Origin of the sequence: Micromonospora sp. WMMD734 (genome assembly GCF_049178975.1) — a bacterium.
Taxonomy (GTDB): domain Bacteria; phylum Actinomycetota; class Actinomycetes; order Mycobacteriales; family Micromonosporaceae; genus Micromonospora; species Micromonospora wenchangensis.
In genome coordinates, this window is sequence record NZ_JBMHMK010000001.1 from 514,028 (window position 1) to 571,698 (window position 57,671).

At 72.2% G+C, this 57,671-nt stretch carries 47 protein-coding genes, 1 tRNA gene and 1 pseudogene (2 of these 49 running past the window's edge); 33 read left to right on the plus strand and 16 right to left on the minus strand.

What is annotated here, in order from left to right; all coding sequences use genetic code 11:
* The 5 genes from ACN267_RS02350 to ACN267_RS02370 all read left to right on the plus strand — a co-directional run.
* Nucleotides 1-2,781 carry the 3' portion of a DEAD/DEAH box helicase family protein gene (locus tag ACN267_RS02350; protein ID WP_421487807.1) on the plus strand. Its footprint begins 657 nt before the window's first position, so only the last 2,781 of its 3,438 coding nucleotides appear in the window; its start codon lies off the left edge, out of view; its stop codon occupies nt 2,779-2,781.
* Nucleotides 2,778-4,127 (plus strand): restriction endonuclease subunit S, encoded by a 1,350-nt coding sequence (locus tag ACN267_RS02355; protein ID WP_421487808.1) that lies wholly within the window; start codon nt 2,778-2,780, stop codon nt 4,125-4,127. Before ACN267_RS02350 ends, ACN267_RS02355 begins: the two co-directional genes overlap by 4 nt.
* Before the next feature lie 5 nt (nt 4,128-4,132).
* On the plus strand, nt 4,133-5,623 hold the full coding sequence (locus tag ACN267_RS02360) for a type I restriction-modification system subunit M (RefSeq protein WP_421487809.1): 1,491 nt from the start codon (nt 4,133-4,135) through the stop codon (nt 5,621-5,623).
* A gap of 121 nt (nt 5,624-5,744) precedes the next feature.
* Nucleotides 5,745-6,065, plus strand: coding sequence for a helix-turn-helix domain-containing protein (locus ACN267_RS02365; RefSeq protein WP_421487810.1), 321 nt, complete (start codon nt 5,745-5,747; stop codon nt 6,063-6,065).
* Nucleotides 6,066-6,340: 275 nt separating this feature from the next.
* Nucleotides 6,341-6,676, plus strand: a complete 336-nt coding sequence (locus ACN267_RS02370; RefSeq protein WP_421487811.1) for a DUF6204 family protein — start codon at nt 6,341-6,343, stop codon at nt 6,674-6,676.
* Between the two features lie 203 nt (nt 6,677-6,879).
* Here the strand turns inward: ACN267_RS02370 and ACN267_RS02375 are convergent, their stop codons facing one another.
* The gene (locus ACN267_RS02375) at nt 6,880-7,095 is read right to left on the minus strand and encodes a helix-turn-helix transcriptional regulator (protein WP_231932565.1); all 216 of its coding nucleotides are present in this window, start codon (nt 7,093-7,095) and stop codon (nt 6,880-6,882) included.
* A 79-nt stretch (nt 7,096-7,174) separates the two neighbouring features.
* Here ACN267_RS02375 and ACN267_RS02380 point away from each other — a divergent pair, with 79 nt between their 5' ends.
* Nucleotides 7,175-7,366 (plus strand): hypothetical protein, encoded by a 192-nt coding sequence (locus tag ACN267_RS02380; protein ID WP_084261485.1) that lies wholly within the window; start codon nt 7,175-7,177, stop codon nt 7,364-7,366.
* Complete coding sequence (locus ACN267_RS02385; protein WP_421487812.1) at nt 7,363-7,698, plus strand: hypothetical protein; 336 nt, start codon at nt 7,363-7,365, stop codon at nt 7,696-7,698. The genes ACN267_RS02380 and ACN267_RS02385 overlap by 4 nt, the downstream gene beginning before the upstream one ends.
* Here the strand turns inward: ACN267_RS02385 and ACN267_RS02390 are convergent, their stop codons facing one another.
* A complete protein-coding gene (locus ACN267_RS02390; RefSeq protein WP_421487813.1) occupies nt 7,699-10,347 on the minus strand; it encodes a hypothetical protein in 2,649 nt (882 codons plus the stop codon).
* A 186-nt stretch (nt 10,348-10,533) separates the two neighbouring features.
* Between ACN267_RS02390 and ACN267_RS02395 the strand changes: the two genes are divergently transcribed.
* Nucleotides 10,534-12,060, plus strand: a complete 1,527-nt coding sequence (locus tag ACN267_RS02395; protein WP_421487814.1) for a DUF3237 family protein — start codon at nt 10,534-10,536, stop codon at nt 12,058-12,060.
* Nucleotides 12,061-12,151: 91 nt separating this feature from the next.
* Here ACN267_RS02395 and ACN267_RS02400 read toward each other — a convergent pair whose 3' ends face one another.
* Nucleotides 12,152-13,102 (minus strand): FAD-dependent oxidoreductase, encoded by a 951-nt coding sequence (locus ACN267_RS02400; RefSeq protein WP_421487815.1) that lies wholly within the window; start codon nt 13,100-13,102, stop codon nt 12,152-12,154.
* Nucleotides 13,103-13,226: 124 nt separating this feature from the next.
* Between ACN267_RS02400 and ACN267_RS02405 the strand changes: the two genes are divergently transcribed.
* From ACN267_RS02405 to ACN267_RS02415, 3 genes are all read left to right on the plus strand, one after another.
* A complete protein-coding gene (locus ACN267_RS02405) occupies nt 13,227-14,123 on the plus strand; it encodes a LysR family transcriptional regulator (protein WP_239485514.1) in 897 nt (298 codons plus the stop codon).
* Nucleotides 14,124-14,438: 315 nt separating this feature from the next.
* Nucleotides 14,439-16,661 carry a M48 family metalloprotease gene (locus ACN267_RS02410; protein ID WP_421490375.1) on the plus strand — a complete coding sequence of 741 codons (2,223 nt, stop codon included), beginning with the start codon at nt 14,439-14,441 and terminating at the stop codon, nt 16,659-16,661.
* A 53-nt stretch (nt 16,662-16,714) separates the two neighbouring features.
* The gene (locus ACN267_RS02415; protein WP_204959206.1) at nt 16,715-17,146 is read left to right on the plus strand and encodes an effector-associated constant component EACC1; all 432 of its coding nucleotides are present in this window, start codon (nt 16,715-16,717) and stop codon (nt 17,144-17,146) included.
* A 230-nt stretch (nt 17,147-17,376) separates the two neighbouring features.
* Here ACN267_RS02415 and ACN267_RS02420 read toward each other — a convergent pair whose 3' ends face one another.
* Entirely contained in the window at nt 17,377-18,243 is an 867-nt protein-coding gene (locus ACN267_RS02420; protein WP_204959205.1) for an aldo/keto reductase, read from the minus strand.
* A 116-nt stretch (nt 18,244-18,359) separates the two neighbouring features.
* Entirely contained in the window at nt 18,360-20,468 is a 2,109-nt protein-coding gene (locus tag ACN267_RS02425) for a SpoIIE family protein phosphatase (protein WP_421487816.1), read from the minus strand.
* Nucleotides 20,469-20,737: 269 nt separating this feature from the next.
* Here ACN267_RS02425 and ACN267_RS02430 point away from each other — a divergent pair, with 269 nt between their 5' ends.
* The 3 genes from ACN267_RS02430 to ACN267_RS02440 all read left to right on the plus strand — a co-directional run bounded on the left by ACN267_RS02430 (nt 20,738) and on the right by ACN267_RS02440 (nt 23,713).
* The gene (locus ACN267_RS02430) at nt 20,738-21,103 is read left to right on the plus strand and encodes a YciI family protein (RefSeq protein WP_204959203.1); all 366 of its coding nucleotides are present in this window, start codon (nt 20,738-20,740) and stop codon (nt 21,101-21,103) included.
* A gap of 260 nt (nt 21,104-21,363) precedes the next feature.
* On the plus strand, nt 21,364-22,812 hold the full coding sequence (pyk, locus tag ACN267_RS02435) for a pyruvate kinase (RefSeq protein ID WP_204959202.1): 1,449 nt from the start codon (nt 21,364-21,366) through the stop codon (nt 22,810-22,812).
* Between the two features lie 16 nt (nt 22,813-22,828).
* A complete protein-coding gene (locus ACN267_RS02440) occupies nt 22,829-23,713 on the plus strand; it encodes an acyl-CoA thioesterase (RefSeq protein ID WP_372445988.1) in 885 nt (294 codons plus the stop codon).
* A 41-nt stretch (nt 23,714-23,754) separates the two neighbouring features.
* Here the strand turns inward: ACN267_RS02440 and ACN267_RS02445 are convergent, their stop codons facing one another.
* Nucleotides 23,755-25,521, minus strand: coding sequence for an extracellular solute-binding protein (locus tag ACN267_RS02445; RefSeq protein ID WP_421487817.1), 1,767 nt, complete (start codon nt 25,519-25,521; stop codon nt 23,755-23,757).
* A 29-nt stretch (nt 25,522-25,550) separates the two neighbouring features.
* Nucleotides 25,551-26,993 carry a serine/threonine protein kinase gene (locus ACN267_RS02450; protein WP_281895694.1) on the minus strand — a complete coding sequence of 481 codons (1,443 nt, stop codon included), beginning with the start codon at nt 26,991-26,993 and terminating at the stop codon, nt 25,551-25,553.
* A gap of 172 nt (nt 26,994-27,165) precedes the next feature.
* Between ACN267_RS02450 and ACN267_RS02455 the strand changes: the two genes are divergently transcribed.
* Together ACN267_RS02455 and ACN267_RS02460 are read left to right on the plus strand one after the other, a co-directional pair.
* Nucleotides 27,166-27,636, plus strand: coding sequence for an RrF2 family transcriptional regulator (locus ACN267_RS02455; protein WP_204959200.1), 471 nt, complete (start codon nt 27,166-27,168; stop codon nt 27,634-27,636).
* 179 nt (nt 27,637-27,815) lie between these two features.
* Nucleotides 27,816-28,859, plus strand: coding sequence for a sulfite exporter TauE/SafE family protein (locus tag ACN267_RS02460; protein WP_204959199.1), 1,044 nt, complete (start codon nt 27,816-27,818; stop codon nt 28,857-28,859).
* 76 nt (nt 28,860-28,935) lie between these two features.
* On the opposite strand, the gene ACN267_RS02465 is transcribed toward ACN267_RS02460, so the two are convergent.
* A complete protein-coding gene (locus ACN267_RS02465; RefSeq protein WP_281895697.1) occupies nt 28,936-30,459 on the minus strand; it encodes a pyridoxal-dependent decarboxylase in 1,524 nt (507 codons plus the stop codon).
* Nucleotides 30,460-30,668: 209 nt separating this feature from the next.
* Between ACN267_RS02465 and ACN267_RS02470 the strand changes: the two genes are divergently transcribed.
* On the plus strand, nt 30,669-32,969 hold the full coding sequence (locus tag ACN267_RS02470) for a cellulose binding domain-containing protein (RefSeq protein WP_421487818.1): 2,301 nt from the start codon (nt 30,669-30,671) through the stop codon (nt 32,967-32,969).
* Between the two features lie 199 nt (nt 32,970-33,168).
* Here ACN267_RS02470 and ACN267_RS02475 read toward each other — a convergent pair whose 3' ends face one another.
* A complete protein-coding gene (locus tag ACN267_RS02475) occupies nt 33,169-34,179 on the minus strand; it encodes an LLM class flavin-dependent oxidoreductase (protein ID WP_307821251.1) in 1,011 nt (336 codons plus the stop codon).
* 57 nt (nt 34,180-34,236) lie between these two features.
* A complete protein-coding gene (locus ACN267_RS02480) occupies nt 34,237-34,716 on the minus strand; it encodes an Lrp/AsnC family transcriptional regulator (RefSeq protein WP_088643109.1) in 480 nt (159 codons plus the stop codon).
* A 101-nt stretch (nt 34,717-34,817) separates the two neighbouring features.
* On the opposite strand from ACN267_RS02480, the gene ACN267_RS02485 reads away from it, so the two are divergent.
* A complete protein-coding gene (locus ACN267_RS02485; protein ID WP_421490376.1) occupies nt 34,818-36,026 on the plus strand; it encodes a trans-sulfuration enzyme family protein in 1,209 nt (402 codons plus the stop codon).
* Between the two features lie 33 nt (nt 36,027-36,059).
* On the opposite strand, the gene ACN267_RS02490 is transcribed toward ACN267_RS02485, so the two are convergent.
* Both ACN267_RS02490 and ACN267_RS02495 read right to left on the minus strand, forming a co-directional pair.
* Nucleotides 36,060-36,701, minus strand: coding sequence for a transcriptional regulator (locus ACN267_RS02490; protein ID WP_421487819.1), 642 nt, complete (start codon nt 36,699-36,701; stop codon nt 36,060-36,062).
* Between the two features lie 31 nt (nt 36,702-36,732).
* Nucleotides 36,733-36,816: transfer RNA gene (locus tag ACN267_RS02495), tRNA-Leu, on the minus strand.
* 95 nt (nt 36,817-36,911) lie between these two features.
* Here ACN267_RS02495 and ACN267_RS02500 point away from each other — a divergent pair.
* The 12 genes from ACN267_RS02500 to ACN267_RS02555 all read left to right on the plus strand — a co-directional run bounded on the left by ACN267_RS02500 (nt 36,912) and on the right by ACN267_RS02555 (nt 50,343).
* On the plus strand, nt 36,912-37,535 hold the full coding sequence (locus ACN267_RS02500; protein ID WP_088643111.1) for an ANTAR domain-containing response regulator: 624 nt from the start codon (nt 36,912-36,914) through the stop codon (nt 37,533-37,535).
* Nucleotides 37,536-37,859: 324 nt separating this feature from the next.
* A complete protein-coding gene (locus ACN267_RS02505; protein ID WP_421487820.1) occupies nt 37,860-39,032 on the plus strand; it encodes a hypothetical protein in 1,173 nt (390 codons plus the stop codon).
* 273 nt (nt 39,033-39,305) lie between these two features.
* Nucleotides 39,306-40,466, plus strand: coding sequence for a branched-chain amino acid ABC transporter substrate-binding protein (locus ACN267_RS02510; RefSeq protein ID WP_421487821.1), 1,161 nt, complete (start codon nt 39,306-39,308; stop codon nt 40,464-40,466).
* A 102-nt stretch (nt 40,467-40,568) separates the two neighbouring features.
* Nucleotides 40,569-41,519: a branched-chain amino acid ABC transporter permease gene (locus ACN267_RS02515; protein WP_204959192.1), complete on the plus strand. Its 951-nt coding sequence runs from the start codon at nt 40,569-40,571 to the stop codon at nt 41,517-41,519.
* Entirely contained in the window at nt 41,516-42,661 is a 1,146-nt protein-coding gene (locus ACN267_RS02520) for a branched-chain amino acid ABC transporter permease (protein WP_204959191.1), read from the plus strand. The genes ACN267_RS02515 and ACN267_RS02520 overlap by 4 nt, the downstream gene beginning before the upstream one ends.
* Entirely contained in the window at nt 42,654-43,499 is an 846-nt protein-coding gene (locus ACN267_RS02525; RefSeq protein WP_372445987.1) for an ABC transporter ATP-binding protein, read from the plus strand. Before ACN267_RS02520 ends, ACN267_RS02525 begins: the two co-directional genes overlap by 8 nt.
* Entirely contained in the window at nt 43,489-44,199 is a 711-nt protein-coding gene (locus ACN267_RS02530) for an ABC transporter ATP-binding protein (RefSeq protein WP_204959190.1), read from the plus strand. The genes ACN267_RS02525 and ACN267_RS02530 overlap by 11 nt, the downstream gene beginning before the upstream one ends.
* A gap of 29 nt (nt 44,200-44,228) precedes the next feature.
* The gene (locus tag ACN267_RS02535) at nt 44,229-45,134 is read left to right on the plus strand and encodes an ABC transporter substrate-binding protein (protein ID WP_204959189.1); all 906 of its coding nucleotides are present in this window, start codon (nt 44,229-44,231) and stop codon (nt 45,132-45,134) included.
* Nucleotides 45,135-45,140: 6 nt separating this feature from the next.
* Entirely contained in the window at nt 45,141-46,130 is a 990-nt protein-coding gene (locus tag ACN267_RS02540) for an amino acid ABC transporter permease (RefSeq protein WP_204959188.1), read from the plus strand.
* 80 nt (nt 46,131-46,210) lie between these two features.
* Nucleotides 46,211-46,963 (plus strand): amino acid ABC transporter ATP-binding protein, encoded by a 753-nt coding sequence (locus ACN267_RS02545; RefSeq protein ID WP_204959625.1) that lies wholly within the window; start codon nt 46,211-46,213, stop codon nt 46,961-46,963.
* Between the two features lie 72 nt (nt 46,964-47,035).
* Nucleotides 47,036-49,744: a DNA polymerase I gene (polA, locus tag ACN267_RS02550; protein WP_421487822.1), complete on the plus strand. Its 2,709-nt coding sequence runs from the start codon at nt 47,036-47,038 to the stop codon at nt 49,742-49,744.
* A 38-nt stretch (nt 49,745-49,782) separates the two neighbouring features.
* The gene (locus ACN267_RS02555) at nt 49,783-50,343 is read left to right on the plus strand and encodes a cysteine hydrolase family protein (protein ID WP_204959186.1); all 561 of its coding nucleotides are present in this window, start codon (nt 49,783-49,785) and stop codon (nt 50,341-50,343) included.
* A gap of 17 nt (nt 50,344-50,360) precedes the next feature.
* On the opposite strand, the pseudogene ACN267_RS02560 reads toward ACN267_RS02555, so the two are convergent.
* The 3 genes and pseudogenes from ACN267_RS02560 to ACN267_RS02570 all read right to left on the minus strand — a co-directional run.
* A pseudogene (locus ACN267_RS02560) lies at nt 50,361-50,705 on the minus strand (DUF3140 domain-containing protein); the annotation flags it as partial.
* Entirely contained in the window at nt 50,692-50,910 is a 219-nt protein-coding gene (locus tag ACN267_RS02565) for a DUF2945 domain-containing protein (protein ID WP_421487823.1), read from the minus strand. The gene ACN267_RS02565 and the pseudogene ACN267_RS02560, both read right to left, overlap by 14 nt.
* Before the next feature lie 137 nt (nt 50,911-51,047).
* Nucleotides 51,048-51,857, minus strand: coding sequence for a class I SAM-dependent methyltransferase (locus tag ACN267_RS02570; protein ID WP_421487824.1), 810 nt, complete (start codon nt 51,855-51,857; stop codon nt 51,048-51,050).
* A 386-nt stretch (nt 51,858-52,243) separates the two neighbouring features.
* Here ACN267_RS02570 and rpsA point away from each other — a divergent pair, with 386 nt between their 5' ends.
* Together rpsA and coaE are read left to right on the plus strand one after the other, a co-directional pair.
* Nucleotides 52,244-53,743, plus strand: a complete 1,500-nt coding sequence (gene rpsA / locus ACN267_RS02575; protein WP_204959184.1) for a 30S ribosomal protein S1 — start codon at nt 52,244-52,246, stop codon at nt 53,741-53,743.
* A 209-nt stretch (nt 53,744-53,952) separates the two neighbouring features.
* The gene (gene coaE / locus ACN267_RS02580) at nt 53,953-55,161 is read left to right on the plus strand and encodes a dephospho-CoA kinase (RefSeq protein WP_421487825.1); all 1,209 of its coding nucleotides are present in this window, start codon (nt 53,953-53,955) and stop codon (nt 55,159-55,161) included.
* A gap of 45 nt (nt 55,162-55,206) precedes the next feature.
* On the opposite strand, the gene ACN267_RS02585 is transcribed toward coaE, so the two are convergent.
* On the minus strand, nt 55,207-56,628 hold the full coding sequence (locus tag ACN267_RS02585; RefSeq protein WP_421487826.1) for a hypothetical protein: 1,422 nt from the start codon (nt 56,626-56,628) through the stop codon (nt 55,207-55,209).
* Nucleotides 56,629-57,176: 548 nt separating this feature from the next.
* On the opposite strand from ACN267_RS02585, the gene uvrB reads away from it, so the two are divergent.
* Nucleotides 57,177-57,671, plus strand: the 5' portion of a protein-coding gene (gene uvrB / locus ACN267_RS02590; RefSeq protein WP_204959181.1) for an excinuclease ABC subunit UvrB. It continues 1,614 nt past the right edge of the window; only the first 495 of its 2,109 coding nucleotides appear in the window; it begins with the start codon at nt 57,177-57,179; its stop codon lies beyond the right edge, outside the window.

A 57,671-nucleotide genomic window follows, 5' to 3' on the forward strand; every position in this document is an offset into this window, starting at 1 on the left:
CGGGAGGAGTTCATCGCCCGCGCCCGACGGGCCTCGCACGAGCCGTTGAACGAGGTGCAGACCCGGGTCGAGATCGACCGCCAGCTCACCGCCGCCGGTTGGCAGGTCCAGGACCAGGACCAACTCAACCTGTACGCGGGAGTCGGCGTCGCGGTGCGCGAGGTGACCCTGGCGACGGGCCGCGCCGACTACCTGCTCTACGTCAACCAGCGCCTCGTCGGGGTGATCGAGGCCAAGCGGGAGGGCACCGCCCCGCGCGGGGTGGAGGCGCAGCTCGACCGCTATCTCAACGGGTTGACCGCCGAGCAGCGGCTCAGCGCCTGGCGGCGGGAGGCGGCGCTGCCGTTCGGGTACGTCGCCACCGGCACCGAAACCGCGTTCGTCAACCAGCTCGACCCCTTTCCGCGTACCCGGGAGGTGTTCGCGTTCCATCGGCCGGAGACGCTCGCCCGGTGGATGCGGGAGGCCGACGACGAGCCGGCCGCGCCGACGCTGCGCGCCCGGCTGCGCCGGATGCCGGCGCTGGACCGGCTGGGCCTGCGCCCGGCGCAGATCGACGCGGTCGAGGGCCTGGAACGCTCGCTGGCCGACGCCCGGCCCCGGGCGTTGATCCAGATGGCCACCGGGGCGGGCAAGACGTTCACGGCGGTCACCGCCAGCTACCGGCTGCTCAAGCACGCCCGCGCCCGCCGCATCCTGTTCCTGGTCGACCGGAACAACCTCGGCAAGCAGACCCTGCGGGAGTACGCCGGCTACCAGACCCCCGACGACGGGCGGAAGTTCACCGAGTTGTACACGGTGGACCGGCTCTCCGGCGGCGGCCTGCTCGACTCGTCGACCGTGGTGATCTCCACGATCCAGCGCCTGTACGGGGCGTTGCGCGGCGACGAGCTGCCCGACGTCGACCTGGACGACCAGGCGTACGACAGCTACGACCTGGACTCCCCGGTCGAGGTGGCGTACCAGCCGCAGCTGCCGCCGGAGACGTTCGACCTGATCGTGGTGGACGAGTGCCACCGTTCGATCTACGGCAAGTGGCGGGCGGTGATCGAGTACTTCGACGCCTTCGTGGTGGGGCTGACCGCGACCCCGGTGAAGCAGACCCTCGGCTTCTTCCGGCAGAACCTGGTGTCGGAGTACACCTACGAGCAGGCGGTCGCCGACGGGGTGAACGTCAACTTCGACGTCTACCGGATCAGGACCGAGATCACCGAGGGCGGGCAGAAGATCGAGGCCGGCACCGTCGTGCCGCTGCGCGACCGGCGGACCCGGGCCGAGCGTTACCAGGAGTTGGAGGACGACTTCACGTACGCGGGCCGCCAGGTCGGCCGGTCGGTGATCTCGAAGGGGCAGTTGCGGCTGGTGCTGGAGACCTTCCGCGACCGGCTGTTCACCGAGATCTTCCCCGGCCGTTCCACGGTGCCCAAGACGCTGATCTTCGCGCGTGACGACAACCACGCCGAGGAGATCGTCACCATGGTCCGGGAGGTGTTCGGGCGCGGCAACCAGTTCGCCAGGAAGATCACCTATTCCTCACGGCGGGACGGCGACAACCCCGACACCCTCATCCAGGCGTTCCGCAACAGCCCGGAGATGCGGGTCGCGGTCACCGTCGACATGATCGCCACCGGCACCGACGTACGGCCGCTGGAGTGTGTGTTCTTCCTCAGGCCGGTGCGCAGCGCCACCTACTTCGAGCAGATGAAGGGGCGTGGGGCGCGCACCATCGACCCGGCCGACTTCCAGTCCGTCACGCCTGACGCGAGGGTGAAGGACCGGTTCGTCATCGTCGACGCGGTGGGGGTGACCGAGGCCGATCTGGACGAGGCGGTGCCGCTGCAACGGCACAGCGAGCAGCAGATCTCGCTGCGTGACCTGCTGCGCAAGGCCGGCACGCTGACCGCCGACGCCAACGAGGTGGCCACCCTCGCGTCCCGGCTGTCCCGCCTCGACCGGCAGCTCACCGACGACGAGCGCGCCGAGCTGGCCGACCTGGCCGGGCAGCCGCTCACCGGCATCGTCCGGGGCCTGGTCGACGCGGTCGCCCCCGAACAGCTCAACCCGGCGACCCTGGCCGGGCCGGACGCCGTCCGTGACCTGCTGGCCGGTGCGCTGCGCCCGCTGGCCGCGAACCCGCAGCTGCGCGCCCGCATCCTGGAGATCCGCCACACCCACGACGTCACCATCGACGAGGTCAACGCCGACACACTGCTGTCGGCGGCCGGGGTGCCCGCCGCCGAACGCGCCCAGGTGACCGTGCGGAGCTGGCACGACTACCTGGAACAGCATCGCGACGAGATCACCGCGTTGCAGGTGTTCTACGAGGGCAAGGGTCGGGTCAGCTACGACCAGCTCAAGGAGCTGGCGGCCCGGATCGCCAGGCCCCCGCAGGCGTGGACCCCGGATTCGCTGTGGCAGGCGTACGTGCAGCTCGGCCGGACCGTCGAGCAGGCCGGGCCGCGCGGGGTGACCGACCTGGTCGCCCTCATCCGCTACGAACTGGGCCACGACCAGGAACTCCGTCCATTTCGTACGACCACAGAGGAACGCTTCCGTGGGTGGCTGCTGCGGCAACGGCAGGCGGGCGCTACCTTCACTGCCGATCAGGTGTGGTGGCTGGAGAGGATCAAGGACGTGATAGCGGTCAGCGTGGAGATCACCCCCGACGACCTGGAAGGGGCACCCTTCACCGAACGCGGCGGCATCGACGGGTACGCGGGCGCCTTCGGCAACCGCGCCGAACCCCTCCTCACCGAACTCAACCAGGAGCTAACCGCGTGACCGACCTGCCAGACGGCTGGGCCAAGACGACGCTCGGAGAAGTTGGTAGGTACCTGAACGGGCGTGGCTTTAAGCAATCCGAGTGGGCTGAGTCCGGTCGACCCATCATTCGGATTCAGAATCTGACGAGATCCGGTGCATCTCACAACTATTTTTCTGGGCCGATCGAAGAAAGGTATGTGGTTCGTCGAGGAGATTTGCTTATTTCCTGGGCGGCAACGCTGGGGGCTTTTTTGTGGCAGGGGCCCGAAGCTGTCCTCAATCAGCACATATTCAAGGTTCAGTCATTTATTGATAGAAGGTTCCACTATTATCTGGTGATGTATCTGCTGAGCGATCTGGTTGGAGAAACTCACGGGTCAGGAATAGTTCATGTTACCAGGGCGCGATTTGATTCACTCCCCGTTGATTTGCCCCCTGTTGCTGAACAGCGGCGCATCGTGGCTGTTCTCGACGTTTACTTCTCTCGACTGGACGCAGGGGTCAAGCTGCTCACCAAGCAGTTGTTGCGCCTGCGCGCATTGAAGAAGCGGCTGCTGGTCGAGTCGGTTCCGGTCGGTGATGAGACCGGCTGGAGGACCGTGACCGTTGCGGAGGCAGGTCGGGTCGACCTCGGTCGGCAACGGCATCCGGACTGGCACACCGGGGACCACATGCGGCCCTATCTACGCGTCGCAAATGTGTTCGAGGACCGCATCGACACCACCGACGTGATGGAGATGGACTTCCCGCCGGCTGTTTTTGAGAAGTTCAAGCTCGTGCCGGGTGACATCCTCCTCAACGAAGGTCAGAGCCCCGAGCTGCTCGGTCGTCCAGCGCTGTATCGCGGCGTTCCTGAGGACGTCGCCTTCACCAACAGCCTGTTGCGGTTCCGGGTTGGCCCCGACGTTGATCCGGAGTGGGCGCTGTTGGTCTTCCGACGCCATATGCACGCCGGGCGCTTCTCGCGCGAAGTGAGGATCACCACCAACATCGCCCATCTCTCGGCTACGAGATTCAAGGCGGTGGAGTTCCCCATACCCCCGCTCACCGAGCAGCGGGAGATTGTGGCGCGCACCGCCGACCGCTTGGCGGGGGTGGAACGCCTGATCGCGGAGGTTGAGCACGCTGCCAGGAAGTCAGACGCGCTACGGGCCTCGCTGTTGGCGGAGGCATTTGCGGGGCGACTTGTGCCGCAGGACCCGGACGACGAGCCGGCCGCCGAGCTGCTCGCCCGGATCAGGGCAGAGCGCTCGGCCACCATCCCGAAGCAGCGGACGCGCTCCCGGCGTACCCCGAAGGAGTTGGCGGCACCGCCGACCAGGGTGACCGGCGACGACTACCAGCAGGAGACCTTGCCACTGTGAGCACTGTGGATTCGCGCCGTCTGGTGCAGAAGCTGTGGAACTACTGCGATGTGCTGCGTGACGACGGCGTGTCGACCATCGACTATGTGGAGCAGTTGACCTACCTGCTGTTCCTCAAGATGGCCGACGAGCGGGCCAGGCGGACGTTCCGGCCGGAGCAGATCGTGCCCGACGAGCTGAGCTGGCAGACCCTGCTGGACGCTGAGGGTGACGACCTGGAGGTGCAGTACCGGCACATCCTCACCGGGCTCGCCCGGGAGGGCGGCACCCTCGGCACCATCTTCCGCAAGGCGCAGAACAAGATCCAGGACCCGGCGAAGCTCAAGCGGCTGATCGTCGACCTGATCGACAAGCAGGAGTGGTCGGGCACCGGGGTCGACGTCAAGGGCGACGCCTACGAGGAGCTGCTGGCCAAGGGCGCGGAGGACGCGAAATCCGGCGCGGGGCAGTACTTCACCCCGCGTGCGTTGACCGTCGCGATGGTCGACTGCATGCTGCCCACCCCCGACGACACGATCACCGACCCGGCCTGCGGCACCGGCGGTTTCCTGCTCGCCGCCTACGACCACATCCAGCGTCACCACGGCAGCACCCTAACCCCCGACCAGCGGCGACGGCTCGCCGGCGGCGCGATCACCGGCACCGAGCTGGTCGACGGCACCGCCCGGCTGGCGGCGATGAACATGCTGCTGCACGGCATCGGCACCCCCAACGGCCCGTCGCTGATCGCGGTAAAGGACGCCCTGGGCAAGGAGCCTGCGAGCCGGGTCAGCCTGGTGCTCGCCAACCCGCCGTTCGGGCGCAGCTCGTCGATCCGGATGGTGGGGGAGGACGGCCGTTCCTCCCGCGAGGAACGCGAGATCGAACGCAACGACTTCTGGGCCACCACCGCCAACAAGCAGCTCAACTTCGTCCAGCACATCGCCGCGCTGCTGGAGATCGACGGCCGGGCGGCCGTCGTCCTGCCCGACAACGTGCTGTTCGAGGGCGGCGCGGGGGAGACCATCCGCCGCCGGTTGCTCAAGCAGTACGACCTGCACACCATGCTGCGCCTGCCCACCGGCATCTTCTACGCCGGTGGCGTCAAGGCCAACGTGCTGTTCTTCGAGCGCAAGCGCGCCCGCGAGGAACCCTGGACCCAGAACCTCTGGGTGTACGACTTCCGCACCAACCAGCACTTCACGCTCAAGCAGAACCCGCTGCGCCGCGAACACCTCCAGGACTTCGTCGACTGCTACCTGCCCGGCAAGGACCGCGCCGAGCGGGTGGAGACCGAACGTTTCCGCCCCTTCCCGTACGACGAGTTGATCGCCCGCGACAAGGTGAACCTGGACATCACCTGGCTCAAGGACGCCTCCCTGGAGGACGCCGACGCGCTGCTGCCACCCGAGGTGATCGCCCAGGAGATCGTCGAGGACCTCCAGGCGGCCCTACGCGAGTTCGCCGCCATCGCCGAAGCCCTCGGCGCGACCGGCTCCCGGGTCGACACCGACTGAGCGAGGCTGACCTGCTTGTGTATACCACCCGCTATACTGCGCTGGTGGTGGCAGAGTGGGACATCTACCTCGTCGATGAGGTGCGCGACTGGATCGACAGCCTTGAGAGCGGTAACCGGCCGTGAGCAGCAACTACGTGCGATGGAACGACATCCGTGCCGGGCATGTGGAACGGGCCGGGGGTGAAGGAGCCGTCGAGGCCGGCAAGCGGGAATTGCTCGCCGAGGTGGTCGGGCACCGCCTCGCCGAGGTACGTCGTGCCCGCAGCCTGACGCAACAGCAGGTCGCCGACCGCATGGGTGTCACCAAGGGGCGGGTGTCCCAGATCGAGCAGGGCAAGATCTCCGGACAGGAGGTCCTCGCCCGCTATGCCGCTGCACTCGGCGGACGCCTCCATCAGGCGATCTACTTCGACGACGGGAACATTGCCGCCATCGCGTAGCCCTCACCACTCGGTAGGCCCGACCGGCTTCCGCCACATCGCTCGTATCGGCCACGATCGCGCGTGCGCTGTGGTGCGCCGGTTACTGCCGGGTGTCATTCCCGCCGGGGCGTACTGCTGGAAAAGCCGGGGTGTTCCGGTGGCCCTTCGGGTAGGGTCGCCGTCGCGCCTTGTGGTCGGCCTGTGGTAGCCGTGACCTGCCCGGCTTCCTTCCGGTTGCCGCCAGCCCGCCGTTTCGATGTCGTCGTGCTCAGCCGGAGCCGGAGGTCCCCACCATGGCCGAAAAGACCTACCAGGTCATCGTACGCGGCAGGTTCGCGCCGCTCGGTGACGTGCAGCGTGCCGCGCTGCTCGCCAGGGCGGACGAGCACGATGTGTTCCAGGCGAAGTTCACCGAAGAGGGCACCGTGACCTATGAGCGTTCCCTGCTCGGGTTCACCTTCCGCTGCCTGGTCCCGGCCACCCGGGAGGAGGCGGAAGCGGTGGTGATCGGTAGGGCGGAAGCGCTGGCCGCCACCGCCGTCGCGGAACTCGGTGCCGGCCACCGGGACCTCACGTCGGTCTCCACCGACCTCGACGACATCAAGATCCGCCACCGCGCACGGTCGTAACGGCCGGCCAGCCCTCAACGGCGTCGCCACGCGGCGAGCTGCTGTCTCCTTCGTGGAGAGTTGTTGTCGCCCTGGGCGCAACAAGTCTCCACAAACCTGGGCTGGTTGTCGGCGTGGGCTCCGGCGACCCCACCAAGGAGCAGATTGCCGACCGCCGGGGGTGGCAGAGGTGCGCGTCTCGTACGCTCCAGCAGGGCGGGCGGTTACTCCGGGGTGTCGTCCTCGGTGGGGCGCGGCGGCCGGTGCTTCGTGATCCACTCTTCGACGTCCACGGCCAGCCACACCTTCATGCCGCGTAGCTCCTGGTAGGGGCGCGGGAAGGTGGGATGCCGGGTGAGCTGCTGGAACCGCTGCCGCGAGACACCCATCCGCTGGGCGATCTCGTAGGGACCCATCAGCAGCACCGGGTCACGACTCATGTTGCCAAGCGTAGTGATTCGCTGACTTTCCGATCGGCTATTGCCAGCTGACTAAACCTCCACCGAGGACCGTGTCGGTATGTCACGACGGGTGTCCTACCACGAGTATCTGCTCGCCACGGCGATGACGTTGGCGCGGCGGCACCGGCCGGCGTGGTCGTGGCGGCGGTGGCGGTTCGTCTGCCGGTGCGGCAACGAGCTGCCCTGCCGCTACCGGCACCGCATCCCGATCAACCAGCGGCACTGGCCGAGCCAGGACGGGCCGCGATGATCGAGCTACGGTCCGGGGTGCTGGTCCAGGTGACGCGGAAGGCGAGCCCGCAATTCGTCAGGCCGATCCTGTTCCGCCTGATCCGGGTCCGCACCGAGTGGATCACGTACGACGGGTGGGCCTGGCTCGACGGTTACCAGATCGACGCCAAGGGCGACGCGGTGGCCCGCCGCTCGATCTACGTCCAACCCGCCGGACTCCTGCCACCCGAACCAGCGCCGACCCGCCAGCCCGTCCCCGCCTCCCGCGCCGCTACCTCCCGGCGCGCTCCTCCGACCCGACCGCACGCCCGCGCCATCCTGGGTGACAAGGCTGTCGACGAGCTTCCGTGATCATCTCTCCGTATCGGGGAGAGGTTGGTTCACATCGGTTCCGGCAGCCGCACGGTACAACTCGTCAAGGGTGCGTCTGGCTGCCTGACGGCGTTCCTCGAACGCCGCCGGTTCCGCAGCCGCAAGCTCGTCGAAGTAGCGGACACCTTCGGTGGTCAAGGCAATGACCTCGTCGGTCACGGTGCCAGCCATGAGTCCGACGTATCCGACGTTCAGCAGCGATGTTGCGAGGTCGGGGAGGTGGGTGTCGCGGTTGGTGGTGGTGAGTTCTTGGTACAGGTTGACGGCTTCGTGGCTGGTGGTGAGTGCGTCGGTGTGTCGTCCGGCCTGGGCGAGTCGGACCGCGTGGTTGTTGAGTGACGCGGCGAGGTTGGGGAGGTGGGTGTCGCGGTTGGTGGTGGTGAGTTCTTGGTAGAGGTTGACGGCTTCGTGGCTGGTGGTGAGTGCGTCGGTGTGTCGTCCGGCCTGGGCGAGTTGGAGCGCGTGGTTGTTGAGTGACGCGGCGAGGTCGGGGAGGTGGGTGTCGCGGTTGGTGGTGGTGAGTTCTTGGTAGAGGTTGACGGCTTCGTGGCTGGTGGTGAGTGCGTCGGTGTGTCGTCCGGCCTGGGCGAGTTGGAGCGCGTGGTTGTTGAGTGACATGGCGAGGTCGGGGAGGTGGGTGTCGCGGTTGGTGGTGGTGAGTTCTTGGTAGAGGTTGACGGCTTCGTGGCTGGTGGTGAGTGCGTCGGTGTGTCGTCCGGCTTCGGCGAGTCGGAGCGCGTGGTTGTTAAGCGATGAGGCGAGGTTGGGGAGGTGGGTGTCGCGGTTGGTGGTGGTGAGTTCTTGGTAGAGGTTGACGGCTTCGTGGCTGGTGGTGAGTGCGTCGGTGTGTCGTCCGGCCTGGGCGAGTCGGACCGCGTGGTTGATGAGTGACATGGCGAGGTGGGGAAGGTGGGCGTCGCGGTCGGTGGTGGTGAGTTCGCGTCGGAGGTTGACGACTTCGTGGCTGGTGGTGAGAGCTTCGATTCGTCGCCCGATTTCGGCCAGGCGGATGGAGTGCGCGCTCATCCAGCGGGCCTGAACGTCGGGCGGGGTGTCCGGGGTAAGACCAGCGACGATGCGGCTCGTCAGCGCCAGTGCCAGCCGCCCCAACTCCATCGACGGATACGGCACGAGGCGCGCGACCCGCCGTGCCCACCCGAGATCGATCTCCGCGTCCGCCAGCAGCCGCACCGCCCCCGGCGTGAACACCCCCGGGAACTGCACCCCGACCTGGATCACCGCCTCGACCATCCGGGGCACGTCCGCCGCCAACGCCACCTCGATCAGCGCCGCCGCGTCGGCCTGGTGCGTCCTCGCCCGGCCGAGCATCGTCAACGCGCGTATCGCCTGCGCCACCGTCAGGCCAGTGAACACCCGCCTCCGGTCGGCCGCCGGGTAGTCCCGCAGCACCCGCACCGCAAGCGCCTCCGCCAGCAGGTCGGGCTGCACCACGCCGAGCCCGGTGCCGTCGGCGGCCGGATACAGGTCGGCCAGCCACGCCGCGTACCGGTCCACCCGCTCCGGCTCGGCGGCCACCAGCGCGGGGACCCGCCGGACCAGGCCGGCCACCTCGTCCGGGCCGTCCGCGCCGAGCAGCGCCGCCACCCCGACCACCTGCCGCAGCAGCGCGTCCGACGCCGGGTCGTCGGCGGTCAGCAGGCCCGCCCGCCGGGCCGCGAACCGCCAGTAGCGGGCCTCGTGCCCCAACACCTCGGTCAGCACGTCGTACCGGCCGTGCCGGGGTTTCCCGTCCAGGACGGTCAGCAGCGCCTCGGCGTGCAACCGCAGCACCGGCGTGTCCGCCGGGCGGTTCCGCGCCTCGACCGCCGGCACCGGCCGGGTCAGGTGGGCGGCGAAGTCCCGCGCCGCGAGGGCGACGATCTCGCCGGGTTCGCTCTCCTCGATCCGGGCCGGCAGCTCCACCACCTGCGACCGGCCGGTCACCGCATCGAGCAACTGCGCCTGCTGCGGGTACGCCGCCGACAGCGTCTCCCACCACAGCCCGGCACCCCGGGCGATGAGCAGCACCCGTACCCGTACCCCGGTGGCCCGCTGCGCCGCGCAGACCAGCGCCGCCACCCCGGCCCGGTCCCGCGTCTCGGCGTAGTCGACCACCACGAGCAACCGCGACGGTACGCCGCCCGAGGTAATCAGGGCGGCCGTCTGCTCCTCGGCCCCGGCGTGGATCCACTCGCACCGCCAACCGGACAGCCGGCCGGCGAACTCCCGGGCCAACCGGGTCTTGCCCACCCCGCCCGCGCCGGTCAGCAGCCGTACCGCCACCGCGTCGGGGTCGGCCGCCCAGGACTCCAACTGGCGCAGCACCCAGCCGCGACCGAGGAAGTCGACCACCTCCCGGCTCGGGTGCAGCAGCCAGGCCACCGACTCCGGCAACTCGGCCGACGTCACGCCGCGCAGCGCGTCCTCGCCGCGCCGCCGGGCCTCCCGCTTCGCCGCCAGCCGGTCGGCCACCGTCGGCCCGAAGCCCCCGACCACCCCGGCGGCGGCAGCGGAAACGACGGTCCATCCGGTCTTGTCATCGGCGACGGCCGCCCACGCACCGAACCCGGCGACCACGCCCGGGATGCCCACCCACCACGCATGCCGACGCCAGGCATTCCGGTCCATGCGCGACACCCTACCGAGGGTCACCAACAGGACACGAAACGATCTTCACGGGGGTCGGGCTGGTCCGCTGCCAGGTCGATATCTGGAATCGAGAAGCATCGATTGACAGAAGTTTGTCCGATCGGGACACTCGATGAAACATAACCGTGCGTGCAAGGCGTGGCGCTGCCGTTCCGGGAGGACCAGATGAGGCTCGTACACCGGCGGCCCCTGCTCGCGGGAGCGCTCGCCGCCGCCACCCTGGTCGGCGTCGTCGGGGTCGCCTCGGCTGCCTCTGCCGCCACCGGCTGCCGGGTGACCTACACGGTCACCAGCCAGTGGAGCGGCGGCTTCGGGGCCAACGTCGCGGTCACCAACCTCGGCGACCCGATCAACGGCTGGCAGCTCACCTGGTCGTTCACCGCCGGTCAGCAGGTCACCCAGTACTGGAACGGCACCGTCAGCCAGAACGGCGGCCGGGTCACCGTCGGCAACACCACCTGGAACGCCGCGCTCGGCACCGGGGCGAGCGCGTCGTTCGGGTTCAACGGCTCGTGGAACAACGCCAGCAACCCGGCGCCTACCGACTTCGCGCTCAACGGCACCCCCTGCACCGGCAGCACCACCCCCACGACACCGACCACGCCCACCCCGGGCACCCCGCCACCGACCACGCCGCCGCCCACCCCGACCACCCCACCGCCGACCACACCGGCACCCACCACCCCACCGCCGACCACACCGGCACCCACCACCCCACCGCCACCCACCCCGAGCACCACCCCGAGCGGCGCGGAGGCGACCATCGTGCCCGACCCGTCCTGGACCTGCGGCCGGTCCACCGGCCTCGTGCCGCCCACGCGCGGCCGGCTGGTGTTCCGGGCCACCGCCCAACTCGGCGCGATCCGCGACGTCGGCGTCACCCAGTACGGCCACCGCCGCATCCTCGACATCCGGGGCGGCACCATCACCGGGGACCGGATCAACGGCACCATCCTCACCGGCGGCCTCGACCTCGAACTCACCCTCGGCACCGGCGCGACCGAACTGGAACAGGTCGCCATCCTGCGCACCTCCGACGGCACCCCGATCTACCTGCGCAGCTGCGGGGTCGCCCCGGCCGGCGACGCCACCGTACGGATCGTGCCCGACTTCGAGGCCCCGAACTCCAGCGCGTACGCCTGGTTGAACACCGGCAGCTACGTCGGCACCCGGACCGTCGACACCGCGACCAACACGCTGAACCTGGCCGTCTACGACGTCGCCGGGGTGTCCCCGGCCGACCCGCGCGTGCAACTGCGTGACCCGGCCGGGACGGCCAACCAGCCGTGGGACTGCCTGACCGGCAGCGGCACCCGGGGCGCGGCGGTCTTCACCGAGACCGTCACGCTCGGGGCCAGCGTGTCGGTCGGGGCCAGCAAGCGCGGCACCCGCAACATCATCCCCATCACCGGCGGTACCGTGACCGGCCGGGTGACCGGGACCGTCCTGCCCGGCGGGGCGGACTACCAGCTCATCGGCGCGACCAGCACGCTCGACGCCCGCTATGTGCTGTCCACCAACGACCGGGAACTGATCCTGGTCCGCAACTGCGGGGCGTTCGGCCGGCTGGTGCCGACGTTCGAGGCCCGCGCCGCCGGCCCGTACGCCTTCCTCAACGCCAACACCTGGCTGAGTTCCGACCCGGGTTCCGCCCCGGGCGGCGTGAGCATCACCTTCTACGAACGCCGGTGACGTGGGGGAGGGGGCCCGCCCTCCGCCCGGTGCCCGGCCCCGCCCCACGGTCCCGATGCGGCGGGGCCGGGTCGCGTCCGGCTCCGGCCGGTCAGCCGGACAGCGCCAACCAGGCCACCTCGTCGGCGCAGCCCCAGGACAGGGTCACCCCGGCGCCCCCGTGGCCGTACGCGTGCACCAGCCGCTGCCCCGGGGCCGGCCCGGCCTGCACCGCCACCCGCGGCCCGCCGTGCCGGGCCGGCCGCAACCCGACCCGCACCCCGAGGACGGGGGCGTCGGCCAACTCCGGCACCAGCGCCACACACCGGGCCCGGATCGCCGCCGCGGTGTCCGGATCGGGCCCGGTGTCCCGGGCGTCCGGCTCGGAGGTGCCGCCGAGCACCACGTCATGCCGGCGCGGATGCACGTAGGTGATGCCTGCCGGATTCCCCTCGTCGCGCACCGAGGTGGTCAGGCCCGGGTTCGCCACCAGCACCAGCCGCCCGCGTACCGGGTGCACCGCCGGGTCGTCGGCGAGCCGGCCGGCGGCCAGGCCGGTGGCGTTGACCACCGTGGGGGCCAGCGCGAAGCCGTCGTCGAGCCGCTCCAGCCGGCCGGCCACGACCCGCCCGCCGGCCGCCGTGAACCGGTCGACCAGCCAGTCCAGGTACGGCGACATCTCCACCGTCGGCGCGGTGAACCGCAACTCGGTCGCGTACGGCCCGGAGCCGGGGTGGGCGGTGAGGTCACCGACCGCCGCCGCCCACCACGGCGGGCCGTGCCACGGGCGGCGCAGCAGCATCCGGGTCGGCCGGGCCACCACCCCGGGCACTCCCGCGTCGGCCTGCCGGCCCAGTTCCGCGTACGTCCCGGTGGCCCAGCGCAGCACCCGGGGGTCCGCGTCGGTGTGGCTGGGGTACCAGACGGCGGCGGCGACCGCCGACACCGTGTCCCCGGGCGGGTCGGCGGTCAGCAGCGTCACCCGTACGCCGTGCTCCCGTAGCCGCACCGCCGCCGTCAACCCGATGATCCCGCCCCCCACCACCAATACGTCCGTGCCCATCGTCGACCTCCCGTCGGTGCCGCCCGCAGTTCGGGACGACCGGACCTGGATCGTCTCCCCGACCCGACAGTCCGGTCCAAGACGGAATCGGCGGCCGGCGATAAGCGCCGCTTATGCTCCCGGAATGGGGCCACCACCGACCACCGACCTGCGCCGGTGGCGGTACTTCGTGGTGCTCGCCGACGAACTGCACTTCACCCGGGCCGCCGCCCGGCTGAGGATCGCCCAACCGGCGCTCAGCCAGCAGATCCGCGCCCTCGAACGGCAGCTCGGGGTGGCCCTGCTGCACCGGGACAGTCACGGCTGCACGCTGACCGGGGTGGGCGTGCAGGTGGCCGGTGAGGCCCGTCGCCTGCTCGCCGACGTGGACGCCGCCACCGCCCGCATCCGTGACCTGGTCGGCGGGCGTGGCGGTCGGCTGCGGCTGGCGTACACCAGGTCGGCCCGGGGTGGCCGGGTCGACGCGCTGGTGGCCCGGTTCCGGGCGGCGCACCCCGAGGTGGAGGTGGTGCCCGAGACCGGGTGGACGGCGCCGAACGTGACCGGGCTGCTCACCGGCCGGCTCGACGTCGCCTTCGTCCGTCCGCCGCTGCCGGAGGCGGGGCTGACCTGCCGTACCGTCGACCGGGAGGAACTGCTGCTGGCGGTGCCGGCGGGGCATCCGCTGGCGGTCGGCCGGGCCCGGGTGCGCCGGGCCGAGGTGGCCGGTCTGCCCGCGGTGATGTGGCCCCGCGAGAACGGCCCCGGCATGTTCGACCGCACCATCGCCCAGGTCTGGCCCGACGGCGGGTTCCACCTGGTCCGTCAGGAACCCGACGACGAACAGTTGCTGCGCGCGGTGGCCGGCGGCGACGTGGTCGCGGCCGTCCCGGCCGGCCGGGCCCGTGCCCTCAAGGTCCCGGGGGTACGCCTGCGGCGGTTCGCCGCCCCGGTGCCGACGGTCGACGTGGCCCTGGCCTGGCGGACCGACACCACCGACCCGGCGGTCCGTCGGCTCGTCGACCTGCTCGCCACCTGCTGATCCGTCGGGCGTCGTCGGCCCGCCGATCCGGCGGGGTTCCGACCCGTTCGACGGCGCAGTTTCGCCGCCATTGCCCGACGAACCCGGCGTACTCGGACGGATATCCGACAATGGGCCGCCCCGCCGCCTTTCCCGGTGAATATGAATCGCCGAGCGCATTCGCAGCGAGTAATGTGCTGCCTCCCACGGCCCGTACGAACCGCAGTGTTCGTGGAATCGTCCCACCCCGCTCATGGATCATTCGGCCGTGTCCATGGAATCGTCCCGCCGTTTCGGCAGGTGACGCTGTAGTCGAGGAGCCCTGACGTGTCCGACATGGACAGCGCCCCGCAGCGCGGACCCGACCCCGCCCCGCCGGTCACCCCGGCCGCGCCCTCCACCGCACCGCCCGTCGCCGCCCCGCCCGCCGACGATGCCGGGGACCGGTTCGCCCACCGCCCGCCCGGCTACCCGAGCGCCCTGGTCTGGCTGCGCGCCGGCATCGTGCGGGACTGGCGGGGCGTGCTCGGCGCCTTCATCGCCACCTGGTTCTACGTACCGTTGGCGCTGGTGGCGGCGGTCTGGGGCGGCCTCGCCCTCGGCCTGTACGGGCTGGTCGCCGGGGGCACCCGGTCCGACGAGGCGGTGCCGGCGCTGCTCCGGGACGCGCCGCTGGTCGGGCCGCTGCTGGAGGCCTTCGCGGCGCAGTCCGGCGGGGTGATCGGCGGGTTCGCCGGGTTCGCGCTCGGTGCCCTGGTCGGCTTCCTGGCCATCCTGGTGCTGCCCTGGCGCAACGCCGTCGACGAACCGGCCAACCTGTTCACCGGCCTGGTCGGGATGGTGGTCGCCGCCGCCCTGGTCGGGGTGCTCTACACCGTCGGGCGGGTACTGCTGGAACCGTGGCTGCTGGGGGTCTCCGGGGCGCGTCGGCTCAGCCGCCGGGAGGCCGAACGGCTGCGTCCGCTGCTGAGCGACTGCGCGGCCCGGCTCGGCCTGCCCGGTGAGCCCCGGCTGCTGATCGAGGACGACCCGGTGCTCACCAACGCCCGCGCGTACGCCAGGCACGTCGTGGTGAGCACCGCCGTGCTCGACTGCACCGACGAGGAGATCGCCGCGCTGCTCAGCCACGAACTGGTGCACTGGCGCACCGGCGACGAGGTGACCAGCGCCTTCATCCGGGGTGTCGGCCTGCCGTTGGTGCTGGTGCACGCGTTGCCGGCCTGGCTGATGCGCCGGTTCCCGCATCCGGCCACCGACTTCGTGGTGTTCCTGTTCTTCTGGCCGGTGCTGCTCACCATGCGCTACCTGGTCGTGCCCTGCCACCGTCGGGACGCCCGGGCCGCCGAGTACCGGGCCGACGCCGGCGCGGTGCTCGCCGGACACCGGGAGGGGCTGCGGTCCATGCTGGAGCGTCGGCGCTCCTTCGAGACCGGCCGCAGCGGCTGGGACGAGGCGGTCTGCGCCACCCACCCCCCGTCCGAGCTGCGCCTGGACCGGCTGGACCGGCCCGTCCCCGACCCGATGACCGACCGCGCGGCCACCGCCCGTGGCCTCGACGAGCTGTTCGGCGGTACGACGACCACGGCGGTCGGCACCCGCCGCGCCCTGCTGCTGGTCGGCGCGCTGGTGCTGGTGAGCTGCCTGGGCGGCGGGCTGACGGCGGCCCAGTGGGCGTTCTTCCGCCCGCAGGCGGCCGTCAGTGACTACTTCGGGGCACTGGCCGACCACGACGGCCGGGAGGCGCTCGAACGGCTCACCCCCGACGTGCGGGCGGAGCTCGGCGACAGCGGGCAGCTCGCCCGAATGGTGGCGGCGAAGGACTACCGCCCACCCACCGACGTGTCCGTGACGGGTGTGGAACGCGACGGCGACGAGGCGGTCGCCACGGTCGCCTACACCCTCGCCGGGGAGAAACTGACAGCCGAAGTGCCGTTGCGCCGCGACGACCAGGCCACGCTCGGGCTGTTCCACGGCTGGCACATCGACGCGGCCCCGGCGACCCTGCCCGGCGGTCCGGCCCCGCTGACCCTCAACGGGGTGCCCGTACCCGCCGGTGAGGACGGGCTGGCGGTGGCGGTGCCGCTGCTGCCCGGGGCGTACACGGTCGCGGGGGAGAGCAACCCGCTCAGCGAGACGCCGGCCCGGGTGCTCTACGTCGTACCCGGGCAGCAGAGCGTGAGCGGCGCGGAGCTGACGCCCACCCTGCGGCCCGAGGCGCACGCGGCGGCGGAACGCAGCGTACGGTCCTACCTGGACGGTTGCGCGGCGCAGGCGGTGGCCGTCCCGCAGGGGTGCCCGTTCCGCTACTACACCGGCGGCTCGACGGTGAAGAAGATCGCCTGGAAGATCACCCGGTACCCGACGATCGAGCTGACCCTGACCGGCCCGACCACCGCCCGCGTCTCCACCTCGTACGAGGCGCAGGGGTCGGCGCAGGCCACCGGCAGCACGGTCGGCTACTTCGGGACCACCCCGTTCACCGAGAACGAGACGTTCGGGGTCAGCGGGGTGCTGTCGGTGGTCGACGGCACGCTGACCTTCCAACCCGGTGACGACTGATCCGCCCGTCGGCCGGACCGCACCGTGGGCGAACGACCGAGAGGAAGACCGAGATGACCGCGCCCCGTTCCACCGCACCGGCCCGGCTGGTGCTGGCCCCGCGTACCGCGCCCGCCGGCCGTCGCCAGCCGGGGCCGGGCGTCGGCCCGCAGCGGACGACGCTGCTGGCCTGGCTGCACCGCGACCCGCACTACCGGGCCCTGGTTCGTGACGCGGGAGCGGCCGGCGGGGCCGGTGGCCGGGCCGGCTTCAGCGACGCGGTGATCATCGCGGTGGTCGCCCAGGGGCTGCTGCCCGGCCTGTTCAACCTGGTGCAGAGCTGGGTGGACCAGCAGCGGACCGAGGTCAGCATCCGGCTCCAGGTCGGCGACTCCGAGGTGGAGATCCAGGTCAACGGGCGCACCGACGCGGCGAAGCTGTTCGACGAGGCACAGCGGGCCCTGCGTCGGGACGACCCCGGCAACGAGATCACCCCCGCCACCTGACTGACCCCGACGAACCCTCGCGCTCCCGGGTGGGTCGCTCTCCGGTGCCCGGGCGCGGCGGGGGTCAGGTGTACTTCTCGCATAGCGGCTTATGCCTGTCCGTCATATTGATGACGGACAGGCATAAGCCTCGTTCGGCCTACTGCTGTCCGGCGCGACACGCCGGGTGCGTACGGCCGCCGCCGCGACCGGCACCCGCTCACCGTCGCCACGGGTGCGGGGTGGGCAGGTCAGGCGGCCTTGGCCAGGGCGTCGTACTCGTCGTCGGTGAGCTGCACCTCGGCGGCGGCCACGTTCTCCTCCAGGTGACCGACCGAGGACGTACCCGGGATGGGCAGCATGACCGGCGAGCGGCGCAACAGCCAGGCGAGCGCGAGCTGCGCGGGCGTCGCGTCGTGGCCGGTGGAGATGGCGTCCAGCGGGCCGCCCGGCTTGGCCAGGTTGCCGGTGGCGATCGGGAACCACGGGATGAACGCCAGGTCGTTGCGCTCGCAGTACTCCAGGACGTCCTCGGCGCTGCGGTCGGCCAGATTGTAGAGGTTCTGTACCGACACGATCGGGGTGATCTGCCGGGCCGCCTCGATCTGCGCGACGGTCACCTCGGACAGCCCGATGTGCCGGATCTTGCCCTCCTCCTTGAGCAGGGCCAGCTCGCCGAGCTGGTCCTCCAGCGGCACCTTCGCGTCGATCCGGTGCAGCTGGTAGAGGCCGATGGACTCCAGGCCCAGGTGCCGCAGGCTCAGCTCACACTGCTGGCGCAGGTACTCCGGCCGCCCCACCGGCCGCCAGTCGCCTGGCCCGGAGCGGGTCAGGCCGGCCTTCGTCGCGATGACCAGGTCGTCGGCGTACGGGTGCAGCGCCTCCCTGATCAGCAGCTCCGAGACGAACGGCCCGTACGAGTCGGCGGTGTCGATGAACGTGACGCCCAGCTCGTAGGCCCGGCGCAGCACCCGGACCGCCTCGGCCGGGTCCTTCGGGTCGCCCCACACCCCCGGCCCGGTGATCTGCATGGCCCCGTAGCCGAGCCGGTCGACCTGGAGGTCGCCGCCGATCCGGTAGGTGCCTGACGCCTTCGCGGGCTGACTGGTGGAACCCATGTGCCGTACCCCGATCCTGTTCGTAGTCGTCGGTGGCAAATCTAGCCACCCGTCCCGACGGCTTTCCCGAAGATCGCGGCCGGCAACACCCCCGGGCCGAATGTGGGCACCGACACTCAGCCGGCGTGCCGGATGATCACCAGCGCCTGGTCGTCGTCGGAGCCGGAGAGCTTGGTCAGCAGGGTGTCCGCGATGACCTCCACGGGCTGGTCCCGCACCGGCACGAGCACCTCGTGCAGGGCCGTCACCCCGGCGTCGTACGCCTGGTCGCGCCGCTCCACCAGCCCGTCGGTGTACGCCACCAGCAGGTCACCCGGGCCGAACGCCACGGTGGTCACCGGCACCGGGTCGCGGACCAGCCCGAGCGGCAGCGAATGCCCCGTCCAGACCATCTCCGGCGGCCGACCCGCCGGCAGCAGCACCGGATGCGGATGCCCCACCCGGGCGACCTGCGCCCGCCCGGCCACCGGATCGACCACCATCGCCAGGCAGGTGCCGAGGAACCCGACCCCGAGCAGCCCGGTCAGCCGGGGGAACACCTCGGCCAGCGGAACCCCGGAGCGGATCAGCGTGTTCACCACCGTCCGTAGCTGCGCCATGTCGGCCGCCGCCTCGACCTGGTGGCCCACCACGTCCCCGACGACCACGGCCAGCCGGCCGTCGTCCAGGTCGACCAGGTCGTACCAGTCGCCGCCCAGGTGCAGGCCGCTCATCGCCGGCTGGTAGCGGGTCGCCAGCTCCAGGCCGGGCGGCCCGATCGTCGCCGAGGTGCGCAGCCGGCCCGCCAGCCGGGTCACCAGGTTGTGCTCGGCGGCGGCCAGCCGGACCCGCTCCAGGGTCTGTTCACACAGGTCGGCGACGGTGTCCAGCAGGGCCAGGTCGTCGTCGTGCAGCGCCCGTTCCCGGGGCCAGCCGAACCCCAGCGCGGCGATGGGCCGCCGGGAGGCGTCCAGCAGCGGCAGCACGACGGTGGTCACCATCCCGTACTCGCCCGCCGGGTCGGGCAGGCCGGGATGCCGGGCGGCGAACTCGGCCCGGTTACGCAGGATGATCCGTTCCCCGGTGCGCAGCGCGCGGGCGATCGGCCGGGGATCGTCGATGGTCAGGTCGTCGAACGTGGCGACCAGCCCGCTGGGCAGCTCCGCGTGCCACAGTCGGACCCGTCGGCCCTCGTCGCGCATCGCCAGTCCGGGTAGCGCCGCGCCGAGTGCCATCGGGGCGGCGTCCAGGATCACCTCGATCGTCTCCCCGGTGGAGCGGGTGACGCTGAGCCGGGCGGCGAACTCCGCCATCGCCCGCGCCGACGCGGTCAGCTCGGCCCGCCGCAGCGCCTGGCTGCACAGGCCCGCCACCGCGTCGAGCAGGATGCGGCGGGCCGCCTCGTCGGCGGTCGGGGTGTCCCAGCGCACCTCCAGCGCCCCGAGCACGGTGCCGGTGCCGTCGCGCAGCGGCAGGCAGAGCCCGTCCGGCAGCGGCACGGTCGTCTCCTCGCGTACCGCGCGGGCCAGCGGTTCGTCGTCGGTGACCATCAGTTCGACGGTGCCCGCGGCGTCGGTCACCGTCAGCTCCCAGGCACCCGCGGTGGCCGCCGCGACCCGGACCCGGTCCGCGCCGACCAGCCCCGGGGTGACCGTGCCGACCACGTCCAGCACCGCGTCCCGGCTGCCGGCGGCGCTGAGCGCCCCGGCGAGCCGGGCCAGCCCCTCGGCCTGACGCAACGCGTGTCGCCGGTCCCCGTCGGCGTCCCCCGGGGGCGCGGGTGCGCCGCCGGGTACGGCGGCGACGGTGGTGAGGACGCCCTGCGGGTGGCCGGCGGCGTCGACCACCGGACCCGACGAGAAGACCGTCCCCGTCCCGTCGTCGCCGTGCCGGCAGGTGACCCGGGTGGCGGTCAGCACCCCGGTCAGCGCGGCCACCGCCTCGGGCCAGACCGCCGAGGCGGGCCGGCCCAGCGCCCGCGTGCCGGCCGGGCCCAGCAGGGCCAGGTAGCCGTCGTTGGCGAGCAGCACCAGCTCCGGCCCCCACCAGAGCGCGGCCGGCGTCGGGCTGTGCAGGCAGACGACCAGGGCGGTACGCAGGCTGGGTGGCCAGTCCGCCAGCGGCCCGAGCGGGGTGCCGGCCCAGTCGTGCCCGACGATCCGGCGGCCGGCCCGGCCGGCGTGGGAGAGCAGCTCGCGCCAGCGGGAGTCGTCCGGCGGCCGGGGGGCGTCGGCGGAGCGAGTCATGTCGGGACCTCCGCTCTGCGGATCGAGCGCCTTCCCCATCAGTCGGACCGTACCAGCGTCGGCTGACCGGCACGTCTACCGATCTGTCGGGGTCTGCCGACCGAAAGGGCGTCGGTGCCGCCTGCCGTGCCCGGTCCACCCCGGGGACGGGCCCGTCCGGCCCGGAGTTGTCCCGACCGGGGGTCAGGGGCGTCCCCACCGTGGGACGCTGGCCGGGTCCGGGGGACACCACCGGCGCGGTGTGGCGCCGACGCGGGGGAGGGGACGCGATGACGGGTACGCCGCAGCTGGACTTCGCACTCGACACGTACGAGTGCATCGTGCTCTATCCGGGCCCGGCCGGTCGGGTGCTGCCGAAGGAGACCGTGCAGCGCCTCCAGGCCGAGCACACCGCGCACATGCGGGCCCTGCAACGACGGGGTGTGGTGCTGGTGGCCGGCTCGATCGACGGCCCGGCCCGGGAGCCCGCCCCGCCGATCGGCATCGGGCTGGCCCGCACCGGTTCGGTCGAGGACGTACGCAGCGTGATGGAGGCGGACCCGGCGGTGCAGGCCGGCCTCTACATGGTCGACGTGCTGACCTTCCTCTGCCCGGCGGGCTCACTGGAGTTTCCGCTGGTCAAGACCGACAGCTGACCGCCGGGGCGGCGGGTGTGGCGCGGTGGTGACCGACGGTGGCGGCGTCGGTGCACGAGAGCACGGGAGCGCGCAGACGCCGGTTGCCGTCGGGCGGTACGATTCCCGGCGCGCGGTCGCCGATGCCCGCCACTGTCCGACGTACTCCCGGCGCGGCCCGCGTCCCGCCGGCCACGCGCCCACCCCGCGCGTCGTCGGACCCTGTTCCTCAGCCCGCAAGGGGTCGGCCCGCAGGTCGACCCGGAGGAGAGACTAGCCTGATGGGCGTGAACCGCCGCGCGAAGATCGTCTGCACTCTTGGCCCCGCCACCTCGTCCCCGGAGCGGCTCCGGGGCCTCATCGAGGCGGGCATGAACGTGGCCAGGCTGAACTTCAGCCACGGTAGTCACGCCGACCACGAGTCGGTGTACCGGATGGTCCGCGAAGCAGCCGAGGCGGTCGGCGTGCCGGTCGCCATCCTGGCCGACCTCCAGGGCCCGAAGATCCGGCTCGGCAAGTTCGCCGACGGGCCGCACGAGTGGCGTACCGGCGACTCGGTGGTGATCACCAGTGACGACATCCTCGGCACCAAGGAGCGGGTCTCCTGCACCTACCGCAAGCTGCCCCAGGAGGTGAAGCAGGGCGACCGGCTGCTGATCGACGACGGCCGGGTCGCCGTCGAGGTCAGCGACGTCACCGGCAACGACATCAGGTGCCTGGTCACCGAGGGTGGCCCGGTCTCCAACAACAAGGGCGTCTCGCTGCCGAACGTGGCCGTCAGCGTCCCGGCGATGTCGGACAAGGACGCCGAGGACCTGCGCTTCGCCCTCGGCCTGGGTGTCGACCTGATCGCCCTCTCCTTCGTCCGTACGGCGGAGGACATCAAGCTCGTCCACTCGATCATGGACGAGGAGGGTGTACGCCGTCCGGTGCTGGCCAAGGTCGAGAAGCCGGAGGCGGTCGACCACCTGGAGGCGATCGTGCTCGCCTTCGACGGCGTCATGGTGGCCCGGGGCGACCTCGGTGTCGAGATGCCGCTGGACCAGGTGCCGCTGGTGCAGAAGCGGGCCGTGCAGCTGTGCCGGGAGAACGCCAAGCCGGTCATCGTGGCCACCCAGATGCTCGACTCCATGATCGAGAACTCCCGGCCGACCCGCGCCGAGGCCTCGGACGTGGCCAACGCGGTGCTCGACGGCGCGGACGCGGTGATGCTCTCCGGCGAGACCAGCGTCGGCAAGTACCCGGTGCTCACCGTCAGCACCATGGCGAAGATCATCACCACCACCGAGGCCGGCTCGATCGGGGTGCCCCGGCTCCAGCACGACCCGCGTACCCACGGCGGCGCGCTGACCGTGGCCGCGTCCTCGATCGCCCGCGCCATCGGGGCGAAGGCCCTGGTCGCCTTCTCGCAGACCGGTGACACCGTCAAGCGGCTCAGCCGGCTGCACTGCGACCTGCCGCTGCTGGCGTTCACCCCGGTCCCCGAGGTGCGCAGCCAGCTCGCGCTGTGCTGGGGTGTGGAGACCTTCCTGATGCCGTTCGTGCAGCACACCGACGACATGTTCCGCCAGGTCGACCAGGCGTTGCTCGGCCTCAACCAGGCAACCCCCGGCGACTACGTGGTGATCGTCGCGGGCAGCCCGCCCGGCACCCCCGGCTCCACCAACACGCTGCGCGTGCACCAGCTCGGCTCCCTGGTCGACGCCGCCTCCGCCCGGGCGCTCCAGTGAGCACAGGGAGATTTCGGTGAACGGGCGTCCGGCGGCGACCGGCCAGGCCGCGGTCGACCAGCTCCTCGAGGTCCTCGACCTCGACCACACCGGCGCGACGACCTTCCGTGGGGTCAGCCCCGCGGTCGGCCCGCAGCGGGTGTTCGGGGGGCAGGTCGCCGGTCAGGCACTGGTCGCCGCCGGGCGCACCGTCGACCCGGAGCGGTTCGTGCACTCCCTGCACGGCTACTTCGTCCGGCCCGGCGATCCGGCCGAGCCGATCGACTACCAGGTGGAGAACGTCCGGGACGGGCGCTCCTTCTCGGTCCGCCGCTCGGTGGCGTTGCAGCACGACAAGCCGATCTTCTTCATGTCGGCGTCGTTCCAGCGGCAGGAACAGGCCCTGGAGCACCAGGCGCCCACCCCGCCCGACGTGCCCGGCCCGGACGACGTCCCGACGATGTCCGACCGACTGGCCCGCTATCCGGAGCGGCTCGGCATCTGGGGGCAGATCCCCCGCCCGATCGACGTCCGCTACGTCGGCGAGCCCGGCTGGGTACGCCCCGGCGACCGGCCCGCCGACCCGTACCAGCGGGTCTGGATGCGCATCGACGGCAAGCTGCCCGACGATCCGCTGCTGCACGCCTGCGCCCTGACGTACGCCTCCGATCTGACCCTGCTGGATTCGGTGCTGTCGGTGCACGGCGAGGTCTGGGGGCCGGGCGGCCTGGTCGGGGCGAGCCTGGACCACGCGCTGTGGTTCCACAGGTCGTTCCGGGCCGACGAGTGGTTCCTCTACGACTGCTGGAGCCCGTCGGCGTCGGGCGCGCGGGGCCTGGCCACCGGCCGGATGTTCACCCTCGACGGCCGGCACATCGCCAGTGCCGTGCAGGAGGGTCTGCTGCGCCGCGTCGGCGACTGAACGCCCCCCGCCGCCGGGTGCGCGGCGGGGGCGGGCCGGCCTCAGAAGCTGCTGACCACCTTGACCAACGCCTCGTCGATGGTGGCCGGGTTCTTGGCGTCGAACGCCTTGCCCGCCGACGCCTTGGCGATCTGGTCCAGCGCGGCCAGGTCGGAATCCTGGTCGAAGGCCACGCAGAACACCTTGACCGGCTTGTTCGGGTCCAGCGCGATGTCCCGCAGCAGCCGGTCGAGGTCGCTGTCCTTCTGGTACTCGTTCTTGCCGTCGGTGAGCACCACCACCGCGTTGATCCGGTTCGGGTCGTACCTGTCGAGCAGGCTGCGGTGCGCCGCGCGGACGGTGGCGTACAGGGCGGTGTTGCCGCCGATGCGCAGCCCGGCGAGCTTCCGGTTGAACGCGTCCCGGTTCAGCGGCGCGAGCCGCACCTCCTCGCTGTACGGCCGCTTCGGCCGCTGCGGGGTCTCGCTGGAGAACGACCAGAGCGCCACCTGGTCGGCGGCGTTGAGCAGCCCGATCGCCTTGCTGGCGGCGTCGGTGGCCACCTGGAACCGGGTCCGGTCGCCGACGCCTGCCTGCATCGAGCCGGAGGTGTCCACGGCGAGCAGGATGTTGGCCTTCTTGCGCAGGGTGTCCCAGCTGCCGAGAATCGCGCCGACCACCTCCGGGGTGGGCGGGTCGAAGTAGGTGAGCCGGTCGCCGCCCGGCCCGGCCACCGTGGCCAGCAGCGTCTCGGCGGGCCGGCGCTCGTCGTCCCGGAAACCCAGGGCGGCGAAGCTGCGCTGCTGCGGGCCGTCCTGGAGGAAGGTGAGGAAATCCTCGGCGGCCTCGCGTTGCGCCGGGTCGGCCGACGGCAGCACCACGTACGGGTGGTCGAGGTTGAAGGTGCCCTCCTTGGGGTGCACCGCCACCAGCGGGACCCGGGGCTTGCTGCCGGTGGGGCTGAGCTGCCCCTGGTTGTAGAGGTAGACCAGCTCCTCCTGCAGGACGATCGCGCTCATGTCGCTCGCCGGGGCGTCCCCGGTGGTGGCGGCGTCGGCCTCGGCGAGGTTGCGCAGCAGGTCCACCGAGTCGTCGCTGTAGTGCGAGACGTTGGCCTCGATCCGCCTGACGAACTGGGTCACCGCCGGCTGGGCGAGGTCCTCACTGGTCAGGTCGCTGGCCCGGTTGACCGCCGCGTAGTAGGTGGCGATGGTGGCGGCCAGACCGGAGGTGGACAGGTGCGGGTTGTCCTTGCCGAAGGTGAACCGGCCCCACTCGGGCTTGCCGAACGCCGCCCAGCCGGTGTCGCCGGAGAGACCGAGCACGTCGGCCCAGCCGAGCGGCCCACGCTGCTGCACCAGCTCGCCCCGGTCCCTGGGCATGGCGATGACCAGGGGGCTGTTGGCGATCGACGGGTACTGCCCGGGGGTCTGCGCGGCCCGGCCCGCCGCCTTGTCGAGCAGGCGCAGCTGCCCGGTCCACAGTGACGAGGTGGGCAGCCACACCTGCGGCTCGGCGACCTTCGGCTGGGCGAGCGCCCACCCGCCGGCCAGCGCCTCCATCGCCTCGCCCGAGTTGAGGCCGTGCACGGTCACCTGCGCGCACCGCCCGCCGAAGCGCCGGTCGGCGGCGTTGTACCGCCCGGCGAGCTGGGCGACCAGTTCGCTCTTCTCGGTGGAGGAGCTGACCTCCAGCGGTACGCAGTCCGCCCGGTCCGTGCCGGTCGTCGGCCGGACGTACAGGTACGCCCCGGCGATCACCGCGAGCCCCGCGACGACGGCCACCGCGTGCGGCAGCCACGGTCGGGCGGGACGCTGACCGGGGGCCATCGGCTCCTCCAGGGGGTTCGTTGGGCGGGTCAGGCGTCGGCGCGGGGTGCCGGCACGGGCGGCGCGCCGGGCTGCGGCACGGGGCCGTCCGGCGGGCCGGCCGGGGTCAGCGCGGCGGCGACGAGCAGACGGACACCGTAGACCACGACGAGGGCGAGCAGACCGACGGCGACGGCGGTGCCCACGTCGGTGCTGGCGACGTACCCGGTGGCGAAGCCGACCGCGCCGAGGAGGACCGCGAGGGACATCCCCCACGGGTCGGTCCACTGCCGACGCAGCCGCCGGCCGAAGCCGTCCCGGGTCACCGTGGCCGGCCGGTCCGTGGTGGCGGGCGGGGCGGGGGTCGACCAGGCCGTCGCCGCAGGCGCGGTCGGCGGCTGCGGGGCGGGGTGGGCCGTCGACGTGGCGGGCCACGGCGTCGCCGGCTGGTCGCCGGTCGCCTGCGGGGCCGGGTGGCTGGTCGAGGTGTCCGGCCGGGCGGGCGTCATTCCGGTGGTCGGCCAGGGGTCGACCGCCGCCGCCGTCGTCGGCCACGGGTCGGCCGCCGCGACGGCCGGTGCGGCCGGCGGGGTGGTGGTCACGGTACGCGGGACGTGCCGGGTGGCCGCGGCGTCGGTGCCGGCCCGCAGCACGGTCTGCAACGGCACCTCGCCGCTGGGGTGGGCGTCGCGCCCGAGCAGCCGCAGCAGCACCTCCTGGGCGGTCGGCCGGACCCGGTGGTCCTTGTCCAGGCACTGCCCGATCAGGGTGGCCAGCGGGCCGGTGAGCCCGGTCAGGTCCGGCGGGTCGTGCAGCACCCGGTGCATCACCGCGACGACCGGGCCGGTGCCGAACGGCGGCTGCCCGCCCGCCGCGAAGGCGATCGTCCCGGCCCAGGCGAACACGTCGCTGGCCGGCCCGACCTCGTCGTCGCGGAACCGTTCCGGGGCCATGTAGGTGGCGGTGCCCATGATCCGGCTGGTCATCGTCTCGGTGACGTCGAGCGCCCGGGCGATCCCGAAGTCGATCACCCGGGGGCCGTCCGCCGCCAGGATCACGTTGTCCGGCTTGAGGTCGCAGTGCACCACGTCGGACTGGTGGATCGCGGCGAGCGCGGTGGCGGTGCCCACGGCCAGCCGGTGCAGCGCGTTGCCGGCGACCGGCCCCTGCTCGCGGACGTGCCGTTGCAGGGTGACGCCCTCGATGAACTCGCTGACCACGTAGGGCAGCTCACCGTCGACGTCGGCGAAGAGGATCTGGGCGGTGCAGAACGGGGCGACCCGACGGGCGGCGGCGATCTCCTTGACGAACTGGGCCTTCGCCCGGGGGTGCTGGTGCAGGTCGACGTTGATGACCTTGACCGCGACCCACCGACCCTGCTCGTCGCGGCCCAGGTAGACCACACCCTGACCGCCCGCGCCGAGCCGACCGATCAGCTCGTACGGCCCGGCCTGGCGCGGGTCGCGCGGGTTCAGCGGCGTCACGTCCGGCATCGCTGTCGCTGCCCCTATCGGCCTGTGCTCCGGTGCGCTGATGTCCGCCACCGGCGACCCTGCCGGCGACACGGGTATGGTGCCATGCCCACGCCACCGGGACACCCCACCCCTGGCCGTTCGGTGGAGGGCGGCGGTCCGGCCGGCGGGGCCGGCGACTAACCTTGCGGCCATGCGCCTCTCCGCCCGGGTCGACTACGCACTGCGTGCGGCGGCCGAACTCGCGTCGGTCGCCGACGGCGCGGACTCCGGCCGGTCCCGTCCGGTCACCGCCGAGCAGATCGCCAGGTCGCAGGACATTCCGCCGAAGTTCCTGGAGAGCATTCTGCTTCAGTTGCGTCGGGGTGGCATCGTGCACGCCCAGCGGGGCCCGGAGGGCGGCTACTGGCTGGCCCGGCCGGCGGCCGAGATCTCCCTCGCCGAGGTGATCCGGGTGATCGACGGGCCGCTGGCCCACGTCCGGGGGCAGCGGCCCGAGCAGCTCGGCTACCACGGTGCGGCCCGCGCGTTGCAGGAGGTCTGGATCGCGCTGCGGGCCAGCGAGCGGGCGATCCTGGAGCAGGTCACCATCGCCGACGTGGCGACCGGGGTGCTGCCGGGCCGGATCAGCGAGCTGGCCGCCGACCCCCGCGCCTGGAGCTGACCCGCCGCACCGGCCGGGCCGACCCGCCGCACCCGGCCTGACCTGGCGCGCGGGGTTCCACCAGGCGTGCCCTGCCGCGCCGACGCGTCCCATTCACCGATCTGGGGGTTGACCGGGGAGCGTCCCGTGCCGCATTCTCGACCAAGTCGATAGGAGATGCCGAAAAGTTCGGAGGGCTCGTGCGCAAGCTTCTGATCCTCGCTCTGGTCGGGTTGGCCGCACAGCTCGTCGACGGCGCGCTCGGCATGGCCTACGGGCTGACCTCGTCGACCCTGCTGCTCTTCGTCGGGGTGGCCCCGGCCGCCGCATCGGCGTCGGTGCACCTCGCCGAGATCGGCACCACGCTCGCCGCCGGCGTCGCCCACTGGCGGTTCGGCAACGTCGACTGGCGGGTGGTGGCCCGGATCGCCCTGCCCGGCGCGGTCGGCGCGTTCGTCGGCGCCACCTTCCTCAGCTCCATCTCCACCGAGAGCGCCGCCCCGTGGATGGCCGGCATCCTGTTCACCCTCGGCGCGTACCTGCTGGTGCGGTTCTCCCGGCCGTTGCGGCAGCGCACCGGCGCGGGTCGGCTACGCGGTCGGTTCCTCGGCCCGCTGGGCCTGGTCGCCGGGTTCGTCGACGCCACCGGTGGCGGGGGATGGGGGCCGGTGGCCACGCCGGCGCTGCTGGTCTCCGGCCGGATGGAACCCCGCAAGGTGATCGGCTCGGTGGACACCGCCGAGTTCGTGGTGGCCGGGGCGGCCAGCATCGGCTTCCTGATCGGCCTGGGCAGCGAGGGCTTCCTGCTGCCGACCGTGGCGGCGCTGCTGATCGGTGGCCTGATCGCCGCGCCGGTGGCCGCCTGGCTGGTGCGGATCGTCCCCGCCCAACTGCTGGGCGCCACCATCGGCGGGGTGATCGTGCTGACCAACGCCCGCATCCTGCTCAACGCCGGTGACGCCGGCTCGACCGTCCGCCCGGCGGTCTACGTGCTGCTCGCCGTAGGCTGGGTGGTCGCCCTGACGTTCGCCGTCCGGGCGTTGCGCCGCACCCGCCGCGCCCGCGCCATCGTCGACGCCGCCACCGCCGACGCCACCGGCACCGAAACCGCCGATGTCACCGCCGCTGCCAGCGACGCCGCGACGCCGTCGCCTGACGTCCCGGCTCCGGCCGTCCCGGCCGGGGTCGTCGCCGGGTCCGCGCCGGCCGGGGCCGACGACCGGCTGGCCGCCGTCGAACGCTGACCCCGGCCGGGGTACGCCGCCCCCGGCACGGTGACCGTCGCGCACCACCGGTTCTCCGGTTACGGGGCGGCGACGGTCACCCCGGGAACGCGTCGCCCGGCGCGGGTCCGCCCGGCGCGGGTTCGATCGGTGCGGGTCCGCCCGGGGCGGGTCGGGTCGGGGCCGGGGCGCCGGCGAGGAGGTCCGTCGCCGCCGCCGACAGCAGCGCCCAGGCCCGGTCCACGTGTTCCGGCCCGGTCAGTGGCGAGCCGACGGCCAGCCGCAGGGTGTACCGGCCGTTGACCCGGGTGTGGGTCAGGTACACCTGTCCGCTGTCGTTGACCCGGGCCAGCAGCGCCGCGCTGGCCTCGTCCCCGGCCCGCAACCGGAACGTGACCAGGGAGAACGGGTGCGGGGCGGTGAGGGCGAACCGGTCGTCGGCGCGTACCCGGTCGGCGAACCGGCCGGCCAGGGAGATCCCTGCGCGCAGGTGCGCGCGCAGCCCTTCGACGCCGTACCAGCGCAGGACGAACCAGAGTTTCAGCGCCCGGAACCGGCGGCCCAGCGGGACCTGCCAGTCCCGGTAGTCGATCACCGCACCGGATTCGCTGGCGGCGTTGCGCAGGAACTCCGGCATGACGGTCAGCGCCTCGATCAGCTCACCCCGGTCGGCCACCCAGAAGGCGTCGCAGTCGAAGCCGGTGAGCAGCCACTTGTGCGGGTCGAAGCAGTACGAGTCGGCGTGCTCCACCCCGGCCTGCGTCCAGCGCAACTCGGGGCAGACCGCCGCCGCCCCGGCGTAGGCGGCGTCGACGTGCAGCCACACGCCGTACCGGGCGCAGATCGCACCGATCTCCGGCAGCGGGTCGACGGCGGTGGTGGAGGTGGTCCCGATGGTCGCCACCACGATGGCCGGCACCACGCCTTCGGCCAGGTCCGCCTCGATCGCCGCGCGCAGCGCCGACGGGCGCATCGCCTGGGTCGTCGGGTCCACCGCGACGGTCCGGACGCCCGCCTCGCCGAGGCCGGCGATGCGGGCCGCCTTCTCGATCGAGGAGTGCCCGTGCACCGAGGTGTACGCCCGGTAGCGGCGGTCGACGCCGGCCTCCCGCCAGCGGCCGCCGCTGGCCCGGTGCAGCGCGACCAGGGTGGCGACCAGGGTCGCCGAGGAGGCGGAGTCCTGGATGACGCCGCCGCCGGTGCCGGTGGATCGCCAGCGCGCCGGCAGGTCCATCAGGTCGGCCAGCCAGTCCAGCACGACCGTCTCCAGTTCGGTGCCGGCCGGGTTGGTGGCCCAGAGCATGCCCTGACTGCCGAGGCCCGAGCTGACCAGGTCGGCCAGTACGCTGGGACCGCTGGTGTTGGCCGGGAAGTAGCCGAAGAAGCCGGGGTGCTGCCAGTGGGTGACCCGGGGCGCGATGATCGCGTCGAGGTCGGCCAGCATCGCCGCGACCGGCTCGCCGTGCGCGGGCGGCCCGGTCGGCAGGGCGGCGGTGACCGTGCCGGGCGGGTCCGGTGGGGTGACCGGGCGGCGGTCCAGCGTCCGCCAGTAGTCGGCGACCCAGTCGACCACCGCGTACCCGGCGCGGCGGAACTCCTCGGGGTCCATGTGCTCAGCCATCCGCCGAGTCGATCAGGTGGGCCGCCCGGGAGCAAGAGTGGGTAGCGCTTGTGCGGGCGGAAAGCGTTGTCCTACGATCCGACTGCGCGGAGCCGAACTATGGATGTCGATGCAAAGGCGTCCGTCACCACCGTCAGCGCGGCGTCATCCCGCCGGTCCGGGCAGGCCGGCGTCGCCACCGTGCGCTGACCTCCGCGAAAGGCGTTTCCGTGCACCTGAGCCCCACCCGTCGTCGCGCCGCGCTGCTCGCCGCCGCCGCGGCCACCACCCTCGCCGCCGGCACCCTCACCGCCGTGACGGCCTCGGCCGCCGCCGCCGGTTGCCGGGTCGACTACAAGATCAGTAGCCAGTGGGGCGGCGGCTTCGGCGCCGACGTCCTCGTCACCAACCTCGGCGACCCGATCAACGGCTGGACCCTGACCTGGTCCTACACCGCCGGCCAGCAGGTCACCCAGGCGTGGAACGCCACGGTCACCCAGTCCGGGGCGCAGGTCAGCGCCAAGGACGCCGGTTACAACGCGGCGCTGGGCACCAACGGCACCGCGAACTTCGGCTTCAACGCGTCGTGGAACAACGCCAGCAACCCGCCGCCGGCGAGCTTCGCCCTCAACGGCACGACCTGCACCGGCGGCACCGCGCCGACCACCGCGCCCCCGACGACACCGCCACCGACCACGCCCCCACCCACCACGCCGCCGCCGACCACCCCGCCCCCGACGACACCGCCGCCGACCACGCCCCCGCCGACCGACCCGCCCGCCGGGGCCAAGCAGATGGAGGATCTCGACCGGGGGTTGATCAGCGTCCGCTCCGGCAACGGGAACCTGGTCTCCTGGCGGCTGCTGGGCACCGAGACCTCCGGGGTGTCGTTCAACCTCTACCGGGGCTCCACCAGGGTCAACGCGTCACCGATCACCGGCGCCACCAACTACCTCGACAGCGGGGCGGCGGCCGGCTCGGCGTACACGGTGCGGGCGGTGGTGGGCGGTGCCGAGCAGGCGGCGTCCGGGCCCGCCCTCCAGTTCGCCAACGGCTACCTGGACGTGCCGATCCAGCCGCCGGCCGGCGGCACCACCCCGAGCGGGGAGGCGTACAGCTACTCGGCCAACGACGCCAGCGTCGGTGACCTCGACGGCGACGGCGACTACGAGATCGTGCTCAAGTGGGACCCGTCCAACGCCAAGGACAACAGCCAGTCCGGCTACACCGGCAACGTCTACGTCGACGCGTACACCCTCACCGGCAGCCGGTTGTGGCGCATCGACCTGGGCCGCAACATCCGCGCCGGTGCCCACTACACCCAGTTCCAGGTGTACGACTACGACGGCGACGGCCGGGCCGAGGTGGCCATGAAGACCGCCGACGGCACCCGCTCCGGCACCGGTCAGCTGATCGGCTCGTCGTCGGCCGACTACCGCAACTCCAGCGGCTATGTGCTGTCCGGCCCCGAGTACCTGACCATGTTCAACGGGCAGACCGGCGCGATCGCCTCCACCGTCAACTACGACCCGCCGCGCGGCACCGTCTCCTCCTGGGGTGACTCGTACGGCAACCGGGTCGACAGGTTCCTCGCCGGTACCGCCTACCTGGACGGGCAGCGGCCGTCGCTGATCATGGCGCGCGGCTACTACACCCGGGCGGTCATCGCCGCCTGGGACTTCCGCAACGGCGCGCTGACCAAGCGGTGGACGTTCGACTCCAACGCCTCGGGCAACTCTGCCGCCGCCGGCCAGGGCAACCACCAGCTCTCCGTGGCCGACGTGGACGCCGACGGCCGCCAGGAGATCGTGTACGGCGCGGCCACCATCGACGACAACGGCCGGCTGCTCTACTCGACCGGCAACGGTCACGGCGACGCCCTGCACGTCGGCGACCTGGACCCGGGCCGGGCCGGCCTGGAGATCTTCAAGGTCGACGAGGACGCCAGCAAGCCCAGCTCCTGGTTCGCCGACGCGCGCACCGGTCAGATCCTCTGGTCCACCGGGGCCAACGGCGACAACGGCCGGGGCGTCTCGGCCGACATCTGGGCCGGCAGCCCGGGGGCCGAGTCGTGGTCGTCGGCGGTCGACGGGCTGGCCAACACCCGGGGGCAGAACATCGGGCGCAAGCCGTCGTCGGCGAACTTCCTCGCCTGGTGGGACGGTGACCCGGTGCGTGAGCTGCTCGACGCCACCAAGATCGACAAGTACGGCACCGGCGGCGAGACCCGGCTGCTCACCGGCAGCGACGTGGCCTCCAACAACGGCACCAAGTCGACCCCGGCGCTGTCCGGTGACATCCTCGGCGACTGGCGCGAGGAGGTGATCTGGCGCACCAGCGACAGCCGGGCGCTGCGGATCTACAGCACGCCCACGCCGACCAGCACCCGGATCTACACGCTGATGCACGACGCCCAGTACCGCGCGGCGATCGCCTGGCAGAACACCGCCTACAACCAGCCGCCGCACCCGGGCTTCTTCATCGGTGACGGCATGTCCACCCCGCCCACGCCCAACATCTACCTGCGCTGACGGTGCGGGCCCGGCGGTTCACCGGGCCCCACAAAAGCAGGCACCGGGTCGCCAGCCGCGGAATCCGCTCAGCTGGCGACCCGGTGCACCACACCGCAGCACCCCCGACCCGTCCCGACCGGGAGTGCCGTACCACCACCGGTAATAAAGTTAGGGGTCGTCCGCAACGGTGGGGTGACGTGGCTATGAAGAGCGTGTTTCAGACGCTCCGGGACAGCCCGCCGGCCACCTTCCCGGCCACCAGCTCGAACGAGCGCACCCGGTCGGCCACGTCGTACACCATGGTGGTGAGCATCAGCTCGTTCGCTCCGGTGCGGGCCAGCAGCTCGGACAGCTGCCGGCGGACCGTCTCCGGTGAACCCATCGCCTGACCGTCGCGGCGCTGCCGCACGAACTCCCGCTCCAGCTCCGTGTACGGGTACCGGGCGGCGTCGTCGGGGCTGGCCAGCGGCTCCGGCCGGCCCGAGCGCAGCTTGAGGAACGACAGCCCGGCCGGCCCGGACAGCCATTCGGCGCGCTCGTCGGTGTCGGCGCAGACCACGTTCACCGCCACCATCGCGTACGGTTCGGTCAGCCAGCGCGACGGCCGGAAACTCTGCCGGTAGAGCTGGAGCGCGGGCAGGGTGTGCTGGGAGCTGAAGTGGTGCGCGAACGAGAACGGCAACCCCAGCAGCCCGGCGAGCTGGGCGCTGAACCCGCTGGAGCCGAGCAGCCAGACGGCGGGGGACTGGCCCAGCCCCGGGCTGGCGGTGATCGCGCCCGGGTCGTCGCCGCTGAAGTAGTTCATCAGGTCGGCCAGCTCCCGGGGGAAACCCTCCGCCGACAGCCCCTCCATGGTGCGCCGTAGCGCCAGCGCGGTCCGCTGGTCGGTGCCGGGGGCCCGGCCGATGCCCAGGTCGATCCGGCCCGGGTGCAGCGCCTCCAGGGTGCCGAACTGTTCGGCGACCACCAGCGGCGCGTGGTTGGGCAGCATCACCCCGCCCGAGCCCAGCCGGATCGTGGTGGTGTGCGCCGCCAGGTGGGCGAGCAGCACCGCCGGTGCGGAGCTGGCGATCGCCGGCATGTTGTGGTGCTCGGCCACCCAGAACCGGCGGTAGCCCAGTTCCTCGGTCCGGCGGGCCAGCTCGGTGGTGTGCCCGAGGGCCTCGGAGGCGGTGGCCCCGGCGGCAACCGGAGCAAGATCAAGAACAGACAACGGTACGTCGATCACACCTGGGCCCAACCCGCCCCGGCCCGGACTTGTTCCCTGGTCGGGTCCGGGTCCGGGTCAGCCCCGGCCGCGGGCCTGCTCGAAGATCAGGCTGGTCTGGGTGTGCTGCACCGCCGGGTCCACCGCCAACTGGTCCAGGACGAAGTCGCGCAGCGCGTCACCCGACGCCGCCCGGACGTGCAGCACGTAGTCCTCCGCGCCCGCCACGTGGAACACCGACACCACCCCGGGCAGCCGGACCGACCGGGCCCGGAAGGCGTCCACCGCGGCCCGCTCGTGCGCGGTCAGCCGGACCGACACCAGCGCCTGCAACGGCAACCCCACCGCCGCCGGGTCCACCTCGGCGTGGAAGCCCCGGATCGCCCCGCAGTCCCGCAGCGCCCGGGTCCGGGTCAGACAGGTCGACGGGGCCACCCCCACCCGCTCGGCGAGGGCGTTGTTCGGCAGCCGGCCGTCGGCGGCCAGCTCGGTCAGGATCGCGCGGTCGACGTCGTCCAGGGTGGCGAAGGGCCGTACATCGTTCGGTGCGGGGGGCATCCCGGCATCCTCCCGCGAATCTGAGCGTAGGAAAAGCCGCACCGCCAGAATATCGTTCGAAGGTGTTGCCCATCGTCATGCTGATGTTCGAGGCTTCCGGCATGACGGCGGCTACGGCACCCCCTACCCCCAGCGTCGGGACGACCCTCGACGACACGTCCGTGGACACCCGGGCCGTGCACGCCGGCCGGGAGGACCTCGCGGCCCTCGGGGTGCACGTACCGCCGATCGACCTGTCCACCACCAACCCGCTGCCGTCGGTCGAGGCCGGCGGCGCGGCCTACGAACTGCTGGCCACCGGCGGCACCCTCCCGCCCGGCGACAGCGCCGTCTACCAGCGGCTGTGGAATCCCACCGTGGCCCGTTTCGAGGCCGCGCTGGCCACCCTCGAAGGCACCCCGGCGGCGGTCGCCTTCGCCAGCGGCATGGCCGCGCTCACCGCGGCCCTGCTCGCGGCCACCCGGGACGGTCGCCGGCACGTCGTCGCCGTACGTCCCCTCTACGGGGGAACCGACCACGTGCTCGCCACCGGCCTGCTCGGCACCGAGGTCAGTTGGGCCCGTCCCGACGAGGTCGCCGCCGCCGTACGGGCCGACACCGGACTGGTCGTCGTGGAGACCCCGGCCAACCCCACCCTCGACCTCGTCGACATCGCCGCCCTGGCCGCCGCCGTGGGCGACGTGCCGCTGCTGGTCGACAACACCGTCGCCACCCCCGTGCTCCAACAGCCCGCCCGGCACGGCGCCGCGCTCGTCCTGCACAGCGCCACCAAGAGCATCGGCGGACACGGTGACGTGCTCGCCGGCGTGGTGGCCTGCGACGCCGACTGGGCCGCCCGGTTGCGCCAGGTGCGCGCGGTCACCGGCGCGGTGCTGCACCCGCTCGGCGCGTACCTGCTGCACCGGGGCCTGCAGACGTTGCCGCTGCGGGTCCGCGCGCAGCAGGCCGGTGCGGAGAAGCTGGCCCTGCGGCTCGCCGGGCACCCGGCCGTGGCGCGGGTCCACCACCCCTCGGTGCACGACCCGGCCGGGCTGGTCGGCCGGCAACTCGTCGGCACCGGAAGCCTGCTCGCCTTCGAGGTACGCGGCGGCGCACCCGCCGCCGCCCGGGTCGCCGGGGCCTGCCGGCTGATCACCCACGCGGTGTCCCTGGGCGGGGTGGACACCCTGATCCAGCACCCGGCCTCGCTGACCCACCGGCCGGTGGCCGGGGAGGCGAAACCGGGCGACGGGCTGCTGCGGATCTCGGTCGGCCTGGAGGACCCCGAGGACCTGTGGACCGACCTGGCCCGCGCGCTCGCGGCGGGGTGAGCGTCCGGTGGGGCGGTCGGCCCTGCTGACGGGTCAGTGCTTGGGGCCGACGTGGCCGTCCAGGGTGGCGACCGCCGCCCGCCGCGCCACCGACAGGTACGGTCGGCCCCGCACGGTCACCCGGTTGTCCACCCGGCAGCCGTCGGAGTGGAACAGACCCCGCAGGAAGTCGCCCGGCCGGCGCTGGACGATCTCGCGTTGCCAGTCGGCCAGGCCGATCCGGCGTTCGTGCTTGCGGCCCGGCCCGTGCTGGGGAAACAGGCACGGCCAGTGCCGGCCGTAGCTCTGCACGCGGACGCAGCCCTGCTTGCGCACCCGCTGCACCGTCGTGGCGAGCACGGCCCGCATGGCCAGGTCGCACGCGTCGACCAGCCCCGGCCAGGCGGCGGCACAGTAGATCCGCAGCACCGGCACCCGGGCCGTCGTCACCAGGTGGCCGTCGCCGAGGTACAGGCCGAGGAGATAGGCGTAGGCCACCGGGTCGGCCGGACCGTCGAGCCCGTCCCGGCACCGGAAGCACCGCAGCTCGGTGCCCCGCTGCCGCGCCTCGGGACGGTCGTTGCACCAGTGCCAGACGGTGCGGTAGGGAAGGCCGACGGCACGTGCCGCGTCGGCGACCGAACCGCCGGCGCGGTGCACCTGCCGGGCGCGGGCCCGGATCTCTGGTGGATGCACCGGGGCATCATCGAACAGGTGTGTGACAAGGTGCCGGGAGCGGGACTCGAACCCGCACGCCTGTTAAGGCAAATGCTTTTGAGGCATTCATGTCTGCCGATTCCATCATCCCGGCGTCACCCCGAGGGGCGCGTGGCTCACTGTACCCGACTAGGCTCATACGGGAGCATGGGTGGTAGCCGTGTGGGATCGATGGTGGGGGTAGGGCTGGTGGCCGAGACACAGACGGATGCCGAGCGCAGGCGGGTGTTGATCGCCGAGGACGAGGCGCTCATCCGACTGGACCTGGCCGAGATGCTGGTCGAGGAGGGTTACGAGGTCGTCGGCGAGGCCGGTGACGGCGAGACCGCCGTCCGGTTGGCCGAGGAGCTGAAGCCCGATCTCGTCATCCTCGACATCAAGATGCCGATCATGGACGGCCTGGCCGCCGCCGAGCGGATCGCCGGTGCCCGGATCGCCCCCGTGATCATCCTGACCGCGTTCAGCCAGCGTGACCTGGTGGAACGGGCGCGGGCCGCCGGTGCGATGGCCTACCTGGTCAAGCCGTTCCAGAAGAGCGACCTGGTGCCGGCGGTGGAGATCGCGCTGTCCCGCTACTCCGAGATCGCCGCCCTGGAGTCCGAGGTGGCCGGCCTCACCGACCGGCTGGAGATCCGCAAGACGGTCGAACGCGCCAAGGGCGCGCTGATGACGACGTACGGGATGACCGAGCCGCAGGCGTTCAAGTGGATCCAGCGCACCGCCATGGACCACCGGATGACCATGAAGGAGGTCGCCGAGCGGATCCTCGCCGAGACCGCCGGTGGCGAGATCGCCGAGCAGCCCACCTCCTGACCTGTCGGCGCACCGGTCGCCGATCGGTCCGTCTTTCCTCCCCGCCCGGCGGCCCACCCCGTCCGGTCGGCGAGGCGACCCGCTCCGAACAGGCGGACGAATCCGCCCCGACGGCCGTCCGGTTCCGTCCTGACGTCGACCCGTGCGGCGCGGTCCGTCCCGCGCCGGCGGCGACACCACGCCGTACCGGCCGGCCGTCCGCTCGGCCGGTGGACCCCTGCCCCCGATCACCCGGCTCCCGTCTGCGCAGTGATCGATCGGTTCGCCGGGTCGGGCGGCCCGACCCGCCCCCCACGGCGGGGTTCCGCTGCCTAGCATCGATGCATGTCTGCCCGGCGCGTACTCGTGGTGTGCGCTCTGTTGGTCCTGGTGGTCGCCGGCTGCGACCGGCACGGAAACGACGTGGCCGGGCGGGGTGACGGCCGGTCGACGCCGGTCGAGCCGGCGTGGCGGGAGGCGACCCTGCCGGTGCCGCCCGGTCCGGCCGGCCGGCTGGTGCTGCGCGACGCGGTCTCCTGCGCCGGGGTCTGGTTCCTGGTCGGCGGGGTCGTCGACGCCACCGGTGGCAGCCGCCCGGCGGCCTGGTCCAGCACGGACGGTTCCACCTGGCTGCCGGTGCCGGTCGCGGCCAGCACGTTCTACGGCCGGCAGCACGTGCTCTACGCGGCGGCCTGCGCCGCAGGGCGGGTGGCGGCGCTGGGCGCGAAGAACGGTGGGGTGCACGGCAACCCGCGTACCGGGACCTGGGTCCGCGACGGCGACGGCCCGTTGCGGGAGGTACCGGCGGCGTTCGAGCTGTTCGGCGGCCCCCGCGCGGTCAGCGTGGCCCGGGTGGCGGCCGGTGCGCAGGGCTGGTTGATCGCGGGTGCCCGGGCCGACGGCGCGGCGGTCTGGACGTCGCCGGACGCGGGCGGGTTCACCCTGGCCGAGGGGCTGCCGGAACTGGCCGGCGACGCCCGGGGACGGACGGCGGCGTACGACGCGGTGGCCCTGCCGGTGGGGTGGCTGGTGGTCGGGTCGCTGCTGCCGGCGGGCGGCACGGCGCTGCGGCCGATGGCCTGGACCTCGGTCGACGGGCGTTCCTGGCGGCGGGCGGAACTGCCGGTGCCCGACGGCCGGGGGCGGGCGGAGCGGGTGGTGCCGCGCGACGGCGGGCCGGTGGCGGTGGGGGCGGTTTCGGACGGTTTCGCCGTGTGGCGGGCCGACGACGGGTCGCGGTGGCGGCAGGTCGGCGGGTTCGGGACGGCCGGCGCGGGGGTGCTGTCGGTGGTGGGGCTGGCCGTGGTGGGTGGGGCGCTGGTGGCGGTGACCGGTGACGGCGTCGGTCGCGCGGTGTGGGTGTCGACGGACGGTGGGGTGTCGTGGCGCTCCGTGCGGGTGCCGTTGCCGGTGGCCGACGGCGGCGACACCGCGCTGACGGTGGCCGGCGGCGATGGTCGACTGCTGCTGCTGGCCGATGACGGCAGAGGCTCCCATGCCTGGTGGGGGCGGGTTTGAGTGGCTATAGGCGGGGGCGGTGGCCGGTGCGGGTGCACGCCTTCGAATAAAAAGTGAAACTCTCTCGGAACTGATGGTTCTTACAGCGATCGTTTCGAATCCGCCACGGCGTGTAACGGTTCGATCAACCCCGCTTGCTGGGGCTTACGTCGCAGCTTCCCGGTGGGATAACGTCCCGGCCCAGACCGGCGACGACGGTCTGGTTCGTCCGCCCCCGCAAGGGCCAATAGGCAGCGGGTGGTTCGGACCATGCGACGGAGGAGGGTTCCGGCCTTGAGGCAGAAGCTCGCACGCGTGATCGGTGGAGTCGCCATGCTGGCGCTCGTCGCCGGCGGCACCGCTTGCTCCAGCGGCAGCGACGAGGAGGCGTCCGGTGGGGACGGCTGCGGTAGCAAGATCGCGTTCTTCGGCGCGCTGACCGGCAGCTCGGCGGCGCTGGGCATCAACGAGAAGAACGGCGTCAAGCTCGCCGTCGAGAAGTACAACAAGGAAAACGCCGACTGCAAGGTCGAGCTGGCCGAGCTGGACTCGCAGGGCAGCCCGGACCAGGCGCCCGGTCTGGCCCAGAAGGCCATCGACGACGCCAAGCTCCTGGGCATCGTCGGCCCGGCCTACTCGGGCGAGTCCGAGGCCGCCGGCCCGCTGTTCAACGAGGCCGGGCTGGTCACCATCACCCCCTCCGCCACCCGCCCCAGCCTCGCCCAGCAGAACTGGAAGACCTTCTTCCGGGCGGTCGGCAACGACCTGAGCCAGGGCCCCGCGGCCGGCACCTACATCAAGAACGTGATGAAGGCCGACAAGGTCTACGTCATCGACGACCAGTCCGCCTACGGCGCGGGCCTGGCCGACGAGGTCAAGAAGGTTCTCGGCGGCGCGGTCGTCGGCTCGGACAAGGTCCAGGGCGAGGGCAAGCAGACCGAGTTCTCCGGCGTGGTGACCAAGGTCAAGGCGGCCGGCGTCAAGGCCGTCTTCTTCGGCGGCTACTACCAGGAGGCCGGCCTGATCCGCAAGCAGCTCACCGCTGCCGGCGTCACCGCCCCGCTGGTCGTCGGTGACGGCTCCAACGACCCGGCGTACATCACCACCGCCGGTGCCGCCGCCGCCGAGGGCACCATCATGACCTGCCCGTGCGCACCGGCCGCCGAGGCCCGGGGCACCTTCGTCGAGGAGTTCAAGGCCCTCAACGGCGCCGACCCGGGCACCTACAGCGACACCGCCTACGACGCCGCGAACATCCTGCTCGCCGGCATCAAGGCCAAGAAGACCACCCGGGCCGACCTGCTGGAGTTCGTGAAGAACTACAGCGGCGAGGGTGTCGCGTCGAGCTACAAGTTCGTCGAGGGTGGCGAGCTGGACCCGGCGCAGGTCAAGGTCTGGGCGTTCAAGGTCCAGGGCGGCAAGGTCGTCCCCGACCAGGAGATCCCGAAGGCCTGACCACGGTCGCCGAGAGCGATTGACGACAGATCGCGGGTGCGGCCGGGAGCTCGCTCCCGGCCGCACCACCTGTTTCTCCACACCTGACGGAGCGGCCCTCCCGTGAACTTCGACGGACTGTTCTCCAACTTCGGGGAACTCACCACGACCGGCCTGACACAGGGTGCGATCTACGCCCTGGTCGCGCTCGGCTACACGCTGGTCTACGGCGTACTCAGACTCATCAACTTCGCTCACTCCGAGGTCTTCATCGCCGGCGCGTTCGCCGCCATCTGGACCTGGAACGGCTTCGGCCTCAACCAGGACTCCCAGGTCAGCGGGCTCGGCTCGATCCTGTTCTACCTGCTCGTCGCGATGATCGTCGCGGCCATCGCGTCGGCCGGCACGGCCACCGTGATCGAGCGGGTGGCGTACCGCCCGCTGCGCAAGCGCAACGCACCACCGCTGGCCTTCCTGATCACCGCGATCGGCGCGTCCATCGCGATCTCGGAGGCGTTCGGCGTCTACACCCGCCGGCTCCCCGAGAGCGCGCCCAAGCTGGTCAGCTCCGAGCCCGTGTTCCACCTCTTCGGCGTGCCGATCAGCGCGGTGCAGTTGCTCACCCTCGGCGCCGCGCTGGTGATGATGGTCGCCTTGGACCAGTTCATCAACCGCAGCCGGGTCGGCCGGGGCATCCGGGCGGTCGCCCAGGACCCCAACACCGCCGCGCTGATGGGCGTGAACAAGGACCGGATCATCCTGATGGTCTTCATCGCCGGCGGTTCCATGGCCGGCGTCGCCGGCCTGCTCTACGACGTGCGGATCCAGACCCTGACCTACAGCGTCGGCTTCCTGCTCGGCCTCAAGGCGTTCACCGCCGCGGTGCTCGGCGGTATCGGCAACCTGCGGGGCGCCCTGGTCGGCGGCCTGCTGCTGGGTGTGGTGGAGAACTACGCCTCGGGGCTGTTCGGCAGCCAGTGGAAGGACTTCGCCGCCTTCGCCGTGCTGGTGGTGCTGCTGATGTTCCGGCCGACCGGTCTGCTGGGCGAATCGCTGGGAAGGGCACGGGCATGACAACGACGGTTAATCCGCCGACCCCCGAGCAGCAGCAGGGGATCGGGACACGGCTGCGGCACGGCCGCGAGGCCGTCGCGCAGCGCTGGCACGACGCCCCGCGCTGGGTGCGCTGGGTGGCGCTGGCGGCGCTGATCGCGTTCTTCTACGCGCTGCCCAACAAGGAGTTCTACCAGTACCTGGGGCCGATCCCGACCACGGGCTCCAACTTCACCCAGGTGCTCTTCACCGTCTCGATCTACGTGCTGCTCGCGGTCGGGTTGAACATCGTGGTCGGCTTCGCCGGCCTGCTCGACCTCGGCTACTTCGGCTTCTTCGCCGTCGGCGCGTACACCGTGGCGGTGTTGACCTCGCCGAGCAGCGACCTCAAGACGCTGTGGCCGTGGCTGCTGGTGGTGCCGATCGCGATCGCCCTCACCATGGTTTCCGGGGTCATGCTCGGCACCCCGACCCTGCGGCTGCGCGGTGACTACCTGGCGCTGGTGACGCTCGGCTTCGCCGAGATGATCCGGATCGCGGCGACCAGCTCCGAGTTCCTCAAGGGCCAGCGGGGCTTCAACCAGATCCCGCACCCGCCCGGCAAGTACGCCGACGGCAAGCCGTTCTTCGGGGTGCTCGACGCCCGCCCGTACTACTGGCTGGTGCTCACGCTGATCATCCTGGTGGTGATCGGGGTGCGGAACCTGACCCACAGCCGGGTCGGCCGGGCCTGGATCTCGATCCGCGAGGACGAGGACGCCGCCCAGCTGATGGGCGTGCCGACGTTCAAGTTCAAGCTCTGGGCGTTCGCCTCGGGTGCGGCGATCGCCGGCCTCGCCGGTGCGCTCTTCGCCGGCAAGCAGAACTTCGTCAACTCGCAGAACTTCGAGCTGCTCAACTCGATCATCATCCTGGCCGCGGTCATCCTGGGCGGCTCGGGCAACATCGTCGGCGCGATCGTCGGCGGCGGCCTGGTGGCGTACATGATCGAGCGGTTCCGCGGCATCGAGCTGTTCGGCGTGGAGCTGTACGAGTACCGGTTCCTCTTCTTCGGCCTGGTGCTCGTGCTGATGATGATCTTCCGGCCGCAGGGCCTCATCCCGAACCGACGACGGGCGGCGGAGTTCAAGGACCGCCGCAAGGAGGTGATCGTCGGTGAGTGACACCGAACAGACCCCGGCCGTTCCGGCCCAGGCGGGCGCGCCCGCCGTCGAGACCATCCCCGGGCGGGAACCGCTGCTGGAGGTCGACCACGTCACGCTGCGCTTCGGCGGCGTGGTGGCGCTCAACGACGTCGACTTCACCCTCTACAAGGGGGAGATCCTCGGGCTGATCGGCCCGAACGGCGCCGGCAAGACCACCTGCTTCAACGCGATGACCGGCATCTACCAGCCCAGCGAGGGGCAGATCCGGTTCCGCGGCGAGAAGATCAGCGGCAAGAAGCGGCACCAGATCACCAAGATGGGCATGGCGCGGACGTTCCAGAACATCCGCCTCTTCCCGGAGATGACCGCGCTGGAGAACGTGCAGGTCGGTGCCGACGCGCACCACAAGACCAGCGTGATCTCGGCGCTGCTGCGGCTGCCCCGGCACTGGCGCGAGGAGCGCGAGGGCCGGGAGAAGGCCGAACGGCTGCTGGAGTTCGTCGGCATCCGGCCCCGGATGCACGAGTTCGCCCGCAACCTGTCCTACGGCGAGCAGCGTCGGCTGGAGATCGCCCGGGCCCTGGCCACCGAACCGGTGCTGCTCTGCCTGGACGAGCCGGCCGCCGGCTTCAACCCGGCGGAGAAGGAGGAGCTGCTCCAGCTCATCCGGCAGATCCGCGACACCGGCGTGACCGTGCTGCTGATCGAGCACGACATGCGCCTGGTCATGGGTGTCACCGACCGGATCGTGGTGCTGGAGTTCGGGAAGAAGATCGCCGAGGGGCTGCCCGCCGAGGTGCGGGACAACCCGAAGGTGGTCGCGGCGTACCTGGGGGTACCGGACGATGCTGCTTGAGATTGACGACGTCAGCCTGCTGTACGGGCGCATCCAGGCGCTGCACGGGATCAGCCTGACCGTGGGGGAGGGCGAGATCGTCGCCCTGATCGGCGCGAACGGCGCCGGTAAGTCCACCACCATGCGGGCGATCTCCGGCATCCGGCCGATCGCCTCCGGGGCGATCCGCTTCGAGGGCGAGGACATCTCCAAGCTCCGGGCGGACCTGCGGGTCCGGCGGGGGCTGTGCCAGGCCCCGGAGGGTCGCGGCATCTTCCCCGGCATGACCGTGCTGGAGAACCTCGACATGGGCGCCTACACCCGGCGGGACCGGGCGGGCATCGCCCAGGACCTCAACCGGGTGCTGGAGCTGTTCCCCCGGCTGGCCGAGCGGCGCAAGCAGGCCGGCGGCACCCTCTCCGGCGGCGAGCAGCAGATGTTGGCCGTCGGCCGGGCGCTGATGAGCCGGCCCAAGCTGCTGCTGCTCGACGAGCCGTCGATGGGTCTGGCCCCGATGCTGATCCAGCAGATCTTCTCCATCATCACCGAGATCAACGAGCAGGGCACCACGATCCTGCTGGTGGAGCAGAACGCGCAGCAGGCGCTCGCCCGGGCCCACCGGGCGTACGTGCTGGAGACCGGCCGCATCGTCAAGAGCGGCACCGGCGCCGACCTGCTGCACGACCCGTCGGTCAAAGAGGCCTACCTGGGCGTGGCCTGACCGTCGCCCCCTCGCAAAGGAGTACACGCATGTTCCACCTCACCCCTGGTCGGCGGGCGGCGTTCGGCGTCGCCGGCGCGACCGCCCTGCTGCTCTCCCTCGCCGCCTGTGGCGAGGAGGAGAGCACCGAGCAGCCCGGCGGCGGTCCCTCGGTCAGCGCGTCGGCCGACACCTCGCTGGCCGACAAGGTCCCGGCGGCCATCAAGGCCGACGGCAAGATCGTCGTGGGCACCGACTCGACGTACGCCCCGGCGGAGTTCCTCGACAGCGACGGCAAGACGGTGATCGGCTTCGACGTCGAGCTGTTCACCGCCGTGGCGGCGAAGCTCGGCCTCAAGGCGGAGTTCGTCTCCGCGCCGTTCGGCGACATCATCTCCGGCGTGAGCACCGGCAAGTACGAGGTGGGCGTCTCGTCGTTCACCATCAACGACGAGCGCAAGCAGCAGGCCAACATGGTCAGCTACTTCCAGGTCGGCACCCAGTGGGTGACCAAGAAGGGCAACCCGGCCGGCGTCACGATCGACGACGCCTGCGGCAAGAAGATCGCCGTGCAGAAGGACACCGTCCAGGTCGAGGACATCCAGAAGCGCTCCAAGACCTGCACCGACGCCGGTAAGCCGGCGATCACCGTCGAGCAGTTCCCCGGCCAGGACGCCGCCACCGCCGCGGTGGTTTCCGGCAAGGACGACGCGATGCTCGCCGACTACCCCGTCGGGGTGTACGCGGTGACCCAGTCCAACGACGCCCTCGAACTGCTCGACAAGCAGTACGAGGCGGCCCCGTACGGCTACGTGGTCGGCAAGGACCAGGCGGCGTTCGCCGAGGCGGTGCGGGACGCGACCAAGGCGCTGATCGCCGACGGGTCGTACAAGTCGGTGCTGGACAAGTGGAAGGTGGCGGACGGCGCGATCACGGACCCCGCGATCAACCCGTAACAGGTCATGGAATCCCACGACACTTCCACCGTACGGGCGCGGCCGGAGCCTCTCCGCGCCGTGCCCGTACGGCACCCGGGGCGCTGGGTCGCGGTCGCCGTGCTGGCCGTGCTGGTCGCCATGTTCGTCCACCTGCTGGTCACCAACGACGCGTTCAACTGGTCGTTCATGGTGGACAAGATGTTCCGTCCGCCGATCATCGAGGGGCTGCTGCGCGGCACGGTGCTGATGACGGTGAGCGCGATGCTCATCGGCGTCACGCTGGGTGTGGTGGTGGCGGTGATGCGGCTGTCGGACAATCCGATCCTGCGCGGGGTCGCCTGGCTCTACACCTGGTTCTTCCGGGCGGTGCCCCGGCTGGTGCTGCTGGCGGTCTTCGGCAACATCGGCATCCTGTGGAGCCGGATCGAGTTCGGGGTGCCGTTCGACACCCAGCTCGGCCAGCTCTTCGGCATCGACAACCTGCAACTGCGGCTGTTCGGCTTCTCCTCCCGGGACATCCTCACCGGTTTCATGGCCGGCCTGCTGGGGTTGGCACTGTCCGAGGCGGCCTACATGGCCGAGATCGTCCGGGCCGGCATCCAGTCGGTCGACGAGGGGCAGACCGAGGCGGCCCAGGCGTTGGGCATGAGCCGGGGTCAGCTGCTGCGCCGGGTGGTGCTGCCGCAGGCGATGCGGGTGATCATCCCGCCGACCGGCAACGAGACCATCGCGATGCTCAAGGACACCTCGCTGCTGCTCTACGTGCCGGTGAGCGTGGAGCTGTTCTTCCAGCTCGACGCGGTCGGCAAACGGACCTTCCAGATCTTCCCGATGTACGTCGCCGCCTGCCTGTGGTACCTCTTCCTGACCAGCATCCTGCTGGTCGGGCAGTACTTCCTGGAGCGGCACTTCGGCAAGGGCTACGGCCCGGCCGGCCGGGCCCGGCTGCGGTTGCGCGGGATGGCGGCGGAGACCGGTGGCGGCGGCAACGCGGGGACGGTGGGTCAGGCATGAGCGAGCTGATTCCCGGCCAGGCGGGTGCTCCCGCCGCCGAGTCGGGCCGGGCCGGTGCGTCGGCCGACGGGTCCGGGCTGATGGTGCGGGCCGAGCAGGTGCACAAGTCGTTCGGGCCGCTGGAGGTGCTCAAGGGCATCGACCTGGAGGTCCGGTCGGGCGAGGTGTGCTGCCTGCTGGGGCCGTCCGGCTCCGGCAAGTCGACCTTCCTGCGCTGCATCAACCACCTGGAGAAGATCAACGCCGGGTCGATCCGGGTGGACGGCGAGCTGATCGGCTACCGGGAGCGCGGCGGCCGGCTGCACGAGATGCGGGAGAAGGAGGTGGCCGCGCAGCGCCGTTCGATCGGGATGGTGTTCCAGCGGTTCAACCTCTTCCCACACATGACGGTGCTGGGCAACGTGACCGAGGCGCCGGTGCTGCTGGGCCGGGAGAAGAAGGCGGCGGCCCGGGAGCGGGCCGCGCAGCTGCTGGAACGGGTGGGGCTGGGCGACAAGCTCGGCGCGTACCCCGGTCAGCTCTCCGGCGGGCAGCAGCAGCGGGTGGCGATCGCCCGCGCGTTGGCGATGCGGCCGAAGCTGATGCTCTTCGACGAGCCGACCAGCGCGCTCGACCCGGAACTGGTCGGCGAGGTCCTGGACGTGATGAAGGACCTGGCCCGGGACGGGATGACCATGATCGTGGTGACCCACGAGATCGGTTTCGCCCGGGAGGTCGGCGACACGCTGGTCTTCATGGACGGCGGCGTGGTCGTCGAGTCCGGCGACCCGCGCGAGGTGATCGCCAACCCGCAACACGAGCGGACCAGGACGTTCCTCGCCAAGGTACTCTGAGTTCCGGTCCACCCCCGGCGGCGGCCGTGCCGCCGCCGGGGGTTGTCGGGGGTACGGGCTAGAGTCGCTGCCGTGACAGCTACGACGCCGCGCCTGCTCCTCGTCGACGGACATTCCATGGCATACCGGGCGTTCTTCGCCCTGCCGGTGGAGAACTTCTCCACCACGACGGGGCAGCCGACCAACGCGGTCTACGGCTTCACCTCGATGCTGATCAACGTGCTCCGCGACGAGCAGCCCACCCACATCGTGGTCGCCTTCGACGTCTCCCGCCGCTCCTTCCGCACCGAGAAGTACGCGGAGTACAAGGCCGGCCGCAGCGAGACCCCGGCCGACTTCAAGGGCCAGGTCAGCCTGGTCAAGGAGGTCCTCGACGCGCTGCGCATCCCGGTCGTCGAGCGGGAGGGCTACGAGGCCGACGACGTGATCGCCACCCTCGCCTGCCAGGCCCGCGACCAGGGCATGCAGGTGCTGATCAGCACCGGCGACCGGGACGCCTTCCAACTCGTCGGCGACGACGTCACCGTGCTCTACCCGCGCAAGGGCGTCTCCGACCTGGCCCGGATGGACCCGGCGGCGATCGAGGCCAAGTACGGCGTCGGCCCGCAGCGCTACCGCGACCTGGCCGCCCTGGTCGGCGAGACCAGCGACAACCTGCCCGGTATCCCCGGCGTCGGCCCGAAGACGGCCGCCAAGTGGATCAACACCTACGGCGGGGTCGAGGGCGTGATCGCGCACGCCGACGAGATCAAGGGCAAGGCCGGCGACAGCCTGCGCGAGCGGCTCGCCGACGTGATCCGCAACTACGAGATCAACTGCCTGGTCTCCGACCTGGAGCTGCCGATCCGCCCCGAGGACGCCCGCTGGCAGGGCTGGGACCGGGAGGCCGTGCACCAGGTCTTCGACACCCTCCAGTTCCGCATCCTGCGCGACCGGCTGTATCAATACCTGGAGGCGGTGGAGCCGGAGGCCGAGGCCGGCTTCGACCTGGCCGGCGAGCGGCTCACCGCGCCCGGCGCGCTGGTCGACTGGCTGGCCGCGCACGTCCCCGCCGGCACCCAGGTCGGCGTGGCGGTGAAGACGCCGGCCAAGCCGAAGGACCCCCGCGAGCGTTACGAGCCGCAGCTGGAGGCGCTGGCCCTCGCGCTGGCCAGCGGCCCGGCCGCCTGGCTCGACCCGGCGACGCTGGCCGAGGCCGACGAACGCGCCCTGGCCGGCTGGTTGGCCGACCCCCGGCAGCCCAAGGTGCTGCACGACAGCAAGCACGCCCGGCTGGCGTTCGCCGCGCGGGGCTGGTCGCTGGCCGGCGTCGCCCGGGACACCGAGCTGGCCGCCTACCTGGCCCGCCCCGACCAGCGCTCCTACGACCTGACCGACCTGGCGCTGCGCTACCTGCACCGCGAGCTGCGGGTCGACGCGCCGGAAACCGGGCAGCTCACCTTCGACGGCCTCGGCGACGACGGTGAGGCTGAGCAGAACCTGATGCTCCAGGCGCGCGCCACCCTCGACCTGGCCGACGCGATCGACGCCGAGCTGTCCCGCGACGGCGAGCAGTCCGCCCGGCTGATGGCCGAGGTGGAGCTGCCGCTGTCCGAGGTGCTGGCCGGGATGCAGCGCGTCGGCATCGGCGCCGACCTGGACTACCTCCAGGAACTGGAGGCGCACTTCGCGGGCGAGGTGAAGTCCGCCGCCCAGAGCGCGTACGCCGCCGTGGGGCGGGAGTTCAACCTCGGCTCGCCCAAGCAGCTCCAGGAGCTGCTCTTCGGGGAGCTGGGGCTGCCCAAGACCAAGAAGATCAAGACCGGTTACACCACCGACGCCGACGCGCTCCAGTGGCTCTACGCCCAGAACCCGCACCCCGTGCTGGAGCACCTGCTGCGCCACCGGGACGTGGCGAAGCTCAAGACCACCGTCGACGGCCTGCTCAAGTCGGTCGCCGACGACGGGCGTATCCACACCACGTTCAAGCAGACGGTGGCGGCCACCGGCCGGCTCTCCTCCACCGACCCCAACCTCCAGAACATTCCGATCCGTACCGAGGAGGGCCGGCGCATCCGTCGGGCCTTCGTGGTGGGCGACGGCTACCAGACGCTGCTCACCGCCGACTACAGCCAGATCGAGATGCGGATCATGGCGCACCTGTCGTTGGACGAGGCGCTGATCGAGGCGTTCAACTCCGGCCACGACTTCCACGCCGCCACCGCGTCGTCGGTCTTCACCGTCCCGGTCGGCGAGGTCACCGCCGACCAACGCCGCAAGATCAAGGCGATGAACTACGGCCTGGCGTACGGCCTGAGCGCCTTCGGCCTGTCGCAGCAGCTCGGCATCACCGCCGAGGAGGCCCGGGGGCTGATGGAGAACTACTTCGCCGGGTTCGGCGGCGTCCGCGACTACCTCCAGGAGGTGGTGGCCCGCGCCCGCCAGGATGGCTACACCTCCACCGTCCTGGGTCGCCGCCGCTACCTGCCCGACCTGGTCAGCGACAACCGGCAGCGCCGGGACATGGCCGAGCGGATGGCGCTCAACGCCCCCATCCAGGGCTCGGCGGCCGACATCATCAAGGTCGCCATGCTGCGCGTCGATACCGCGCTGCGCGACGCCGGGCTGCGCTCCCGGATGCTGCTCCAGGTGCACGACGAGCTGGTCTTCGAGGTCGCCCCCGACGAGCGGGAGGCGTTGGAGACGCTGGTCCGGCAGGAGATGGGGGCGGCGTACCCGCTGTCGGTGCCGCTGGAGGTCTCCGTCGGCGTCGGCCGGGACTGGAACAGCGCCGACCACTAGCCTCCGCACCCACCGCACCGGCCAGACCAGGGGGAGACATGAGCACACTCGCCGACCGGCCGCACACCGCACTGCTCGTCGTCGACGTGCAGAACGGGGTCGTCGCCGGGGCGTACCGGCGTGACGACGTGGTCGCCAACATGGCTGCCCTGGTGCGGCGGGCCCGCCGGGAGGGGGTGCCCGTCGTCTGGGTGCGGCACTCCGACGCCCGGCTCGTCCCCGGCGGTGACGACTGGCAGATCGTGCCCGAGCTGGTCCCGGCCGAGGCGGAACCGCTGGTCGACAAGCGCTACGGCGACTCCTTCGAGGACACCGAGCTGGAGTCGGTGCTGGCCGGGCTGCGCGTCGGGCGGCTCGTGGTGGTCGGCGCGCAGACCGACGCGTGCGTCCGGTCGACCCTGCACGGCGCGTTCGTGCGGGGCTACGACACCACGCTGGTCGCCGACGCCCACACCACCCAGGACCGCACACGGTGGGGCGCGCCGCCGCCCGGGCAGGTCGTCGCGCACACCAACCTCTACTGGACGCACCAGCAGGCCCCGGGGCGCACGGCCGGCACGGTCGCCACGAAGGACGTCGACTTCGCCACGACGGCCTGACCCCACCCTCCGGGTCAGCGCAGCGGGTCGTGGCCCCAGTTCATCAGCGACCAGCGCCACTTCGTGTCCCGGACGTCGCCGGCCGGTCGCTGCGCCAGGTGCCGGTGCACGTAGCCGATCACCGTGCGCATGTGCTGGTAGTCGGCGGCGGACAGCTCGGCCCGCTTACGGCGCAGCAGGTCGACGATCCGGCGGCCCGACGAGTGCCCCACCGACTCGCCGCCACCGGACCGGCCACCCTTGTGCCAGCCGACCTGTTTGGACTCGGGCGTCTGCAACCAGGACGACAGCTCCCCGGGTTTCATGTTCACCGCCTCGGTGAACTCCCGGTAGGTCTGCTGCGGGTCGTCAGCGCGGCTCATGGCGCAACGCCTCCGGCCGGTGGGCGACGTCGCGCCCCGAGTCGTCGTTGCGGATCCGGTACCGCGGGTCGTCCGGCGCGGCGTTCACCGCGCGCCCCCGGACGTGCGTGCGTTCGGTCAACTCCTCCTGCACCACCCCGTGGGCGCGACCGCTGTGGCTGGCCCAGGAGACGTGGTCACCCCGTCGAAACCGCTGCTCGGCCATGGCCGCCGGGTACCCGACGGCACTGCCCCGAAACAACGCGCCCGGTCGGCCCGTCGCCGACGGACCGGTCGGCGGGGCCCGGTGCCGGCCGGTCCGGTGCTTGCCGGTCCAGGGCCGGTCGGTCCGGTGGTGGTCGGTCAGGTGGTGGCCGGCTTCTCGGTGACGAAGATGGCGGTGCCGGGGAAGAGCCGCCCACGTAGCGGGCTCCACTGCCCCCAGGTATCCCGGTGGCCGGCCGGCCACTCCGGTTCCACCAGGTCGACCAGGCGGAAGCCGGCACCGATCAGTTCGCGGATCCGGTCGCCGAGGGTGCGGTGCTGCTCCACGTAGCTGGCCACCCCCCGCTCGTCCTGCTCGACGTAGGGGGAGCGGTCGAAGTACGAGTGCACGGCGGTGAGCCCGCCCTCGCCGGGGTCGTCCAGGAAGACCCAGCGCATCGGGTGGGTCACCGAGAACACCCAGCGCCCGCCGGGGCGCAGCACCCGGTGCACCTCGGCCATCAGGGTGGCCGAGTCGGCGACGAACGGGATCGCCCCGAACGCCGTGCAGGCGATGTCGAACGACGCCCCGGCGAACGGCAGGGCCAACGCGTCGGCCTGCACCAGCGGGACGCGTACCCCGGTGGTGCCGGCGGCGCGGGTGGCGTGCCGCAGCATGCCGGCGGAGAGGTCGAAGGCGACCGGCTCGGCCCCCTGGGTGGCCAGCCAGCGGGCGCAGGACGCCGCGCCGCAGCCGACCTCCAGCACCCGTCGCCCGGCCAGCTCGCCGAGCAGCCGCGCCTCGGACTCGCGCAGCCCCTCCGGGCACCAGCGGAAGTCCACCTCGCCCAGGAAGGCCCCGTGTTCGGCCTGGTAGTCGTCGGCATCGGCGTCCCACCAGCCGCGGTTGGCCCGCCGTGCCTCGGTGTCGCCCACCCGGCGTCGGATCACCCGCTCGTCGTCGTCCACCCGTTCACGCTAGGCCCTGCGGTGGCGTCGTCCGCCGGACCCCGGCGTGCGCGGCGCGGCGGACGGCCGTACGCTGTCGGTCCCGTGGGGCGGATGTGACGGATGAGACAGCGGAGGTGCTTTCCCACCGAAATCTCCGCTTTCGCAGCAGACGAGGTCGTGAGGACCCGGGAGGGCTTGCACGCTGTGGTAATGCAGCGGGTAGGCTAGACGATGCGCTCGTGGATCGTGTACCTCGGCAGGGAGCAGGTGCGCGGTCACCGGAGCACCGATGATCCTCTCTTGGCGATCGTCAGGTGGGGTCGGTGGCGGATCCGCTGGCGCGAACGGGTCACTGCGACACCACGCCTGCTGTGACAACCCATCCGACCGGAGCAACCGCCCACATGACGAGCAGCATCGAGGCCCCCTCGAGCGCCACCCGGGTCACCCACGACGATCTCGGTTCCGAGGAGGCTTTCCTCGCCGCGATCGACGAGACCATCAAGTACTTCAACGACGGCGACATTGTCGAAGGCACCGTCGTCAAGGTCGATCGGGACGAGGTCCTGCTCGACATCGGCTACAAGACCGAGGGTGTCATCCCCTCGCGGGAGTTGTCGATCAAGCACGACGTGGACCCCGCCGAGGTCGTCTCGGTCGGTGACCACATCGAGGCCCTGGTCCTCCAGAAGGAGGACAAGGAGGGGCGGCTGATCCTCTCCAAGAAGCGGGCGCAGTACGAGCGGGCCTGGGGCACGATCGAGAAGATCAAGGACGAGGACGGTGTCGTCCGCGGCTCGGTCATCGAGGTCGTCAAGGGTGGTCTCATCCTCGACATCGGCCTGCGCGGCTTCCTGCCCGCGTCGCTGGTCGAGATGCGGCGGGTGCGTGACCTGCAGCCGTACGTCGGCCGTGAGCTCGAAGCCAAGATCATCGAGCTGGACAAGAACCGCAACAACGTGGTCCTGTCCCGCCGGGCCTGGCTGGAGCAGACGCAGTCCGAGGTGCGCACCGAGTTCCTCAACAAGCTCCAGAAGGGGCAGGTCCGCAAGGGCGTCGTCTCCTCGATCGTCAACTTCGGCGCGTTCGTCGACCTGGGCGGTGTGGACGGCCTGGTGCACGTCTCCGAGCTGTCCTGGAAGCACATCGACCACCCGTCCGAGGTCGTCGAGGTGGGCCAGGAGGTCGAGGTCGAGGTCCTGGACGTCGACCTGGACCGCGAGCGGGTCTCGCTGTCGCTGAAGGCGACCCAGGAGGACCCGTGGCGGCAGTTCGCCCGGACCCACGCGATCCAGCAGATCGTGCCGGGTAAGGTCACCAAGCTGGTGCCGTTCGGCGCGTTCGTCCGGGTCGACGACGGCATCGAGGGCCTGGTCCACATCTCCGAGCTGGCCGAGCGCCACGTGGAGATCCCGGAGCAGGTCGTCCAGGTCGGCTCCGAGGTCATGGTCAAGGTCATCGACATCGACCTGGAGCGCCGCCGGATCTCGCTGTCGCTCAAGCAGGCCAACGAGGGCTTCGTCGAGGGCGAGGAGCACTTCGACCCGACCCTCTACGGCATGGCCGCGACGTACGACAACGAGGGCAACTACATCTACCCGGAGGGCTTCGACCCGGAGACGGGCGAGTGGCTCGAAGGGTACGACAAGCAGCGCGAGACCTGGGAGAACCAGTACGCCGAGGCGCGTCAGCGCTGGGAGGCCCACACCAAGCAGGTGCAGACCTCCCGGGCCGCCGACGCCGAGGCCGCTGCCAACCCGGCTCCGCCCGTGGCCGCCGGTGGTGGCACCACCACCTCGACCAGCTCGTCGACCCCGAGCCGGCAGGCCGAGGAGCCGGCCGGCACCCTGGCCACCGACGAGGCGCTCGCCGCGCTGCGGGAGAAGCTCGCCGGCGGCAAGTGAGCCGGACGCTGCCTCCCACCCGGTACGACGTCTGACGTCACCGGGTCCGGGTAGCCGCTGACACAGGAGCCCCGCCCCCGATCCGCCACGCGGACCGGGGGCGGGGCTCTGTGCCGTCCGGGTGCCTCCGCTCCCGTCCCGCGACGGGACGATCGACTCAGGGGTGGGGCGGTGTGGTGGGGTGGGAGGCGGTCCGGTTGACTGGGCGGGTGCTGAGGGTGGGGTTGACCGGCGGCATCGGGTCCGGCAAGAGCGCCGTGGCGACCCGGCTGGCCGAGCGGGGCGCGGTGATCGTCGACTCGGACCGGATCGCCCGGGAGGTGGTGGCACCGGGCACCGAGGGGCTGGCCGCGATCGTCGCCGCCTTCTCCGAGCGGGTGCTGGCCGCCGACGGGACGCTGGACCGGGCGGCGCTGGGCGCACTGGTCTTCGCCGACGCGACCGCCCGTCGCCGGCTGGAGGAGATCACCCATCCCCGGGTACGGGCCCGGTCCGCCGAGCTGTTCGCCGCGGCACCCGCCGACGCGGTGGTGGTCAACGACGTACCGCTGCTGGTGGAGGTGGGGCTCGCGCCGACGTACCACCTGGTGGTGGTGGTGCGGACGGCCGTGGCCATCCGGGTGGAGCGGTTGGTGCGGACCCGGGGGATGAGCCGCGCGGAGGCCGAGCGGCGGATCGCCGCGCAGGCCGACGACGCCCGTCGCCGCGCGGCGGCCGACGTGGTGCTCGACAACGAGGGCGGCCTCGACGAGCTGCACGCCGCCGTGGACGCCCTCTGGTCGGCACGCCTGGTGCCCTACGAACGTAACGTGCGGGAACAGCTGGTGGTCCCGGGTGGGCCGGCGGTGTCGACCGCGCCGGACCCGACCTGGCCGCAGCAGTACGCCCGGATCGCCGCCCGGATCCGGCACGCGCTGGCCCCCGACGACCTGCGGATCGACCATGTCGGTCCCACCGCTGTCCCGGGGCTGGCCGGGCGGGACGTCATCGACGTGCAGGTGACCGTGCCGTCGATGGCCGAGGCGGACGGCCCGGTGGCGCGCCGGCTCGCCGACGCCGGGTTCCCGAGGGTGCCAGGCGTGCAAGGGAACCGCCCCCGCTGGGCGGACCGCGACGCCGGGACGGGTGGGGACGGTGACGGGGGCTGGGCGCAGCGGTTGCACGGCAGCGCCGATCCGGGCCGGCCGGTCGCCGTGCACCTGCGGGTGGCGGGATCGGCCGGTTGGCGGCACGCCCTGATGATGCGGGACCACCTGCGCGCGGACCCCGATCGGCGGGCGGCGTACCTGCTGGTGAACCGGGAGGCGGCGGCGTCGGCACCGGCCGGCGACGGGGCCGGCACCGCCGCCGACCCGTGGTTCGCCGAGGAGTACCTGCGGGCGCAGGAGTGGGCGGCGCGGACCGGCTGGCGGCCCTGACCGGCTGCCGTCCTGCCGGGTCAGCCTGACGGTGCTGCCGCCGGGTCAGCCTGGCCGGGCTGGCGGGGGCGGTTTCCGGTGGGTGGGGACGATCCCCGCCGGCAGCGGGCCGGGGGTCAGCTCCAGTTGCGCCCACAGCCCGCCGGTGGTGCGCAGCTCCAACCGGTGCAGGAAGCCGGAACGGTCCAGCCAGTACCGCAGCCGCTGGCCCTGGCGGCGTACCTCGAACACGTCCACCGGGCGGTCGGCCTGTCGGTCGCTGCGGACGTGGACCGTCGTGGTCGTGTCCCGGCTCGGCGTGGCGGCCCGCACCGCCGCCTCGACCAGCGTGTCCAACTCGTCGGCCGGCCGGGCCGCGAGCCGCCAGCCGGCCCCGGTCGGCAGCGGCAGCGGCGGTGCCGCCGACGGGCCGGAGGCCGCGGTGTGCGGTCCGACCGGTACGTCCGCCCGGGCGAAGCCGGCCCGGTCCCGACGCCGCAGCGTCCGGCGGCCGAGGGTGTCCAGTTCGGCGACGGACAGGTAGGCGACGCCGGCCGTCCAGCTCAGCCAGCCGCCGCCGCGCAGGTTGGCGGCGCTGCCGAGGGGTGCGGTGACGGTGACCGCCGCGCTCCCGGTCCCGGAGCGCAGCCGGGTGGCGAGCCGGTCCAGCCGGGCGGTCTCCTCGTCGGTGGGGGCGCGGGGCAGGCCGGGCCGGCCGCCGAGCACGTCGACGGGCCAGGGGATCGGCCGGTCGAACCGGTCCAGGTCGACCGTGATCGGGGTGCCGTCGGCGAGCCGACCCGCCCAGCGGCGCAGCCGCGCGTCGCGGTCGACCCACCAGCGGGGGTCGGCGTCGTCGGCCGGACGCCCGTCCGGCACGGCGGTGGCGGGTGCCGTGGTGGCCTGTGGGTTGGCCGTGGGCGCTCCGGTGGCGGGTCCTGCAGCCGGCCACAGCGCCGCTTGGAGGACGTCGACCTGGTCGCCGCCGAGGGTCTCCCGGCCGAGCCACCGGCCGCCTCCGGCGCGCAGCGCAGCGGTGGGTGCGGCCCGGTCGGCGGCGAGGGCGAAGAGCACGGTGAGCGCCCCGCCCAGGCCCCGCCCGGGTGCCGGGTTCCGCAGCCGCCAGCGGTCACCGGGCGGCACCAGCGGTGGCCGGCCCGGGGCCACGATCGCGGCGGGGTCGGGGCGCTGCACCACCGCCGACGGGGTGGCCTGCACCAGGCCCCGGTCCGGTCCGGCTCCCGGGCCGCCGACGTCGAGGTAGGCCAGCGGGCGGGACCAGTCGACCCAGCCGACCAGGTCGGTGCGCCCGGCCCCGGTGCCGACGGCCACCCGTACCCCGGCCCGGACGTCCCGGTAGGTGCCGACCCGGACGGCGGCGAGCCGCTCGGCCTCGTCGTCGGTGAGCGCCCGTGCCGTGGTGGTCGGGGCGGGTGCGCCGGAGACCAGGCCGGCCACGAGGGCCGTTGCGGCCGTGACGGCGACCACGACCAGGGCGACCAGGGTGGTCCGTCGCCGGCCCGGTGTGCCGTCCGCGGCGGCGTCGCGGTGGTGACGGCCGGCGCGGCGGTGGCCCGGACCGGCTCCCGATGGGCGTGGTGGCTGATCGGGCGAGGTGTCCACGTGTGGTTGAACGGGCCGGCCGGACCGGAGTGACGCCGCCGGGGTCAGCCGGACCGGAGCGACGCCGCCGGGGTCGGACGGGGCGCTGCGGGGCAGACGGGGTGCCGGTGGCGGATCGGTGGTGCCGGTGGGGGTGGGGGAGACGTGCAGGGGCGCTCGCGGCGGCCGGTCTGCGCCAGGGGCGCGACCACGCGGGATGCGCACGCCGGTGATGTCCGGGTGCTGCGACCCCAGGTGCCGGGCGGTGGGAGCCTGTCGAGGGCCCGGCCACCGCCGCGGTCGGCCGCCGCGAGCGGCCTACGCTGTCCAGGCTAGCCCGCTGCGATGTGGGCCACAATGGCAATATCGAAGCTGATCACCGGCTGTCCGGCGATCGCGGTGAAGTGTCGGACCCGCGGCGTACCGTGGGGGTCATGGCGCTCGACATTCCCCGGCTCGACGGTCGCTTCCAGGTCGTCAGCGAGTTCCAGCCGGCCGGCGACCAGCCGGCCGCCATTGATGATCTTGAGCGCCGGGTCCGGCGTGGTGATCGTAACACCGTGCTGCTCGGCGCCACCGGCACCGGCAAGAGCGCCACCACGGCGTGGCTGGTCGAGCGGCTGCAACGGCCGACCCTGGTGCTCGCCCCCAACAAGACCCTCGCCGCCCAGCTCGCCAAGGAGTTCAGCGAGCTGCTCCCGCACAACTCGGTCGAGTACTTCGTCTCCTACTACGACTACTACCAGCCCGAGGCGTACATCCCGCAGACCGACACCTACATCGAGAAGGACTCCTCGATCAACGAGGAGGTCGAGCGGCTGCGGCACAAGGCGACCATGTCGCTGCTCACCCGGCGGGACACGATCGTGGTGGCGACCGTCTCGGCCATCTACGGCCTGGGCACCCCGGAGGAGTACCTCGACCGGGCC

Bases quoted from the DNA above. Each gene is read 5' to 3' on its own strand.
- ACN267_RS02370 (WP_421487811.1), top strand. From the start codon at position 6,341: ATGGCCGAAAAGACCTACCAGGTCATCGTACGCGGCAGGTTCGCGCCG.
- ACN267_RS02375 (WP_231932565.1), bottom strand. From the start codon at position 7,095: ATGAGTCGTGACCCGGTGCTGCTGATGGGTCCCTACGAGATCGCCCAG.
- ACN267_RS02380 (WP_084261485.1), top strand. From the start codon at position 7,175: ATGTCACGACGGGTGTCCTACCACGAGTATCTGCTCGCCACGGCGATG.
- ACN267_RS02385 (WP_421487812.1), top strand. From the start codon at position 7,363: ATGATCGAGCTACGGTCCGGGGTGCTGGTCCAGGTGACGCGGAAGGCG.
- ACN267_RS02390 (WP_421487813.1), bottom strand. From the start codon at position 10,347: ATGGACCGGAATGCCTGGCGTCGGCATGCGTGGTGGGTGGGCATCCCG.
- ACN267_RS02395 (WP_421487814.1), top strand. From the start codon at position 10,534: ATGAGGCTCGTACACCGGCGGCCCCTGCTCGCGGGAGCGCTCGCCGCC.
- ACN267_RS02400 (WP_421487815.1), bottom strand. From the start codon at position 13,102: ATGGGCACGGACGTATTGGTGGTGGGGGGCGGGATCATCGGGTTGACG.
- ACN267_RS02405 (WP_239485514.1), top strand. From the start codon at position 13,227: ATGGGGCCACCACCGACCACCGACCTGCGCCGGTGGCGGTACTTCGTG.
- ACN267_RS02410 (WP_421490375.1), top strand. From the start codon at position 14,439: ATGGACAGCGCCCCGCAGCGCGGACCCGACCCCGCCCCGCCGGTCACC.
- ACN267_RS02415 (WP_204959206.1), top strand. From the start codon at position 16,715: ATGACCGCGCCCCGTTCCACCGCACCGGCCCGGCTGGTGCTGGCCCCG.
- ACN267_RS02420 (WP_204959205.1), bottom strand. From the start codon at position 18,243: ATGGGTTCCACCAGTCAGCCCGCGAAGGCGTCAGGCACCTACCGGATC.
- ACN267_RS02425 (WP_421487816.1), bottom strand. From the start codon at position 20,468: ATGACTCGCTCCGCCGACGCCCCCCGGCCGCCGGACGACTCCCGCTGG.
- ACN267_RS02430 (WP_204959203.1), top strand. From the start codon at position 20,738: ATGACGGGTACGCCGCAGCTGGACTTCGCACTCGACACGTACGAGTGC.
- pyk (WP_204959202.1), top strand. From the start codon at position 21,364: ATGGGCGTGAACCGCCGCGCGAAGATCGTCTGCACTCTTGGCCCCGCC.
- ACN267_RS02445 (WP_421487817.1), bottom strand. From the start codon at position 25,521: ATGGCCCCCGGTCAGCGTCCCGCCCGACCGTGGCTGCCGCACGCGGTG.
- ACN267_RS02450 (WP_281895694.1), bottom strand. From the start codon at position 26,993: ATGCCGGACGTGACGCCGCTGAACCCGCGCGACCCGCGCCAGGCCGGG.
- ACN267_RS02455 (WP_204959200.1), top strand. From the start codon at position 27,166: ATGCGCCTCTCCGCCCGGGTCGACTACGCACTGCGTGCGGCGGCCGAA.
- ACN267_RS02465 (WP_281895697.1), bottom strand. From the start codon at position 30,459: ATGGCTGAGCACATGGACCCCGAGGAGTTCCGCCGCGCCGGGTACGCG.
- ACN267_RS02480 (WP_088643109.1), bottom strand. From the start codon at position 34,716: ATGCCCCCCGCACCGAACGATGTACGGCCCTTCGCCACCCTGGACGAC.
- ACN267_RS02485 (WP_421490376.1), top strand. From the start codon at position 34,818: ATGACGGCGGCTACGGCACCCCCTACCCCCAGCGTCGGGACGACCCTC.
- ACN267_RS02505 (WP_421487820.1), top strand. From the start codon at position 37,860: ATGTCTGCCCGGCGCGTACTCGTGGTGTGCGCTCTGTTGGTCCTGGTG.
- ACN267_RS02520 (WP_204959191.1), top strand. From the start codon at position 41,516: ATGACAACGACGGTTAATCCGCCGACCCCCGAGCAGCAGCAGGGGATC.
- ACN267_RS02530 (WP_204959190.1), top strand. From the start codon at position 43,489: ATGCTGCTTGAGATTGACGACGTCAGCCTGCTGTACGGGCGCATCCAG.
- ACN267_RS02535 (WP_204959189.1), top strand. From the start codon at position 44,229: ATGTTCCACCTCACCCCTGGTCGGCGGGCGGCGTTCGGCGTCGCCGGC.
- ACN267_RS02540 (WP_204959188.1), top strand. From the start codon at position 45,141: ATGGAATCCCACGACACTTCCACCGTACGGGCGCGGCCGGAGCCTCTC.
- ACN267_RS02545 (WP_204959625.1), top strand. From the start codon at position 46,211: ATGGTGCGGGCCGAGCAGGTGCACAAGTCGTTCGGGCCGCTGGAGGTG.
- ACN267_RS02555 (WP_204959186.1), top strand. From the start codon at position 49,783: ATGAGCACACTCGCCGACCGGCCGCACACCGCACTGCTCGTCGTCGAC.
- ACN267_RS02565 (WP_421487823.1), bottom strand. From the start codon at position 50,910: ATGGCCGAGCAGCGGTTTCGACGGGGTGACCACGTCTCCTGGGCCAGC.
- rpsA (WP_204959184.1), top strand. From the start codon at position 52,244: ATGACGAGCAGCATCGAGGCCCCCTCGAGCGCCACCCGGGTCACCCAC.